General features: G+C 53.3%; 46 protein-coding genes and 1 rRNA gene (1 of these 47 cut by a window edge). 33 read left to right on the top strand and 14 right to left on the bottom strand.

Features of this window, described 5'->3' with window-relative positions:
• Positions 1-139: 139 nt before the first annotated feature.
• The 4 genes from rrf (at position 140) to G462_RS0103930 (ending at position 3637) form a co-directional block, all read left to right on the top strand.
• A 5S ribosomal RNA gene (gene rrf, locus G462_RS0103945) occupies positions 140-255 on the top strand.
• 768 nt (positions 256-1023) lie between these two features.
• Entirely contained in the window at positions 1024-1785 is a 762-nt protein-coding gene (locus G462_RS0103940) for a flagellar basal body L-ring protein FlgH (RefSeq protein WP_026957829.1), read from the top strand.
• Between the two features lie 20 nt (positions 1786-1805).
• The gene (locus G462_RS0103935) at positions 1806-3008 is read left to right on the top strand and encodes a flagellar assembly protein T N-terminal domain-containing protein (RefSeq protein ID WP_245579525.1); all 1203 of its coding nucleotides are present in this window, start codon (positions 1806-1808) and stop codon (positions 3006-3008) included.
• Positions 3009-3022: 14 nt separating this feature from the next.
• The gene (locus G462_RS0103930; protein WP_026957827.1) at positions 3023-3637 is read left to right on the top strand and encodes a hypothetical protein; all 615 of its coding nucleotides are present in this window, start codon (positions 3023-3025) and stop codon (positions 3635-3637) included.
• Positions 3638-3684: 47 nt separating this feature from the next.
• On the opposite strand, the gene uvrA is transcribed toward G462_RS0103930, so the two are convergent.
• On the bottom strand, positions 3685-6513 hold the full coding sequence (gene uvrA / locus G462_RS0103925) for an excinuclease ABC subunit UvrA (RefSeq protein WP_026957826.1): 2829 nt from the start codon (positions 6511-6513) through the stop codon (positions 3685-3687).
• A 160-nt stretch (positions 6514-6673) separates the two neighbouring features.
• Here uvrA and G462_RS0103920 point away from each other — a divergent pair, with 160 nt between their 5' ends.
• The 4 genes from G462_RS0103920 (at position 6674) to G462_RS0103905 (ending at position 11490) form a co-directional block, all read left to right on the top strand.
• Positions 6674-8029, top strand: a complete 1356-nt coding sequence (locus tag G462_RS0103920; protein WP_026957825.1) for an MFS transporter — start codon at positions 6674-6676, stop codon at positions 8027-8029.
• A 112-nt stretch (positions 8030-8141) separates the two neighbouring features.
• Positions 8142-8753 carry a single-stranded DNA-binding protein gene (gene ssb, locus G462_RS0103915; RefSeq protein ID WP_026957824.1) on the top strand — a complete coding sequence of 204 codons (612 nt, stop codon included), beginning with the start codon at positions 8142-8144 and terminating at the stop codon, positions 8751-8753.
• A 401-nt stretch (positions 8754-9154) separates the two neighbouring features.
• Complete coding sequence (locus tag G462_RS0103910; protein WP_211234180.1) at positions 9155-11074, top strand: acyltransferase family protein; 1920 nt, start codon at positions 9155-9157, stop codon at positions 11072-11074.
• Positions 11075-11178: 104 nt separating this feature from the next.
• Entirely contained in the window at positions 11179-11490 is a 312-nt protein-coding gene (locus G462_RS0103905; RefSeq protein WP_026957822.1) for a putative signal transducing protein, read from the top strand.
• A gap of 4 nt (positions 11491-11494) precedes the next feature.
• Here the strand turns inward: G462_RS0103905 and G462_RS23770 are convergent, their stop codons facing one another.
• Positions 11495-12187: an NAD(P)H-binding protein gene (locus tag G462_RS23770; RefSeq protein ID WP_051326509.1), complete on the bottom strand. Its 693-nt coding sequence runs from the start codon at positions 12185-12187 to the stop codon at positions 11495-11497.
• 3 nt (positions 12188-12190) lie between these two features.
• Positions 12191-12952, bottom strand: coding sequence for a S1 family peptidase (locus G462_RS0103895; protein ID WP_026957821.1), 762 nt, complete (start codon positions 12950-12952; stop codon positions 12191-12193).
• Between the two features lie 96 nt (positions 12953-13048).
• Between G462_RS0103895 and G462_RS0103890 the strand changes: the two genes are divergently transcribed.
• The 3 genes from G462_RS0103890 to G462_RS21675 all read left to right on the top strand — a co-directional run bounded on the left by G462_RS0103890 (position 13049) and on the right by G462_RS21675 (position 16099).
• Positions 13049-13903, top strand: coding sequence for a ThiF family adenylyltransferase (locus tag G462_RS0103890; RefSeq protein ID WP_026957820.1), 855 nt, complete (start codon positions 13049-13051; stop codon positions 13901-13903).
• Positions 13904-14064: 161 nt separating this feature from the next.
• A complete protein-coding gene (locus G462_RS0103885; protein WP_026957819.1) occupies positions 14065-14979 on the top strand; it encodes a THxN family PEP-CTERM protein in 915 nt (304 codons plus the stop codon).
• A gap of 145 nt (positions 14980-15124) precedes the next feature.
• On the top strand, positions 15125-16099 hold the full coding sequence (locus tag G462_RS21675) for a PEP-CTERM/exosortase system-associated acyltransferase (RefSeq protein ID WP_084404917.1): 975 nt from the start codon (positions 15125-15127) through the stop codon (positions 16097-16099).
• On the opposite strand, the gene prsT is transcribed toward G462_RS21675, so the two are convergent.
• From prsT to G462_RS0103865, 3 genes are all read right to left on the bottom strand, one after another.
• Positions 16076-18826 (bottom strand): XrtA/PEP-CTERM system TPR-repeat protein PrsT, encoded by a 2751-nt coding sequence (prsT, locus tag G462_RS0103875; RefSeq protein ID WP_026957818.1) that lies wholly within the window; start codon positions 18824-18826, stop codon positions 16076-16078. The two genes, G462_RS21675 and prsT, sit on opposite strands and share 24 nt — an antisense overlap.
• Before the next feature lie 138 nt (positions 18827-18964).
• Positions 18965-19963, bottom strand: coding sequence for a polysaccharide deacetylase family protein (locus tag G462_RS0103870; protein ID WP_051326508.1), 999 nt, complete (start codon positions 19961-19963; stop codon positions 18965-18967).
• 2 nt (positions 19964-19965) lie between these two features.
• The gene (locus G462_RS0103865; protein WP_026957816.1) at positions 19966-21138 is read right to left on the bottom strand and encodes a carboxylate--amine ligase; all 1173 of its coding nucleotides are present in this window, start codon (positions 21136-21138) and stop codon (positions 19966-19968) included.
• Positions 21139-21336: 198 nt separating this feature from the next.
• On the opposite strand from G462_RS0103865, the gene G462_RS21670 reads away from it, so the two are divergent.
• From G462_RS21670 to G462_RS0103835, 6 genes are all read left to right on the top strand, one after another.
• A complete protein-coding gene (locus G462_RS21670) occupies positions 21337-22479 on the top strand; it encodes a glycosyltransferase (protein WP_051326507.1) in 1143 nt (380 codons plus the stop codon).
• Positions 22479-23033 (top strand): arsenate-mycothiol transferase ArsC, encoded by a 555-nt coding sequence (locus G462_RS21665; RefSeq protein WP_035476650.1) that lies wholly within the window; start codon positions 22479-22481, stop codon positions 23031-23033. The genes G462_RS21670 and G462_RS21665 overlap by 1 nt, the downstream gene beginning before the upstream one ends.
• Positions 23014-24357, top strand: a complete 1344-nt coding sequence (locus tag G462_RS0103850; protein WP_026957814.1) for an O-antigen ligase family protein — start codon at positions 23014-23016, stop codon at positions 24355-24357. The genes G462_RS21665 and G462_RS0103850 overlap by 20 nt, the downstream gene beginning before the upstream one ends.
• A complete protein-coding gene (locus G462_RS0103845; RefSeq protein ID WP_026957813.1) occupies positions 24354-25616 on the top strand; it encodes a glycosyltransferase family 4 protein in 1263 nt (420 codons plus the stop codon). The genes G462_RS0103850 and G462_RS0103845 overlap by 4 nt, the downstream gene beginning before the upstream one ends.
• Positions 25617-26204: 588 nt before the next feature.
• On the top strand, positions 26205-27227 hold the full coding sequence (locus G462_RS0103840; RefSeq protein WP_026957812.1) for a hypothetical protein: 1023 nt from the start codon (positions 26205-26207) through the stop codon (positions 27225-27227).
• On the top strand, positions 27217-28824 hold the full coding sequence (locus G462_RS0103835) for a hypothetical protein (protein WP_026957811.1): 1608 nt from the start codon (positions 27217-27219) through the stop codon (positions 28822-28824). Before G462_RS0103840 ends, G462_RS0103835 begins: the two co-directional genes overlap by 11 nt.
• A gap of 419 nt (positions 28825-29243) precedes the next feature.
• Here G462_RS0103835 and G462_RS0103830 read toward each other — a convergent pair whose 3' ends face one another.
• The 3 genes from G462_RS0103830 to G462_RS0103820 are packed head-to-tail and all read right to left on the bottom strand — an operon-like array spanning position 29244 to position 32972.
• Complete coding sequence (locus tag G462_RS0103830) at positions 29244-30587, bottom strand: FemAB family XrtA/PEP-CTERM system-associated protein (protein ID WP_051326506.1); 1344 nt, start codon at positions 30585-30587, stop codon at positions 29244-29246.
• On the bottom strand, positions 30565-31854 hold the full coding sequence (locus G462_RS0103825; protein ID WP_157378548.1) for a DegT/DnrJ/EryC1/StrS family aminotransferase: 1290 nt from the start codon (positions 31852-31854) through the stop codon (positions 30565-30567). Before G462_RS0103825 ends, G462_RS0103830 begins: the two co-directional genes overlap by 23 nt.
• Positions 31833-32972 carry a glycosyltransferase family 2 protein gene (locus G462_RS0103820; protein ID WP_026957808.1) on the bottom strand — a complete coding sequence of 380 codons (1140 nt, stop codon included), beginning with the start codon at positions 32970-32972 and terminating at the stop codon, positions 31833-31835. Before G462_RS0103820 ends, G462_RS0103825 begins: the two co-directional genes overlap by 22 nt.
• A 267-nt stretch (positions 32973-33239) precedes the next feature.
• Between G462_RS0103820 and G462_RS0103815 the strand changes: the two genes are divergently transcribed.
• The 8 genes from G462_RS0103815 (at position 33240) to G462_RS24645 (ending at position 41433) form a co-directional block, all read left to right on the top strand.
• The gene (locus tag G462_RS0103815; RefSeq protein WP_026957807.1) at positions 33240-34787 is read left to right on the top strand and encodes an exosortase/archaeosortase family protein; all 1548 of its coding nucleotides are present in this window, start codon (positions 33240-33242) and stop codon (positions 34785-34787) included.
• On the top strand, positions 34784-35902 hold the full coding sequence (locus tag G462_RS0103810; RefSeq protein ID WP_026957806.1) for a glycosyltransferase: 1119 nt from the start codon (positions 34784-34786) through the stop codon (positions 35900-35902). Before G462_RS0103815 ends, G462_RS0103810 begins: the two co-directional genes overlap by 4 nt.
• Positions 35903-35908: 6 nt before the next feature.
• Entirely contained in the window at positions 35909-37180 is a 1272-nt protein-coding gene (locus tag G462_RS0103805; protein WP_026957805.1) for a glycosyltransferase family 4 protein, read from the top strand.
• A gap of 61 nt (positions 37181-37241) precedes the next feature.
• The gene (locus G462_RS21660; protein WP_157378546.1) at positions 37242-38075 is read left to right on the top strand and encodes a hypothetical protein; all 834 of its coding nucleotides are present in this window, start codon (positions 37242-37244) and stop codon (positions 38073-38075) included.
• Positions 38072-39538 carry a lipopolysaccharide biosynthesis protein gene (locus G462_RS0103795; RefSeq protein ID WP_026957804.1) on the top strand — a complete coding sequence of 489 codons (1467 nt, stop codon included), beginning with the start codon at positions 38072-38074 and terminating at the stop codon, positions 39536-39538. Before G462_RS21660 ends, G462_RS0103795 begins: the two co-directional genes overlap by 4 nt.
• 4 nt (positions 39539-39542) lie before the next feature.
• Positions 39543-40205 (top strand): sulfotransferase family 2 domain-containing protein, encoded by a 663-nt coding sequence (locus tag G462_RS0103790; protein WP_026957803.1) that lies wholly within the window; start codon positions 39543-39545, stop codon positions 40203-40205.
• Positions 40206-40287: 82 nt separating this feature from the next.
• Positions 40288-41076, top strand: a complete 789-nt coding sequence (locus tag G462_RS0103785) for a glycosyltransferase (RefSeq protein ID WP_026957802.1) — start codon at positions 40288-40290, stop codon at positions 41074-41076.
• 201 nt (positions 41077-41277) lie between these two features.
• On the top strand, positions 41278-41433 hold the full coding sequence (locus tag G462_RS24645) for a hypothetical protein (protein WP_169720136.1): 156 nt from the start codon (positions 41278-41280) through the stop codon (positions 41431-41433).
• 15 nt (positions 41434-41448) lie between these two features.
• Here G462_RS24645 and G462_RS0103775 read toward each other — a convergent pair whose 3' ends face one another.
• Positions 41449-42579, bottom strand: coding sequence for a glycosyltransferase family 4 protein (locus tag G462_RS0103775; RefSeq protein WP_026957801.1), 1131 nt, complete (start codon positions 42577-42579; stop codon positions 41449-41451).
• Positions 42579-43196 carry a sulfotransferase family 2 domain-containing protein gene (locus G462_RS21655; RefSeq protein ID WP_051326504.1) on the bottom strand — a complete coding sequence of 206 codons (618 nt, stop codon included), beginning with the start codon at positions 43194-43196 and terminating at the stop codon, positions 42579-42581. Before G462_RS21655 ends, G462_RS0103775 begins: the two co-directional genes overlap by 1 nt.
• A 316-nt stretch (positions 43197-43512) precedes the next feature.
• On the opposite strand from G462_RS21655, the gene G462_RS0103765 reads away from it, so the two are divergent.
• The 4 genes from G462_RS0103765 to G462_RS0103750 are packed head-to-tail and all read left to right on the top strand — an operon-like array spanning position 43513 to position 47936.
• A complete protein-coding gene (locus tag G462_RS0103765; protein WP_157378545.1) occupies positions 43513-44292 on the top strand; it encodes a hypothetical protein in 780 nt (259 codons plus the stop codon).
• Positions 44292-45128: a sulfotransferase family protein gene (locus tag G462_RS0103760; protein WP_026957799.1), complete on the top strand. Its 837-nt coding sequence runs from the start codon at positions 44292-44294 to the stop codon at positions 45126-45128. Before G462_RS0103765 ends, G462_RS0103760 begins: the two co-directional genes overlap by 1 nt.
• A gap of 35 nt (positions 45129-45163) precedes the next feature.
• Positions 45164-46927, top strand: coding sequence for an asparagine synthase-related protein (locus G462_RS0103755; RefSeq protein WP_026957798.1), 1764 nt, complete (start codon positions 45164-45166; stop codon positions 46925-46927).
• Positions 46911-47936 (top strand): polysaccharide deacetylase family protein, encoded by a 1026-nt coding sequence (locus tag G462_RS0103750; RefSeq protein WP_026957797.1) that lies wholly within the window; start codon positions 46911-46913, stop codon positions 47934-47936. The genes G462_RS0103755 and G462_RS0103750 overlap by 17 nt, the downstream gene beginning before the upstream one ends.
• On the opposite strand, the gene G462_RS0103745 is transcribed toward G462_RS0103750, so the two are convergent.
• Genes G462_RS0103745 through G462_RS0103735 form a run of 3 tightly spaced genes read right to left on the bottom strand, consistent with a single transcriptional unit; the run spans position 47916 to position 52496 of the window.
• The gene (locus G462_RS0103745; protein WP_026957796.1) at positions 47916-50180 is read right to left on the bottom strand and encodes a GNAT family N-acetyltransferase; all 2265 of its coding nucleotides are present in this window, start codon (positions 50178-50180) and stop codon (positions 47916-47918) included. The genes G462_RS0103750 and G462_RS0103745 overlap by 21 nt on opposite strands.
• Positions 50161-51051: an XrtA system polysaccharide deacetylase gene (locus tag G462_RS21650; protein WP_035476645.1), complete on the bottom strand. Its 891-nt coding sequence runs from the start codon at positions 51049-51051 to the stop codon at positions 50161-50163. The genes G462_RS0103745 and G462_RS21650 overlap by 20 nt, the downstream gene beginning before the upstream one ends.
• Before the next feature lie 44 nt (positions 51052-51095).
• Positions 51096-52496, bottom strand: coding sequence for a TIGR03013 family XrtA/PEP-CTERM system glycosyltransferase (locus G462_RS0103735; RefSeq protein ID WP_084404913.1), 1401 nt, complete (start codon positions 52494-52496; stop codon positions 51096-51098).
• A gap of 251 nt (positions 52497-52747) precedes the next feature.
• On the opposite strand from G462_RS0103735, the gene G462_RS0103730 reads away from it, so the two are divergent.
• The 4 genes in view from G462_RS0103730 to G462_RS0103715 are tightly spaced (at most 14 nt apart) and all read left to right on the top strand, a layout consistent with a single transcriptional unit that may run on beyond the window.
• The gene (locus G462_RS0103730) at positions 52748-53395 is read left to right on the top strand and encodes an XrtA/PEP-CTERM system exopolysaccharide export protein (RefSeq protein WP_425393722.1); all 648 of its coding nucleotides are present in this window, start codon (positions 52748-52750) and stop codon (positions 53393-53395) included.
• A 14-nt stretch (positions 53396-53409) separates the two neighbouring features.
• Positions 53410-54972, top strand: coding sequence for an XrtA system polysaccharide chain length determinant (locus tag G462_RS0103725; RefSeq protein WP_026957793.1), 1563 nt, complete (start codon positions 53410-53412; stop codon positions 54970-54972).
• Positions 54969-55877, top strand: coding sequence for an XrtA-associated tyrosine autokinase (locus tag G462_RS0103720; RefSeq protein WP_026957792.1), 909 nt, complete (start codon positions 54969-54971; stop codon positions 55875-55877). The genes G462_RS0103725 and G462_RS0103720 overlap by 4 nt, the downstream gene beginning before the upstream one ends.
• A protein-coding gene (locus G462_RS0103715; RefSeq protein WP_169720135.1) for an outer membrane beta-barrel protein crosses the window boundary here: on the top strand, positions 55837-56560 show its start. 758 nt of this gene lie beyond the right edge of the window; the window shows 724 of its 1482 coding nt (coding positions 1-724); it begins with the start codon at positions 55837-55839; its stop codon lies off the right edge, out of view. The genes G462_RS0103720 and G462_RS0103715 overlap by 41 nt, the downstream gene beginning before the upstream one ends.

Here is a 56560-nt window from a genome sequence, read left to right as displayed (position 1 = left end):
TAACCTGTACTAATTACCCGTGAGGCTTAACCATACAACACCTAAGGGGTGTTGTTGTTCACCTAAACAAGAAATGCTTGTTTGAACTCCAGATTTAAAATCTTATCCTTATCCGAATTGCTAAAGACACCGTTTTTTGCCTGGTGGCAATAGCGTTGTGGAACCACCTGACTCCATGCCGAACTCAGAAGTGAAACGCAACTGCGCCGATGATAGTGTGGGGCTTCCCCATGTGAAAGTAGGTCACTGCCAGGCTCTCAATAAGAAGGCCCTGCTCTAACGAGCGGGGCCTTTTTGCATTCCTCGCACACTAAACTGACCGGCTTTGGCATGGGGAAGCAGGTAGAAAGCGCGCCTGTGGCGCAACTAACCCCATGTGTAAGTAGCTTTGAAGCAGCGCTTCAAAGGCCAGGCGGAGACAATACCTCTGGTATTGGCTCCTACTCACCAAGTGCAGCAGACCTACTGCATACACAACACATCAGCCCACAGGGTGGGCCGTCCAGCGCGCAGGCTCGAAGCGCTGCTTCTCGAAACCCCTACTCCTCCCCCATGTGAAAGGCTTCGCGGTATCTCAATAGAATTAGGTCTCCAACCGATTCTCCTTACAGCGAGTAGCCACTAAATGAACAAGATCGTTAGGCTTTGACTACTTCGATTTTCATGCTGCTTCGTCAAAAACCATCAACTAAACACTTCAAAACAGTAGCTCTTTTTGAAGGGGCAAAAATTGCCGCTAGCGGCAGCTTATTTCCGCTTTTAAAGATTATTAATTCGATTGGTTAGTAAAACATCATATTTCTCCAGTCATGATCAACAGAAAGTCATTTCAACTGAAAAAAAGCTATTGAATAATATTTAATCATGCCAAAGCGGGGTTGTGGCATCTATATTGCTTTACGAATGGGCAAGTTATGCATCGAGCCAAAGTGACGGATATTTGTCCTTACCCCTCAACACTGGGGCATCGAATGCGAATAAAAAAGCTAGAAATATAACGTTCATTCTCAGAGGAAACGCGCAATGAAGCACATGTTGATGTTGGCACTTAGCAGCGTCTTGCTGATAAGTGGCTGTAGTACCATTGCCGATGGTGCCAGCCAAGTTAGTGAAGGGGCGCAAAAACGCGAAGATAACCGGGAACGGCAGGTGACCGTCTCTACCGATCAGCGCTCGCCGATCCCAGATGATCCGTTCTATGCACCGGTTGAGCCGCGTCCGACACCCGCCGATATTATTGTTACGGGATCGGTATTCAACACTGGTTCATCGCGCAGTTTATATAGCTACACACCGCCATTTTCTCTGGGCGATACCATCACGGTATTACTACAGGAAGAAGCCTCTGCAACCAAGTCCGCGACCACCCAGATGGGGCGAAACAGCTCTTATACCTTAGACCCGATCGGTGTGCCGGGCGGTAACCTGTCGATCAATGGCAAGGTTATTGAGCTGGATATGAATCAGGAGCAGGACTTCGATGGCAGCGCAGGTTCCGATCAAAGCCACCGCTTGAATGCGCGGGTGACCGTGTCGGTGGTGGATATTCTGAGTAACGGTAACTTGGTGGTGCGTGGCGAAAAATGGCTGGTTATTAACAACGGCAAAGAGTACCTGCGCTTTACCGGTATCGTTAGGCCGCGTGATGTGAGCGAACAGAACACGGTGAACTCCTATCAAGTTGCCGATGCACGCATCGAATTTAGTGGCACTGGAGACCAAGCGGATACCCAAACCCAAGGTTGGATGTCGTCATTCCTCAACGGAAGTATGTGGCCATTCTAAGGCCCAACTAGTAGTAGCTTATGTTCAAAAAAATCTTAGTTGCCTGCTGTCTGTTGTTATCTCTGCCACTCCACGCGGTTTGGTATGAAGGTGAGGGGCAGGCCATGATCATGAACGGCGAGGTTGAAGTGGCCCGCCGCAAGGCTATTCAGGAAGCCTTACTGAATGTGATGTACCGCGGTGGTGCCAGCGTGCGTTCGCTGCAAGAAGTGCGCTCAGGGATATTGGAAACCGATTCGTTAACGGTGCGGACCAATGGTGAGATCCATGACTTCCGCCTGCTGCACGAGAAGATCGAAGACAACATCATTACCGTGACCATTAGTGCTGACATTTTCCCGGTCAACATGTGTTCCATCGATGACTACAAGAAAACCTTGTTTGTTGGCCCCTTCGATATCAAGAAGCTGGAGCATGCCCAGTTAGGCGGTATTTACCGATTGGGTGAGGAGGTTGCACACCGACTGCACCGACAACTGTCCTCGCACAGTCAGCGTTTTGATACGCGCCATCTGATGACTCGCGCGATTGCGCTGGGTGGTCGCCATACACGAGATCTAGAGAGCCAGGTGCTGGACATCGCCCGCACCATCTCTCAGGACTACGATGTGCAGTTTGTTACCGTTGGTCGGATTTTGGACTTGTCTCACCACAACGAAGTAAGTACCAACTTTCTTGGGCTTTCTTCTAGCGAGAGGTTACGTAACTTTCATATTCGTCTAATGGTGGTAGATGGGATCCGCGGTGAGATTGTGCTGCGTCGCGACTATAGCTTCCAACAAGAGTGGCCTTACGACGTTACCCTCAAGCTGGATGTGAGCGGTGAAACCTTCTGGCGAACCCACTATGGTCAAGGCATCGAGATGGTCATTGGCAATATGGTGCGCGATCTGGAAAGCGAGCTGCACTGTAAACAGAGCCTGGCCACTGTGGTTAGCGTGTTTGATAACCAAGCGGTAATCAATCTGGGGTACTCCAACGGGGTGCGCAAGGGCGATAAGTTCCGCTTAGTGCGTCGGCAGCACCTGATGTATCAAACCGGCCAAGTGGGCGGTCCGGTGTTTAACGACGATGAGATAGTTCTCGAAGTAGTCGCCGTACAGGCAGATCGAGCGGTTCTAACCACCCATGATTTTGCCGATATGGCCAACCTGCAGATTCGAGATGTTTTGGTTGCTGTGAACGATATCTACCCCCACAGCGGCATGTATGTAGAGCAATAATCGAGGAGAAGACTGTGAGTGATACGACTTCAATCGGTGCAGCCCAGGGGACACAGAACCAGGCATATGCACCGGCTGCAAACTCCGCTAGCGAAGCTCAGAAGAGCGAAGATGGCAAGTTTGTTAGCATGGTAAAGGGGCTATTCAAAGGCAAGGAAGAAGCCGAGCCGACAGCTGAAGAGTTGCAAGCGACTCAGACTGTGGAGAGTAACAGCAGTAGCGATACCGATATCGACCCTGCCCTGTTGCAGGCGGCGATTGCCGGCGCCACTGGCGCCCAGGTGCTCAGTGAGAACGCACTGAAATCGCAGATGCAGGCGCAGTTTGAAGAGCTGGGTGAAGGCATTGGCCAAGCCATGATGGACGGTTTGGCGGGTAAAGACAGCGCCACTGCCACTGGAATTGGCGTCGTGCCTAAAGATGGTACCACTGAGGCCGCGACTGCTGCGGTAGTACAGCCTACGCAAAAGCAGGTGGAAGTGGCGAATGCGGTGACCGATAACGTGGCCACCGTGACAGAAGGTAAGGCGGAGCAGCCGAGCCAAGCCTCTGCACTGGCCGATGCGCCTAAGCTGGCGACCAATAGCGAGCTACAACTAGAAGACGAGCTGTTAGAAGAACTCTCCTAGTTGCAGCAGCCAAGTAAACCCTATGTATTAAGCCCTACTCGCTAATCCTAAGGCTTAATCATAGGGGCCAAGAAACGAGCCGTGTGAGAGCGCGGCTCGTTGACGATTTGCTCCGGCGTGCCGGTGACCAAGATTTCACCGCCTCCCTTACCACCTTCCGGCCCAAGGTCGACAATCCAGTCGGCGGTCTTAATCACATCCAAATTATGTTCGATAACCACAATGGTGTTGCCGTGATCGCGTAGGCGATGGATTACGTTGAGTAGCAGCTGAATATCATGGAAGTGCAAACCGGTGGTAGGCTCATCGAGAATATACAGAGTCTTACCGGTATCTCGTTTGCTTAGCTCACGGGCCAATTTTACCCGCTGGGCTTCACCGCCGGACAGGGTAGTGGCCGACTGCCCCAGCTTAATGTAGGTCAGGCCCACATCGATCAGGGTTTGCAGCTTGCGGGCGATAGCCGGCACCGCATCGAAGAACGGGCGAGCCTCTTCCACTGTCATCTCCAACACCTGATGAATGTTCTTGCCCTTGTACTTAATCTCCAAGGTTTCGCGGTTATAGCGTTTGCCCTTACAGGAATCACAGGGCACGTAGATGTCCGGCAGGAAGTGCATCTCCACCTTGATCACGCCATCGCCTTGGCAGGCCTCACAGCGACCACCTTTCACGTTGAAGCTAAAGCGTCCGGGTTTGTAACCACGCGCTCGGCTCTCTTGTGTGCCAGCAAACAGCTCGCGGATCGGGGTAAAGATGCCGGTATAGGTGGCTGGGTTAGAGCGCGGGGTTCGGCCAATCGGGCTTTGGTCAATATCGACCACCTTGTCCAGCTGATCGAGCCCTTCGATACTCTTGTAAGGCGCAATGTCTTCACCTGCCGCACCGTTGAGTTCCTTATGGGCGATGCGATAGAAGGTATCGTTGATCAGGGTCGATTTGCCGCTTCCTGATACGCCTGTTACGCAGGTGAGCAGGCCCATGGGCACCGCAAGGTCGACACCTTTGAGGTTGTTGCCAGTAGCCCCCTTGAGCTCAACCCAACCTTTGTCTGCTGGATTACGAACCTTAGGTACCTCGATAGCACGCTCGCCAGATAGGTATCTGGCAGTAAGTGAGTCTTTACTACTAATGATTTCAGGCAGGCTGCCTTGGGCGATCACCTGACCGCCATGCACTCCGGCACCCGGGCCGATGTCCACGATATAGTCGGCGGCGCGGATGGCGTCCTCGTCGTGTTCGACCACAATCACGGTATTACCCAAGTCGCGCAGGTGGTTAAGGGTGCCCAGTAAGCGCTCGTTGTCGCGCTGGTGCAAACCAATAGACGGCTCATCCAGTACATACATTACGCCCACCAGGCCGGCACCAATCTGACTGGCCAAGCGAATACGCTGCGCCTCACCGCCCGATAGAGTATCGGCGCTGCGCTCCAGCGAGAGGTAATCCAGGCCAACGTTGACCAGGAACATCAGTCGGTCGTTGATCTCTTTTAAGATCTTGTCGGCAATCTTGGCGCGCTGACCGGTCAAGGTCAGCTTCGCGAAGAATTCCAGCGCCTCACCAATCGACATATGGGTGACCGTCGGCAGGTTGGTCTTGCCGATAAACACATGGCGCGCCTCTTCGCGCAGGCGGCTACCGCCACAGCTAGGACATTCCTGATTACTGATGTACTTAGCCAGCTCTTCGCGTACCGCATTTGATTCGGTCTCTTTATAGCGGCGACGCATATTAGGAATCACGCCTTCGAAGGGATGCTTGCGCACGGTCACATCGCCGCGGTCGTTCATATAGGTGAATTCGATGTTAGTGCGGCCCGAGCCCTGCAGCACCACCTTGCGGTGTTTGTCGCTGAGTTCTTGGAAGGGCGTTTCAGGGGCAAAGCCATAATGGGCCCCCAGCGACTTGAGCATCTGGAAATAATAGAAGTTACGCTTATCCCAGCCGCGGATAGCGCCGCCCGCCAGGCTAAGTTCTGGGTTGAGGATCACCTTGGATTCATCAAAGAACTGGTCAACACCCAGACCATCACAAGCGCTACAAGCACCAGCGGGGTTATTGAAGGAGAAGATCCGCGGCTCCAGCTCGCTCATGCTGTAGCCACAAATCGGACAGGCGAAGTTGGCCGAGAACAGCTCGACGGTCTCGCCGCTGTCCATATCAGCAATCATGGCGATCCCTTCGGCCAGCTCCAGTGCCGTCTCGAACGATTCGGCTAAGCGTTGGCGCAGATCATCGCTGGGGCGAACCTTAAAGCGATCAACCACCACTTCGATATTGTGCTTTTTGTGCAGCTCCAAGGTTGGAGGATCGCTCAGGTCGCACACCTCGCCATCGATGCGGGCGCGAATAAAGCCTTGTGCCGATAAGGTCTCCAGAGTCTTAACATGCTCACCCTTACGATCGCGCACTACCGGCGCCAGCAGCATCAGCTTGCTGCCTTCTGGCTGCTCCAGCACCTTGTCGACCATCTGCGACACGGTTTGCGCAGCGAGCGGCTCATCATGGGTGGGACAGCGCGGTTCACCGACCCGGGCGAACAACAGTCGCAGGTAGTCGTAGATCTCGGTAATGGTGCCCACGGTTGAGCGTGGATTGTGTGAGGTCGATTTCTGCTCAATCGAGATCGCCGGTGACAAGCCTTCGATATGATCCACATCGGGCTTTTCCATCAGCGATAAGAACTGGCGGGCATAGGCTGAGAGCGACTCAACATAGCGGCGTTGACCTTCGGCATACAAGGTATCGAAGGCCAATGATGACTTTCCTGAACCAGACAAGCCGGTGATCACGATAAGCTTATCGCGCGGCAGTGAAAGCGAGATGTTTTTCAGGTTGTGGGTGCGGGCACCGCGAATATCAATGCTGTCCATGGGTTCCTGCGTGTGACTATTTGAGAGCGAAGCAAACCATCAGTATCGCATAACTTATCGGACAAAGGCTAAGTGTGAGTGTGATATAGCAGATGTGTTAAAAATGCTAACTAAAGTGTGCTAGCATCGTTGCCAGTTTACGGAAAGACAATCGCAGTTAATGACTTCCTCTTCTTCATTCAATGCTGCTGAGCGACGCGGCTCAGTATCTCTCGCCTTGCTGTTTGCCCTGCGCATGGCCGGTCTGTTTATGTTGATGCCGGTCTTGGCGACCTACGGCGATCATCTGGCGGGCTACTCACCCTTGTGGATCGGTATTGCCATCGGCTCTTACGGCTTTACCCAGGCGATGATGCAGGTGCCGATGGGCATGTTGTCTGACCGGATTGGGCGCAAGCCAGTCATCATTGCCGGCTTGGCCTTGTTTGCCTTGGGCTCGGTGATTGCCGCCATGTCTAACTCTTTGTACGGGGTTGCACTGGGCCGGGCACTGCAGGGGCTGGGTGCCATCGCCAGTGCGGTAATGGCCTTGGCAGCGGACCTCAGCCGTGAAGAACAGCGCGCCAAGGTGATGGCGGTGATTGGCGTCAGCATTGGCTTGTCGTTCGCGGTGTCCTTGGTGCTGGGGCCGGTGTTATCAGCCTATGTGGGGCTGTCTGGGATCTTCTGGCTAACTGCGCTGCTCGCTATTCTGGGGATGGGCGTGGTGAAATGGGGCGTGCCCGATGTCACCACCCATGCGCCGAAAAGCGAAGTTACCGCTTCGCGCGGCAAGATGCGTGAGCTACTCAAAGAGCCACAACTGTTACGCCTTGATTGGGGGGTATTCTGCCTCCACCTGGCGGTGTCGGCGCTGTTTATTAGCTTCCCGCTGCGCCTGTTAGAGGCCGATGTGGCTGCTGCCAGCCACTGGAAGGTCTACCTGCCCACGGTGCTTATCTCATTTGTATTGATGATCCCGCTGTTGATCATGGCGGCCAAGCGGCGCCAGCAGCGTGGCTTCTTTTTGTTCTCCATCGGCTTGATGCTGCTCTCACAGCTTGGCTTGTTATTCTCGCCATCGCTGTGGGGTCTGGCGGCGGTGTTGGTGCTGTTCTTTGTTGGCTTCAACTATATGGAAGCCAGTATGCCCGCCTTGCTATCGATGCTCTCTCCACCGGGCTATAAGGGCTCGGCCTTGGGGATCTATTCTACCACTCAGTTCGCCGGTGCCTTCGTCGGTGGCGGTTTGGGCGGTTGGGTAAGCCAATACTGGGGCGCTGACAGCGTGCCACTGCTGTGTATCGGCCTGTTTGTTATTTGGGTACTTGTGGCCTGGGGGATGAAGTCGCCATCAGGGGTGAAATCCTACACGCTCAGTCTCGACAATGCTCAGCCGGAAGAGGAAGTGTTGGCCAATCTACGTAAGCTGCCCGGCGTGTTAGAGGCGATTATTATCTCTCAAGAGCGCACCGCCTACCTAAAAGTAAATAGCCAAGTCTTTGATCTTCAGCAGGCTCAGGCACTTGTAAAATAAGCACGGTGAACGGACGCAATTTATTCAGTTTCAGACGTGGATCTGAGGGGTTCAGAGGCGTATGATAGCGGGTCAATTTGCACGAAATTAAGAATCGAGAGGAGTAGCCGAGATGGCCAGTCGTGGCATAAACAAGGTAATTTTGGTAGGCAATTTGGGGCAAGACCCCGAGGTGCGTTTTATGCCCAATGGTGGCGCTGTAGCCAACATCACGATTGCTACTTCAGAAAGCTGGCGTGACAAGCAAAGCGGCGAGCAGAAAGAGCGCACCGAGTGGCACCGTGTAGTGCTGTTCGGCAAGCTGGCCGAGGTCGCTGGCGAGTACCTGAAAAAGGGCTCACAGGTTTACATCGAAGGCCAACTGCAAACCCGTAAGTGGCAAGACCAAAGCGGTCAAGATCGCTACACCACCGAAGTTGTGGTTCAAGGCTACAATGGCACCATGCAGATGCTGGGCGGCCGTCAAGGCGGTGGTCAGTTCCAAAACCAGGGTGGCCAAGGCCAATACCAAGGCGGCAACCAAGGTCAGCAACAAGGTGGCTGGAATCAGCAAGCGGCTCCTGCAGCGGCTGCAGCAGCTCCGGCGGCTGGCGGTTTCAACCAACAGCCTCAGCAGCAAGGCGGCTTTAATCAACAGCAAGCGCCTGCGCAGCAACAGCCACAGTCAGCGCCTCAACAGTTTAATGAGCCGCCAATGGACTTTGACGACGATATTCCGTTCTAGGTTTAACAACACGGCTCCACGCCGTCATGTTGTAAAGGCGTAGTAGAAGCCCAGCATTTTGCTGGGTTTTTTGCATTTATGCTAACTATGTCGCAATCGCACAAAAAACCGCGAGCCATAAAACACGCAAACTCTACGAAAAAAAACGAGCGAGCTTGGTTGATTATTGAGGTTGAACTTATAAGCCCTAGCGGATGTGTCTGTGAAAATCAAAATTGCGAAGACTACACGGCAGGCGAAGGGTGTTCATTCATACCTTGCTTGAGTCATTAAGATTGTAGCAATGAGCTACCTTGTATGCTGTTGTGCTCAAAAGGCACCTATCGCAGTATGCAGGAGAGTTGATGCGGTCAACTAACTTTCGGCAGGACATAAACGGTCTTAGAGCGTGGGCAGTTGTCTTGGTTGTTTTGTTTCATTTCGGCATTCCCGGTTTTAGTGGGGGCTTTGCTGGGGTAGACGTATTTTTCGTTATCTCCGGTTATCTTATGACCGGGATCATTCTCTCTGGGCTGGACAAGGGGACCTTCTCTCTTTGGCGCTTCTATGAGGCCCGAGCACGTCGTATCCTGCCCGCCTTGTTGTGTATGTGCTTAGTGCTACTGGCTATCGGTTGGAAGTCATTGATCACCTCAGAGTATCAACAGCTGGCTACCCATGTGTTGTCGGCGGTGCTGTTTGTTTCAAATGCGAAGTTTTGGTTGGAGTCGGGCTACTTTGATGCGGCTTCGCACGAGAAATGGCTGCTACATACTTGGTCACTCTCGGTAGAGTGGCAGTTCTATCTGATTCTCCCCCTTGTCCTGATGATAGTCTGGCGTTTAGCCAGTCGCCGCGGGGCCATTTGGGCGATTATGTCGCTATTGGCGCTGAGCTTGATGTTGTCCATTTACTGCTCTGTTCGTTGGCCAAGCTCTGCCTACTTTATGCTGCACACCCGGGCTTGGGAAATGCTGGCCGGTGGCATTGTTTGGTGGTGCTGCGTATACCGTGGTTGGGCTCTGAGTCATAGCAAAGCCAAAGCTGCGGAAGTGAGCGGCTTTATCCTTATCATCTTCGGCGCAACCTTGCTGGATGCTAGACATGCTTGGCCGGGGTACTTGGCGGTTATTCCGGTCGTCGGCGCGATGCTCGTTTTGCTGGCAAACTGCCAACAATCGGCATTTACATCGACGCCGATTGCGCAGTGGTTGGGCTCGCGGTCGTACTCAATCTATTTGTGGCATTGGCCGGTTTGCGTGCTTTTGTATTACACCCATTGGTATTACCGCACTGAGTGGGTGCTTGTGGGGATCGCGCTGGCCTTAGTCTTAGGTGAACTATCGTTTCGCTTAGTGGAAGAGCCAAGCCGGAGGCTGTTGCAGGGGAAGGGGGGGTTAAACCCCATCTACAGCTACGCTACCGCGCTTGCGGTGATCGTGGTGTCGGTGCTAGGTATTCGCCTCTACCTGCCGGAGGGGCGGATCCCACAGCAAGTCGAGGCGATGGCCCGCGAGGCTGCAAATATCAATCCCTATCGGCGCGAGTGCGGTGGGTTTAAGGGTGATAGCGAGACTGAACTGTGCTCGCTCGGTGGCGATACCGCCAAGGTTATTTTGATTGGTGACAGTCATGCCGATGCCGTGATGACCGCCATGTTGGGCGCGCTACCCTCTGATGACGCTGCATTGCTAAGCCGAACCATGGGGGGATGCCCGACTATTCTCGGCGCAAGGCGGATAGGAGCCGCCGAGCAGAAATGCCAAAATTTCAACCGATGGCTTAAGCAGACTGGCGATAACATCGATGGCGACCTGCCAATGGTCATCGTGAATAGAACATCTATCTATGCGATGGGGCCTAACGAACTGCATCGATGGGAGGAGCACGGCAAACCACTGGTCTATTTTTCTGCGCGCTACGATGAGGTTGAGGCGGAATTTCTGCAAGAGTTTAGGGAAGGAGTGGTTTCTACCTTATGTGATTTCGCCCAAGAGCGACAAGTTTACGTGGTGCGGCCTATCCCCGAGATGAATGTTGATGTACCAAAGGCTATGACGCGCTCTGAGCTATTGTGGAACAAGCGACAAGATGTTGGGGTGGATGTAGAGGACTACCACGCGCGGCATGCTTTTACCTGGAGTGTTCAGGACGAGGCGGCCAAGCGCTGTGGTGTGAAAATCCTCGATCCACTGCCCTATCTTTGCCGCAATGGTTTTTGCGCTGCGAGCAAGCAGGGGCGGCCACTCTACTTCGACGCCAATCATTTGAGTGAGTTTGGCAACCAAGCCCTTATTCCGATGTTTAAGGAGATCTTTTCTCTTTCAACGCTAGTGAGATAGTTGCTATCCCCAAAGAATCAACTACTTGTAATCAAGTGATTGTTTGGGGATCGTTCTGAGTAGCGGCTATGCTGGTAAAACCCCATGCAAACAAATGCGCTTAAATGAATTACTGCTCGATTTACAACGCCGCCAATATGCTGGAAGCCAACCTGCTCAAAGGCCTTCTGGAAACCCATGGGATCGCGGTGCTGCTGAAAGGCGATGGGCTGGTGGCTGCGGTAGGGGAGCTGCCTACGTCGGCATTGGAGGTGTCGCTTTGGGTGAAGGCCTTCCAGCAGGATTATGCCAAGGAGCTATTGAACGACTACGAGCAGTCGAGCGAACGTGAGTGGCGCTGCCCTTCCTGCGATGAGATTAACACCGACGCCTTTGAACATTGCTGGCAGTGTCAGCATCCCCGCAGCTCTTCTTAATATGTCAAAACGCTAGTTGATTGATTTGATAGGGCGCGTAATGGCGAGTGCCTGGGCTGGAAGCCAGCGTCTCGTTAATCATCACTTTTGCAACCTGTCGCGCCGGGTTGGCCGCCAGTGGCGAGCGCTGCCTGCCGCTTAGCTTGGCCAGTAGCTGGGTGAATGGGCGGCTGAGCTGCTCATCCCAACGGCTTGCACAGTATTGCTCTCGCCCCAATAGCGGGCCGGGACGCATTATCACCAAGGACGGAAAATGCAGCTGTTGCAGCTCGCTCTCCATCTGCGCCTTAACCCTCAAGTAGCGGCTGGGAGATCGCAGGCTGGCCATGGTGGATGACACCACTATGCACTGCTTCACCCCAGCAGCGCGGGCATATTTAGCGATCTCGACGGTGAGCGCCAGGTCGACCTGCTGATAGCTGCCCTTTGCGTGTTTGGAGGTACCCAAACATAGCCACAGGCAGTCACCTTTGATCTGCGCTTGCCAGCTCTGCGGTGTTTGCCAGTCGACGACGCTAATTTGTAGGTTTGAGGTATGCAGGTCAGTGCTAAACGACTCCGGTGGGCGTCGGTACAGTGCGTTGACTGTGAGACTATCGGAGTACTGCGCTGCTAAGGCCAGCAGGTTCTGGCCGATCAGCCCCGAGGCTCCGGCTAGCACCACTTGTTTCGGCGCGACAGAGTTGGCTTCAAGCACTGTTTAGTTGGCCTGTTTCATCAGCTTGATTAGATGTTCCACCGGAATGGCGTAGGTGATCGCGCTGGGATCTTTTAGCACTGCTTCGCGGGTAGTTTTAACCAGCACCTTGTTGATCACCGCTACCACCTCACCGGTGTCCGGATGGTAGAGCGGACTGCCGCTGTTGCCCGGGTAGGCGGTCGCATCCAGTTGATAGATTTGGTAGGGGTTACGCATCTGTGCAAGTTGCGCAGCGTTGAGATCTTTGGCGGTTCTGGCGGGGATCACGATCGGCGAGATCGCAGAGATGATTCCGCGGTGAGTCACCGGGTGCAGGCCCAGCACAGCGCCAATCGGGAAGCCGGTAAAGGCATACAGCTCGCCTTCGCGCACTTTACGGGTAGAGAGCTGCATGATGTTATCGAAGCGGATGTCGTTGACCCGAAGGATCGCCAAGTCATGGCGCACATCGTTGGCCACCAATTCTGCGGGGATCGCCTTGGCTTGGCGGGCATGTCCCACCAACACCACCAATTGGTGTTCTTTTAAGGGATCGTTGAGCGGATCATCGCGATCAACCACGTGGGCGTTAGTGGCAACCAAGTTTGGCGCTATCACAAAACCGGTGCCGGCGATCTGAGCGCGGGGGGACGCGAGGCGATCGTAAGTGCCTATGCCAACTACCGCGTCTCTGATATTGTCAATGGTGTCAGGGAGTGACGCAAAGCCCGGATTCGGGAGCAACATCAATACTAATAATGGGCCAATAAACCATCTGCACATGGTGCCTTCCTGTTGGCAGTTTCATTAGTCTTGGTTTTTACTATACACGAAGTTAACCATTGGTCACGGTCAGCCGTGGATGAGAAGGGATGCTCTATGTTCAATTACGAAGATGCTTTTTCGCGCAATATCGGGTGGGTCACTGAGGCCGAACAGCAGGTACTGCGTGGCAAACGGGTGGCGATGGCGGGCGCCGGTGGCGTGGGGAGTGAACACATCGTTACGCTAGCTCGCTTGGGTGTGGGTGCATTCAATATCTCAGATTTTGACGAATACGAGGTGCACAACTTTAACCGCCAGGCCGGTGCGTTTATGTCGACGGTGAATCAGCCGAAGGTCGAGGTGATGGAGCGGGTATGCCGCGATATCAACCCCGAGGCGGATATCAAGGTATTCGGCGAAGGGATCTTCGAGCATAACGTCGATGCCTTTCTCGAAGGGGTTGATGTCTACGTCGACAGCCTCGATTTCTTCGCCCTCGACGCGCGCAAGCTGGTGTTCCGCAAATGCAAAGAGAAACGTATCCCAGTGGTAACGGCCGCCCCGCTCGGCATGGGCTGTGCGTTCCTGTGCTTTATGCCCGACGGCATGGACTACGAGGAGTACTTCTGCTTTGAAGGCTGCAAAGACGAGAACGAGCAGTACCTGAAGTTCCTGATCGGCCTCTCTCCTGCCATGCTGCAACGCCCGTACTTAGTCGACCCTAGCCGTGCCGACTTCCATGCCAAGAAAGGCCCTTCGACGCCGATGGCGGTGAAGATGTGTGCCGGGATCGCCGGTACCTACGTATTAAAGATCCTACTGGGTCGCGGCGACTTGGTATGTGCACCTTACGGCCTACACTTTGATGCCTACCGCAACCGCTTTAAGAAGACTTGGCGGCCAATGGGCAATCGCAATCCGCTGCAGAAGATCGTTTTTCAGATCGCCAAGAAAGTGGTGCTCAAGTAATCGCTCAAATCCGTGCTTCGAAGTTGTCAGTAAACTTTACATAGTGCCTAGATGTGAGAATCTAAAAATCTGTAACTCACTGATAAATAAAGTATAAAAAAATTGGCACTGCGCTTGCTTTGTATACAGAGCTTGGCTTTGACAACTCTTGGGATGGAACAATGAATAAATTAAAGTTGACTTGCGTTGCAGTTAGCTTGGGTCTTGCGGCCACTGCTGCTAATGCAGATATGATTAGTGAATTTAGCTACTTGAATGACGCTGGTTTTGCTGATTACGCGCCTTCTGCGACCGTAACCGGTACTGGTGATACCAACGATCTGTTCGACGATTCTTTCAACGGCGCAGCTGCTTTCTTCGGCGCCCCAGCTGACGGCGTTTTTGAGAAAAGTCTTGCTTGGGGCAACCCAAACAACGCTCAGAATGCTCAAAGCTCATTGGTAGTGGATGACGAGGCCACTGGCGTTATCACCACGTCTACCGATGAAGAAGCGCTGATCTGGGCTGATGGTGTTGGCCTTACCCACAACAACTTCACTGTAACCGGTGGCGGCTACTTGGATACTGCACTGTTGGTAGATGGTCTGTTCCTCGATACCAGCGTACCAGCAACCATGCCTTGGGATATCGCGGCACCGGTACTGCCATTCGCAGTCGTGTTCGACGAAACCCCTAACTCTGGTGGCGTGGGTGGCGTGTGTCCATACGGCGGTGTATCCGGTGATGCAGACAACGTTGGCGGCTGTCGTGATGGTTTCGCGGTAGTGATTCCTGATGATGCAGCGATTACCGAAGCCATCGATGGCGACTTGGTGTTCGCAACCTCGCTAGGCGTAATCGGCGGTGACTATGAGTACACCATCTTCACTCGCTTGAGCGGTATCGATATCGTTCCATTGGCAGGTGACTGTGACGGTCTAGCGGTTAGCTGTTACGGCTTCCTGACCGTAGAAGGCGCAATCAACTCTCTGGACGCTGAGTTCGCGATTCTGGCCCGTGCGCCAGAGCCAGGTACCCTAGCTGTACTAGGTCTGGGTCTGTTAGGTTTGGCGGGCGTTCGTCGCCGTCAAGCTTAATACGCTAACCGCCTGAAGTCGTAGTTGGTTGGACGTTGATTAAAGCGCAGCAAGTCTGCGCTTTTGTTTTTTCTACTAACTTTAAAACAAACCTGCAGTTTCAGGGAGTTGGAATAAACATTGATAAGGATACTGAGGGGCCTGCATGATCAAGAATAAAACTATTAAAACGTTGGCTGCCACCCCTGTGATTGGTGCGGCGGTTAGAGGCGGCATTTCGCTGATAGTTAAACGTGAAGCGAAGTTGATTGCCAAACACTTCTCCGAGTATCTACAACCGGTTGTTGCGTTTAAGCCTGAGATGCGCAGCGAGGCATTCCGGATCCGCCATGATGTCTATTGCGAGGAGCTCAAGTTTGAGCCTGAGCGCGAAGACAAAATGGAGCAGGATGAGTTTGATGAATACTCGCGTTTTTGCTTGATCCAGCACCTGCCATCTAACAACTACGCAGGTTGTGTGCGCATCGTTTCGCCACATGCCAGCGCTAATGAAGAACCACTACCGATTGAGAAGTTCTGCTCCAATGCCATCGAAGGTGCCCGTCACCATCCTTCTCAGTTTGAGCGCAGTGAGATTTGCGAGATTTCGCGGCTGGCAGTAAGACCACAGTTCCGCCGTCGTAAAGCGGATAAGTTTGATGGTGCTGCCCACGGTGCGATTAACGAGCAAACCTATTCTGAAGAAGAGCTGCGTTGTTTCCCGTTCTTAGCTATAGGTCTGTACCTGTCTTGTGCGGCCTTGGCCGTTAGAAATGGTATCCATCACGCCTTTGTGATGATGGAGCCCCGCTTAGCACGCAGCATGAGCTTTTTGGGTATCAAGTTTGAACAGCTTGGCCCTGCCATTGATTACCACGGACTACGTGCGCCTTACTACATTAGCGCGAAGATGCTAACTCGCAGCTTGCCGGTGGGTTTTCAGGCCTTGATGAAGAACATCGATGATGAAGTGGGTAAAGGCTGTATGGCTGCGCGTGAAAGCCTGCCACAAGATGATTACATCCGCCGTATGTACGTGCCTAAGCAGGAGAAGATCTGGCTTCCCCATGACCAGCGACTACAACTGCCGGAGCATGGCCATGGGAAATCACCGATTTTACTGACTGAGTCGTTCAAGTAGTTCTTGCTTGAGCTGTTTGAGAGCCTCTTGCTGAGGCTCTAACCCCCCCAAATGCTGCGAAGCCTGCTCGGTCTGCTCGGCAGCAATCAACGCTTCCGCCAGATGTAAATGAATTTCCACATCTTCTGACTGCGCAGCCGCTTGCGTCAGTAGCTCTACCGCGCGATTAGCATCACCGTTTTTAAGCAGCATGTAGCCGTAGGTGTCGATAATCGCAGGATGCTCACTCTGTTGCTGATAGGCGGTCTCGGCATAGCTGAGGGCTTGCGTTATATCACCAGCCTGCTCGTAAGCCCAGGCGAGGTTGTTGAGGGCCACTACATCATCTGGACGCTGCTCTAGCAGCTTCTTGTAGTTGGCAATGGCGCTGCCTGGGTTTTCTTTGATCTCCAGTTCGGCCAGTTGATAGCGCAGGGCAGCGGCTTCATCGCCAAACTGATTAAGGGAGTTTTGCAAGAAAGTGATAGCGTCTTGCCGGCGCTGCTGATTAAGCAAGGACGCCACGTAGTAGCGCGCCGATTGCAGGTTGGGACGCTGGTTAAAGGTATCGATAAAGGCCTGTTCTGCGTTCTCCCAATCTCGTTGCTCGAAGTAGATAAGTCCTTTGCGTTGCAGCACGGCGGGGTGAGCTTGCCGTTGCTCGCTGAGTGCACCCAGTGCCTTAATCGCGCCATCAAAATCGCCCTTACCTTGCAGCAATTGGGCCTTAATCAGCGGGATACGAGGGTTGTTGGTAAACTGGCGCTCGGTCTCGGCTATCAGACTTAGGCCTTCGTCGAAGCGCTGCTCCATATTCATTAGCAGCAGGTTGCGCAGGTGGGCTTGCAGCGACAGTGGCGTGGTATTCAGCCATTGCGCGTACACCTCGCGGGCCTGCTCTAGCTGTTGGTTACGCAGGTGCAAATCACCCAAGCGCAGCCAATGGTTGTTGGTACGCAGGTTGGCGGGGATCGACTCGAACAGGGCAATCGCTTTGTCGTCGTCGCGGTTTTGGATATAGCCCAGCGCCGCCTGCTCTTGCAGCGAAGCACTGTCGGGTTGCTCGGCCATTTGCTGTTCAACCAGAGCAATATAATCAGGCAGCTTTTCGGCTTTGACCGCAAGGCCCAGCAGGGTACGTGCCACCACTAAGTTATCCGGGTTTTGTTGCTTCAGTGCGTACACATCGGCAAAGGCCTGATCGCTGTCGCCTTGTTCCGACTGTAGGGCGTATAGTCCAAGCTTGGCCGCTAGGTCCTCGGGGTTGGCATCGAGCAGCTGTTGATAGCTCTGCTGCGCCTTATCCAACTGCCCGAGCTTTTGATAGGCGTTGGCTTGCAGCAACACCAAGGGCTGGTAGTTGGGGCTGGTCGTTAGGGTTTGCTCACTGACCTCGAGGGAGGTTTGGAAATCGCCGCGTTGGGTCAGTGCATAAGCATAGGCAAACTGCACCGCCAGCTCACTGGGCTGCTCTTGCGCTTGTTGTTGTAGCTTGGCGAAGGCATCGCTATCGCCGTTTTGGATTTTTAGCAGAGTCAGGCGCAGCTCAGAGCGTGCATCGCCCAGTTCGGTGCTGCGCTCAAGCAGCGCTTCACCGGCTTCGTTGTGGCCAAGTTTACTTAGCTCGGTGCCCATCAGGGCCATAAATTGGGAGTCTTGGCTGTCGGTGATATCGAAATCATCCAATGAGGCTACCGCTTGGTCTAATTGACCAAGCCGCAGTTGGGTGGCGACCAGTAAGCGTCGCGCCGACTGGCTGTCGGGCTGTACCGCCACCAGTTTTTGCAGCTCGGGTAGGGCGCGTTCGTACTGACCCATGCGGAAGGCTGAGGCGCCAGCTATCAGGCGGGTTGGCCAGTGAGTCAGCCCAGTATCGAGGGCGGTGCGCGCATGGTTATAGGCGCTTTGGTAATCCTCGCCTTGATAGCGGATCTGTGCTTTTAAGATATTGGTCATCGGGTGATTGGGCGCGACCCGCAGGATGCGATCAACGGTGGGTTCGGCCTCGGGGTATTTCTGTTCGCGTACCAAGGATTGCGCCAGATACAGGTGGCGCTGGATATCTAGCGGGCGCAGTCGTGACGCTTTTTGGTAGGCTTCTGAAGCCGCTTCAAGTTTGCCCTGTGCGCCTAAGTAGTGAGCGCGGATCAACCACAGCTCTGGGTCGTCGGCATCGCTGGCTAGCAAGCTTTGGAAGGTTTGCTCAGCCTGCTCATGGTTTTGATCGATGCCATCGATGCTGGCGCTGGCCAGACGCACATAACGGTCATCCGGGGCCAGTTGCTTGGCTTGCTGCAGGGTGAACTTGGCTTCATCTAGCTGGTTGTTCTGCAGGTAGGCAAGAGTTTGCAGGCCAAGCAGAGGGCCATCTTGGCCGCTGCCGGCAGCCGGGTATTGCTGCAACAGGATCTCAATTTCGCTGTATTGGCCGCTGGCCAGATAGTTAAGTGCCAAGCCCACGAGATAAAGGCCTTCTTCTGGGGCCAGACTCAGTGCGCGACCTAGCTCCTTTTCGGCATTGGCGTAGTCACCTTGGCCAAGGTAGACCTGTCCAAGCTGGTAGCGAACCGCGGGGTTTTCCGGCTCTTTTTTGGCGGCGTTTTTGAGTTCAATGATGGCGGCGGCTGGGTTGTTCTCTGCCAGGTAGCTGACCGCTTTTTGCTGGTGGCTTTCCACACTGTCACTGCAGCCGGTGATAAATGCGCCAACGATCAGGCCTAAAGCTAAGGTGCGCGTAATCCGTTTCATGCGTGCTCTTCCTAAGCGAATGTTATGAAAACATTAAAAATATAACCCCTTAGTCGGGGAAAGTCGCGTGCTGTCAGGTGCTAATTCGCCTTCAAGCGCGCAGCTTGTAAGGTTTTATCGATCTTCCTGTGCCTGCTGTTACAGCCGAGTACTGAGCTTGGCATGGAATAGGGCGGCACTTTTGCTCATATCATCGTGCAAGGCGATGCGCTTGAGTTGATGCAGCGGCAGCGGTTCGCTGCTGCAGTTGCTGCCATTCTCGGTGGATACCGCCGCCAGATAATGTTCCGAGGCCAGCGCTTTGGCTGCGGGTGTGATATCGCCATTGGGATAGCAGAACAGCTCAATGGGAATGGCGAATTGCTGCTCCAAACTGCGCTTACTCTCTATCAGCTCTTTTTGCAGTTGCTGTTCGCTGAGATCAGAGTGCATCCGACAGTGGCTGGCAGTATGGCAGCCCAGCTCCATTAAGCCGGAATCGAGCATTTCTTGCATCTGCTGCTGATTGATGATGTCGGGGTCGGCCGAATCGAGTTGCTCCTGAAAAGGCGCTAAGGTTTGATGGATATGCTCATCGGGAAACAGCTTGAGCTTGCTGATTAGCTCGGCCAGCAGCTCGTTATCGATGGGCGAGGCGTTGCCCTCGCTGAGATTGAGCTGGGTAAACAGCGGCTGAGAGAGCAGGGCTTGGGCATTGCTCGAGCGCAGCAGTTTAAGGATTTGATTGGGCCAGAACGGCGCGGCCTTGCCCAAGATATCGCTGACCGCAAACAGGGTGAATGGCGCCTGCTTGGAGCGCAGGATTGGGAAGGCGTATTGGTAGTTATCCAGCCAGCCGTCGTCAAAGGTGAGCGCCACACAGGTGCCCTTGGGCGGATTGCCGCTTTGGTAGGCCTTTAGCCAGTCGCCCAGTTTGACAATGGTATAGCCGGAGCGGCGCAGCTGATCGATATGCATCGCCAAGGTGCGTGGGGTGACCATCATGCCAGGCTCTTCGAGGCGGGCTCGCGGGTCATCTTTCGGCAGTACCCGGTGATACATCAAGATCAGCAGCTGGGATTCGGCGCGGGAGAGTTGCCAGCGAGAATACAGCGCCAGACCATGCACGTAGAAGTACTTCAATATCATCTTAATCATTATCAGTGCTTCCCAATCAGCTGGAGAAGATACTGCCGGAGCTCAAATTTGGCAGGACCGAGATCATCAAGGCGGTTCACCTCGTGTTTACGTTGCGAAAACTTGGGCAACAAGAATGCTGCGATACGGCGCAGCTTGGCTATCGCGCTGTAATTAGACGACTTTAAGCAGATGTATAAGCTGTCCAGATCGCCCAGCAGCCAGCGTAGCTGTTGGCCCTGGCGGTAGGCTGGCTGAGGCGGCAAGGCAGCGGCGCTCTCGCCTGCCAGCAACAACTTCGGAAAGTCCACCCCTGCATCGATGGCCAGCTGCAAGGAGCCCCAAAAGCGGGTATTCACTTCCATCAAATAGGCGGTGCCATCGTCGCCGATGCGAAACTCCACCATGGCCACGCCATGCCAGTTGGCATCATCCAATAGCTGTTGCGCCGCGGCCAATAGCTGCTGGTCGGCCGCGCGGCTTTCGCTAAGCACGCTCACCCCACCGCCGGGCGGTTTCTCACGCAGTCGACAATGGGCAAAGTGGGCCGCCATCTGCCCGCGTTGGTAGTAACAGAAGATTCCGCCGCCATGGCCGGGAACAAAGGCTTGCAGCATAAAAGGATGACCCTGAAAGTAGGGCAGTTGCAGGGCCTGCTCCAGCTGTTGTGGATTGTGAATGATATGTACCTCGGTGCTCAGCCAGTGATCGCCTTGGTAGATACGCGACAGGTAGGGCTTTAGCACACAAGGAAACGCGCAGCTGCTGCCATCGAGCTCGCTGGCATCGTTGAGGTAGCGGGTTTCGGGCACGGCCAGCCCAAGTTGCTGGGCGCGCAGGGTGAGCTGTACCTTATCGCTTAGCTGAGTAACCACCTCAAGCGGCGCGAAGGGCATGGCTAAGTCGGGGAGCTGGGGCTGATGGGCCAGCAATAGGCGGCTGCTAATCTCTGTCATCGGAAGCACCCAGCGGTATTGTCGCTGGGAGAGTTGCTGGGTCAGCCAGTCAATAAACGCCAAGGGCTGCTCGGCCGGTGAGGGCGATTGCAGATAGTCGCGACAGTGGCGCGAACACCCGGCGAGCGCTTGCGCGGTGTCGTCGGCGCAGTCGATCTGATAATCGCCTGTGGCGCCCAAGCTGCGGGTGACGGCCAACGCGCTGCGCTGGTTGGCGTCTAATACGAGGATTGCTTCCATGCTATCTCATTTCCATGATTCTAAACCTAGCTTAAATACCTTATTTATCAGGTACAAGCAGTATTCGCTGGGAGGCTAGCAGATCCTTGTGACAGCGAGAATAGCCAGCGTGGCGCGCCACAGTAGATGTGGTTTCTCAATTTGGCTTAGGCTAAGCTAGGGCTACTTAGCAAGTTAAGGATGACCGCTTAAGTAACCATGACCACCATCATGCACCTGATAGACACCACCGGACCGGGTGGTGCCGAAGATGTCTTTATTACACTGGCAGACCAGCTACGCCACCACCAACTCGACTCCTTGGTGGTGATCCGGGGTGAAGGCTACGTGGCCGATACCCTGCGCGCGCGCGGGCTGGAGCCGGTGATCATTCCCGCCAAGGGCAGCTTCAATGTGAAGCTGGTATGGCGGCTGGCACGGCTGGTGCTCAAGCATCGGGTCTCGCTGATCCAATCTCACCTACTCGGCTCCAACGTTTATGCGGCCATTACCGGCTTAGTCACCGGCACACCCGTGGTGGCCACCTACCATGGCATGGTCGACGTCGCGCCCGACGAGCGTTTCCGCCGGCTTAAGCGCACCATGATGAAGTGGGGCATCAAACGTTATGTGGCGGTCAGCGACAGCCTTAGCCAGCGCATCCAACAGCTTGGCTTGCTCGATGCCATACGCACTCGGGTGATCTACAACGGCATCGATGTGGCGGCCTATGCCATCGAGCCATCGAATGCCCTACGCGAACAACTACAGATCCCTGTCGATAGCCTGCTGATTGGCGCACTGGGCAATATTCGCCAGCCCAAGCGCTACGATGTGTTGCTCGACGCCCTTGCCAAATGCCACGGCGAGCGCCCGGTAGTGCTGGCAATTGCCGGCGACCCCAAGGCCAAGCTTATCGACGCGTTGAAACAGCAAGCCAAAGACTTGGGGCTTGAGCAGGTGCACTTTCTCGGCTTTGTTTCTGATACTCCAGCCTATCTGGCCGGGCTGGACCTGTTTGTGTTGTGCTCCGACTCCGAGGGCTTTTCCATCTCAACCATCGAAGCGCTGGCCTGTGGCTTGCCGATGGTACTGACCCGCTGCGGCGGCCCCGAAGAAATCATCGGCGACAGCCGCGAGCTGGCGCACTTTGCCAGTCCGGCGGACAGCGATGATTTGGCGGCCAAGCTGACACAGGCCATGCAAGCTATCGATAAGGGCGAAACGCGCAGCGCTGCGGCTCGGGCCTGGGTTACCCAGCGCTTTTCCATGGAGGCCATGCTGGCGGGGTATTTGTCGGTGTATCGTGAATTAGGTGTGGATTGTCAGGTACCACAGCTTACCGCCGAGGAGGGGCGTTAATGATTACAGCCCATATTCAGGACCATTACGGGTCTAAATCGGGACTACTCAACTTTAGTATTCACCAATTGAAGCTGTGGCTGGGGCGCTATCGCCCGGCTCAAGACCTTACCCAGATCAAGCGCTTGGTGTTTATCTGCAGTGGCAACATCTGTCGCAGCCCCTTTGCTGAGAAGGTGGCGCGGGCTAAAGGCTTCGATGCCATTTCGTTTGGTTTGGACTGTCGTGGCGGCGATGCTGCCAACGAGCGCGCTACTGCACTTGCCGGGGCACATCAGGGATTGATGGAGCAACACCGCTCGCAGAATCTACGTGACTATAGCGCCCACGCGGGCGATCTGCTGTTGGTGATGGAACCGGAACAGCTCACCCGCACCAAGGCGCAGTTACCCAACAGTGAAGTGGCGCTGTTAGGCTTGTGGTGCAAGCCCTCGGTGGCCTATCTGCACGACCCTTATGCGGCCTCAGAAGCCTTTTTCGAGCGTTGTCTTAGCGCCATCGAGGACGCCACCACCCACCTAGTCGAGAGCATTTATGCTGCCAACCAAAACTAGCGCTGAAGTCGGCGAGCTGTTTTTCTTCAAGCTGGGGCGCTTGTGGCAGCAGTTCAAGCAGGAATCTTTGGCCTTTAAGTTTATCTGTGGCTACTTGTTTGTGGAGTACTTCCGGCCGCAAACCATCTATCCGGCGCTGGACATCCTGCCTTGGGCGCAGTTTTTCTTAGGCGGCGCCTTAATGTTCACGGTGATGGACAAACAAGCCCGGCTCGCCTTCTCGGCGGTGCACTTTTGGATGCTGATGTGGGTGATTGTCATCTACAGCTCGTTTCTGGTGGCCTTTAACGTTAGCTGGTCGCTGGACAAGCAGATCTTCTTTATCCAGTGGGTCATCGTATTCTTCATCATCAGCATGTTGGTGACCACCCGTGCCCGCTTCTACCTGTTCTTTATGGTGTTTATGATCTGCGGCTTTAAGATTGCGCTGGGCACCACGCGGATCTGGGTGATGCGGGGCTTCTCTTTTACCACTTGGGGCTTGGCGGGGCCGTCGGGCTACTTCCAGAACTCCGGCGAGCTGGCAATTTTGATGCTCACCTTGCTGCCGATCTCCTACTACCTATGGGTTGCCCATCGTCATTCTCTGCCGCGCTTCGAGAAGCTGTTTTTAACCCTGTGTATGGTATGTCCATTTTTGACCATCATCGGCTCCAGTAGCCGGGGCGGGCAGTTGGCGATGCTGGTGCAGCTAGGGATCATGTTCCACCGACAGATCTTTAAGCCCAAGATCATGGTAAGTGTGGCGATTATTGGCGCGCTTGGCTTTGCGGTGCTGCCCGACGAGCAGAAAGAGCGTTTCTCCGGCATCGGCACCGACAAGACCTCCCAACAGCGAATACTCTACTGGGAAAATGGCTGGGAGATGATCAAAGACCATCCGGTGCTGGGGGTGGGCTATTACAACTTTATTCCTTACTACAACACCTACTACTCCGAAGATATCGTTGACCGGCGTAAGTCGGCCGAGCTGCCACACAACATCTTTATTCAGGTGGGCACCGACGCCGGCTTCTTAGGGTTGTTTGTGTTCGTTATTTTGATCTGCCTGTCGCTGTTTAAGCGCCTTCCCGACAAAGACCGCTATCCGATCGAATACAGCATTATGCGCGGGCTGAGGATGGGGACGCTCGGCTTTTTGATTGCCGGACAGTTTGTCACGGTGACCTACTACCCCTTCCTCTGGATGAACTTGGCCTTGCAGTGCGCCATCTCGGTGGCTTGCCAGTCCAAGCCGGCAGTGCCGAGGATGAACCAGCGACGCGCTGCTATCGAGGATAGCCCCGATGGTGAGCAGCAAGCAGAGGGGCGAACAACAAGGTGAGTGAAGCGTTGAGCAATAAGGCGAGTAAAAAACGGATCCTCTGGATTAACCACTTCGTGCCTTACCCACCCAAGGGCGGCCTGCTGGTGCGCACCAATGGCCTGCTGGAAGGGGTGGCCAAAGAGCACCATGTCAGCCTGCACTGTCTGGTGCAGCCGCGCATTCTGGCGCCGTATTTTGATGGCCTGGAGCAGGGGCTAAGCAAGGCGAAGGAGCACCTGAGCAGCTTGGTGGATGAGCTGCAGTGGTTCTCGCTGCCCTCAGAGTCGCATCGGCTCAACCGGGTCGCCTTGGCCTTTGCTTCGGTCTTTACCCGCGCCCCCTATTCGGTGAACTGGCTGTATAGCCGCCAGTTTAAGCAGCACATTCACAAGCTGCTGGCCGAGCAGCACTTCGATCTGATTCATATCGACACCATGGGCTTGGCCCAGTACCTGCCGGACAATCTGCCCTGTCCGGTTATCGTCAATCACCACAACGCCGAGCACGCCATGATGTGGCGTCGAGCCGACAAGCAGAGCAACCCGCTCAAGGCCTGGTACTTCAAAATGGAAGGCGACAAGATTGCCCGTTATGACGCCAAGCAGATGCAGCGCCTGCCCTTGCAGATCTGCTGCTCCGAGGGCGACGCCCAAGAGCTGCGCCAGCTCGGCGCCCAGCAGGTTGAGCTAGTGCCCAATGGGGTGAAATACCTGCAAGTGGCCGAGCGCAATATCGAGAGCGGGCACCTGGTGTTTGTCGGCGGCCTCGACTGGTACCCCAACCACGACGCGGTGGTTTATCTGCTAACGGAGCTATGGCCCGCGCTCAGCAAGGCCTTCCCCCAGCTGCACCTGGACATTATCGGCAAAGATCCCAGCGAGCAGATCCTCGCCCTTGCCGGGGGTTTTAGTAATGTCACCGTGCATGGCTTTGTCGACGACCTGAACTACTACTACCAGCGAGCGATGGCCTGCATCTGCCCCCTACGCGACGGCGGCGGCACCAAGTTAAAAGTGCTGGAGGCCATGAGCCATGGCTTGGTGGTTTTAGGCTCCGATATCGCCTTTGAAGGGATTGCCGTGGCAGACCGTCAAAACGGCATGGTAGCGAATAGCCTGGACGAGTATCGCTCTGCGATTGAGCAGCTGCTGGCGGAGCCGGGGACTGCCCAACAGATTGGTGGGGCGGCCAACCAGCTGGTGGCTGAGCGCTATGATGCTAAGCAGATTGCGCGGGATTATAGTCGGATGATTCGACAGGTTGTGGAGGCAGGGTAGTTTTTCCTGTTTTGGGGACTGCGTGCTCTGGTCTATCGGCGTTTAGGGTTTTGCTTGGTTTGTTGTTGATAGCCCGCGTTTCGCCCTGACGGCGACTTACTTTTCTCTGCTTGTCCAGAGAAAAGTAAGCAAAAGAGAAGACACCCTCGGGGGCTGCTTGCTTACTCCGTTGCTCGTTCCAGGTGGGGCCGAATTGAACTCGCTCCGCTCAAACAGCAATTCGTCCTGATCCACCTTCCACTTGCGCTACTCGTCGCAGCCCAGAGGGACCCGGAAGATCGTTGCTAGTTTCTAACTCAGTTTTGCCCCATTCCTTGTTAGGGAGCCAGAAAAACTACTAGCTATACACCCAGCCCTTACCGTTTCCATGTATCCGCATGAGTGTTCCATCTTTCGCGCAGTCTTGTGAGATGCTGGATTTGTTAACTGGCTGATTGTACGCCACTATTTAAGATGTTAACTTTAGAGTCATTAGGGGATATATGGAATTTTTCCATGTTTAAACATGGAAAAATTCCATTGGATAAGATGTTATAGCCAAATCCAGCCACAACTAGAGATTAAAGCTTAAGTATCGGGAAGAACCGTTTGTATACTTTCAAAAACACGGAAATCAACAACAAGAAAGCTTCAGACTTTGAGACTAAGTCTTTGCTGTATTTGTTGGGCATGAGAAGTGATAGCGGAGAAATTGAAATAATTACTGTGGATTGCTTCAATGACGTGACAGGCTCTAATACGGAATTCAGCAAGCTCTGGGATGTACAAAGTAAAAACCACAGCAGCCTTCCTCCTTCTAAAATTGGTGAGAGTCTATACACGCTGTACGACAATTACGTTTCTTCTATTAGTTTTTATGAATATATATTGTTTATTCCTAAGCTGAATAGAGACTATTTAGTAGACCCTTCTCTAAATGTTTACAGCTATGAAAATATCAATGAAAAACAAAAAAAGGGTATAGAGAAGAAGCTTAAAGAAAAAATAAATGGAGACAAATCTGGAAGGGTTCCGCCACTATTTTTAGATTTCATGTCGAAAGTATGCTTTGTTGAAGACAACAAGAGAGTAAGCACATATATAAAGATGATTTCTAGATTTAAAAATAAGAAATCTATCCCTGAAGAGATATATGAACGAATATTTGTAGAAATTAGAAATGCCCAAGCAGCCCTTAAGAACTCATACATAGAAAACGAAAAAATAAGCAATCCCTCTGAAGTTCTTAAATTTAATCGACATATTACAAAGACAGAAATAAACACTCTATTGATTAGTAGGCTGGTTGGTATTGATGTGTTTTCTTTTCCGGGAATACCCGTGAGCTTCTTTGACGTATTAATGGGCAAGGATGAAGAAGAAAGAAAGGATTTGCTTCAAGAATGTAATGAAAATCTAAGTCGCGCTTTTTTTGACAAAAACGGTTGCAGGGAGTTTTGGAAAGTAACAGAAATACTGATAAAGATACTTAAAGAAAAACCCGACAATAGTATTTTTGATGTTTATGCGAGTTTAACATCAGTAGTTAATGTGAAAACAGAGTATTTAACAAAGGAAACGTTACTTTATATGATTTCTCTAGTAAAGACGGGGTTGGTAAATGCTAATTAAGAAAATTGCATTTGGTGATTCAGAAGAAGCGTTTGTTGAGAGTAGATTGGCTGATGGCCTAAATGTTATTTTTAGTGATGATAATAACAGAGGTAAAACTCTGGTTATGCAAGGTCTAATGTTTTCATTGGGCTATGAGTCTATCTTCCCCAGTTCTTTCAACTATAAAGATAAATATTTCTATTCCAAGGTTGAAGTGGATAATGTTAACTATGAATTCCTAAGGAAAAGAAACTCTATCGCCATAAAGACTGAAGATTCGTTACAAATATTTAATTCAGTTGGTGAAGCAAGGTACTTCTTAGATGAATTTGTTTTCCCAGTACCCAAGATTCTAAAGGAAACTCGACTTGCACTCGTAGATTTGAGCTTACTATATGAGCTATTTTTTATTGGTCAGGATAACAGAAATCCATCTGGACTTATAAGTAAGGGGCAATTTAATAAGTCTGACTTTAAAGCTATGGTTTATGATTTGGCAGGCTTGTCTGATAATCAGGTTAATACTGATGATATAAAGAGCATAAAGGAAAATATCAAATCCTTTAAATATCAGCTCAAAGAGATTAGAAAGAAAATATCAATTATTAGACAAAACCCAAACATTGCTGAGATAGCTTCTAGAACGTATGACTCTGAAGTTGTTCAGAAAAAAATTAAAAGGATAACCGAAATAAATGAAAACATATCAAAGCTTAAACGATTTCGGCAAAGAGAGATTAATAGAAAGTCTAAACTAGAACAGCTTATTACAGAGCTTAATTCGCTGAACAGAGATCTTAGTGAGGGCAATGTTCAATGTGGGGACTGTGGCAGTGACAAGATAGTATATTCTAATAGCGATCTAACATTCGAAATAAGTAACATCGATGTGCGAAACGGAATAATGAAGTCCATTGGTCAAAACATTAGTCAAAAAGCCGATATAATCATGGATTTCTCTGGGGAGATTAATTCTTTACAGAGTGAGCTAAATGAGGAAATGAAAGATACGCCACCAAATTTCCAGCAAATTGTTCTATATCAAGAGCAGGCTATATCAGAGGTGGATTTTGATGACCAAGCATTTTCTCTTTCCAATCAAATAAAGACGTTAGAGGATCAACTTAAATCATATACAAATATCGATGAATCTCTGAAAGAAGAAAGAAAGAGTTTCGATGATAATCTACTGAAGGAAATGAACGATCTATACAAGGCGATAGATCCTAGCGGTAATTTGGTGTTCGAGGATATATTCACTAAAAAGGGCGCAACCTTTTCTGGTAGTGAGGGGCAGGAGTTCTATTTTTGTAAAGTTATTGCCCTTAGAAAGCTTCTTAAACATAACTTTCCGATAATGATTGACTCATTCCGTGATGGAGAGCTATCAACAGGAAAGGAAGCTAAGATGCTTAAAATATATAATAAGATAGATAGTAAGATCATATTAACCTCGACACTGAAAGATGAAGAATATAGCGACGATAAATACTCCAAATTAGATGGTGTAAATGCTGTGGATTACAGCAACCATCAGGATTGCAAAATATTAGGTAAGCAGCATGTAAGAGAGTTTTTGGCGCTAATGTTAGGATTTGAAGGTCTTGTTCTGTAAAAAGCTATAACAAGCGCATGTTGTCGGACTGGTTTTCCGCTGCGCTCCAAACCAGCCGCAAATGCGGGCGTTAATCACGAATCTCTAGCGCGTTTTTGTCCAACTCCAAGTTTCAAAGTAACTTGCAGCGATCTCCCGGGCCCCTCTGGGCTGCGACGAGTACCGCAAGCGGAAGGCGGATCAGGTCGAATTGCTGTCTGAGCGAAGCGAGTTCAATTCGAGCCCGCCTGGAGTGCGGAACGCAGTAAGCAAGCAGCCCCGAGGGTGTCTTCTCTTTTGCCTACGTTTCTCTGGACAAGCAGAGAAAAGTAGGTCGCCGTCAGGGCGAAACACGGACGAACAGCAACAAAGAACGCTAAGTTACACACCTTAAACTCAGCCCACTCACGCAAAAAGTCGGCGCAGCCAAACCCAATCCTTCATCCAATATGTCGAACAATATGCGGCCCCAAAAGCCGCGTTAACACCACCGGCATCCGCTGCCACACCTTAATCATCAAGGCATACTTCGGATTATCAGGGTTAAGCTCCGCAGCTTGCTGCTGTTCGCTTAGGGTATACCAGTAATGAGGGTAGGCCTTCGCCCCCCACTGCTTTTTAAAGCGATAAGTACCCGCATCGCGGGTGGAGCGGCCGAAGTCGAAGTAGTTGTAACCCTGCTCAATGGCGAAACCGAGCACTTGGCGGTACATCCACATATTGGCGTTTAGGTTGTTGGCGCTGCGCAGGGTGGAGGCCCAGGGGATCTCCAGCACCTCGTTAAAGCCAATCAAAAACGCGGTCGCGACCGGTTTGTTGTGGTGATACACGCACACTAGCGTGGCCTTGAGTGAGGCCTGTTCCAGCAAGGTGCGAAACCATGCCTTGCTGTACACTGGGGTGCCAAGATCGCGCATGTTTTCGCTAAACACTCGGTAGTAATCATCGAGTAGTTCCAGGCCACCGAAGGCCACTCGCAGCTTGTGCTCATCGGCTTTGTTGTATTGTGCCCGCACCTTAGCGCCTAGCTGCTGTTCAAGCTGTTGGATATCGCTTGGTAGCGCCAGCAGCATCGAGACTTTCTTATCGGAGGGCTGCTCGCCCAGTTCGGGCTGCACGCAGCGTACTTCTATTCGCTCCAGCTGTTCAGTGCTTAATAGCGCGCGAGCTTTCTCGATTAAGCGTGTTGCTACTTGGCTGCAATCACAGACTGGCCCACCGTAGTTAAAGTAGGGCACGGAGATGGCGAAGCGGCCGAATAGCTTGCTGGATAGTGTATACAGCGGCAGGCCTCCGATAATCTGGCCTTGTGGGTCGCGGGCTATCAGTAGGCTGCAATCTAAACCAAAGGCCTGCAGGATGCTGTTGTGGATGGCTTGCTGGTGGTAGACGCTGGCCTTGGGGTGGCTTTGGCAAAAGCGAAACCACTGCTGCCAAATCTCATCATGCTTTGGGTGCTTTTGATGAAGGTGCTCTTGATGAAGGTGGTGACTGTTGAACGTTAGCTGCTCTGGCTGATAACGCTGTGTGAGCGGCTGGAAGTAGGCCGGCATAGAAGGTGTTGCTGGCTGTTCATTGGCCGCTGTTTGCTGTTTCTGGGCAAGCTTGATCTCTGCCTGTAGCTGCTTAACCTGCGCCGAGATCGCCTGCATCTGCGGGCGCAGTGCCAGCTGCTCGGCAGAGCCTTTGGCAAAGCGCTTAAACTGCCCAGAAATCTCGCCCTGCTGCTGCTTAAGCAGTTTGAGCTGTTGCTTGGCTTGTTCAACCGACGCTGTGTGGGTCACTACTCTGTCCTTTGCTAGGCTGCTCTTGAGAAGCTTGCTCTTGTGAAAAATGTTCTTGTGAAAAATGCTCGTGTGAATAGCGCTCTTGAGAGGAACCTGTTTGTGAAACGGCCTTGTTGTCGTGGCCAGTCAACTGATTCACCGTATCAATCATCTGCTCGAGGTGTTTGGGTTTTATCCCGCTATGCAGCGGCAGTGTCACCAAGCGGGCGGCAAAATCTTCGGCGTGCTGTTGCGGGCCAGCGAGAAGTACATCCTCGGTGACACCTTTTATATGATGCAGGGCGCGCTGATACATGGCTGAGCCGCCCAAACCGCGACGGCGCAGCGCGTGTAACAGTTGCTGGCTTTGCTCGGCGCTGTCCAATAGCAGAGGGAAGCGCAGTAAGCGACGGCCATCGCTTTCAAGTTGAATATGGCTGGGCAGCTCGGCTTGTAGCTGCTGCTGAGCCTTGAGATCGCGTGCTAGGTAATGGGCGGCATTAAAGGCAAAGGCGCGATTACGCAGGCTATCAAGTCCACTGATTTGCTCCAGCGGATAGTAGTGGGTTTCCCCCAGCTTGAGCCCCGGGATCAGGCTTAACAGCCCGTAGGGCAGGGGCTGCAGCAGTAGGTTGAGCAGCTTGGCCTTGAGCCAATATTGCCAAGGTGAGGCACTCGGCGCAGCGCTTAGCTGGCTTTGCAGGTAGCGGCTTTCATCGGCGCTGAGCTGTTGGCTGAGCATGGCGCCGCCGCCCATCAGGTTAACTGGCTTACCGCGACTCATCGACAGAATACTCAGGTTGCTGTCACAAGCACTGGGGGAAAACTCGCCTTGCTGCTCAGGCAGCCATTGGGCGCAGTCGTGGATAACCTGCGGCTTTGCAGGCTGATCGGATTGCTGCTCGGACAAAGCTAGCGGAAAGGGTAGGCCCAGCAGCGAGGGGGTAATCACCGCCAGCACCTCGTTATCGATGGCCTGCTCGAGCTGATCTTGCTGGTAGCGATACTCGCCATGGGCGATGTCGACTAACACCGGACGAAATCCGGCGAACACTGCTGCCGAGACCATGTCTGGGCAGCCGTAGCCGGGGATGCATACCTTAGGCGCGCTTACCTCTGGGTGGCGATACTTCACCAGTAGCAGCGCCAGCGCCAAGGCGGCGGTGCCACTGTTTACCCAATAGATGGGGGTGGCCGAGCTAAGCACTTGCGCGCTGCGTGGCGGATAGCGCAGACGGGTACCGACCGGTGGCAGTTGGCGGATCATCGCGCCGAGGGCTCCCACACATGCACCCGCCGACCTGCCATAAACTGGCAGCTGGCATCGAAGATCGCCAGATTCACCTGCACAAAGTAGTAGGCGAGGCGGATAATCATCTGTTCCTTGAGCGAGGGCTTATAGTGGGCGGCAATCACCACGCCATAGAACAGCAGCTGGCCGATAAACAGCAGCGGATAGAGCCCGCCTTGCCCCCAACACAGCGCGTTGCTGATAAACACCAGCAATAGCAGCCACGGCACCGCCCAACGCATCAGCTTGTGGCTGACTACCTGAAAGGCGAACATTCCAAAGCTCAGTGGGTTGAGCACCTGCGGGTAGCGCACCAGTGCGCTGATGCCGTGGATAATGGTGCGGGTTTTGCGGGCGTACTCTTTCTGCGGGTCTTTGAGATCGGGGTAGTAGCCGAGTACATCTGGCGCAGTAATCGCACGCAGCCCCACCTTGCTGCACTGTAGGGCGATGTTGAAATCGCTGGTGGCATAGATGTCCCAGTGCTCGCATACCTCGCGCCGTGCGGCAAAGAATGAGCCGCTCAGGCCGACCAATCCGGCCAGTCCCGACTCCAGCTTGCGCAGCCACATCTCGTATTTCACGTAGGCCCCTTCGCCGGCAATCTCACCATCCTGGCTTAAGAAGCGGTCTTCGCTGGAGAGGGCGCCGATCTGCGGATCGGCAAAGTAGCTGGTGAGTTTGAGTAAGGCATCTTCGGGGATGGTGGTGGCCACATCGGAGAATACCAGCAGCTCGCCGCCGGCTTGTTGGATGGCGCTAAGCTGGGCGTTTTCCTTGCCAAGGCGCTCCTCGGCGCGCACCAGTTTGATGCCTTGCTCGGCATAGCCGTTAACGATGGCGTCGGTGTCATCGCTGGAGCAGTCTGAGGCGACGATGATCTCTAAGATTTCGCGCGGGTAGTCGATGGCCAGAGAGTTTTTGATCTTCTCGGCAATATTGGCCTGCTCGTTATAGGCGGCGATGATCAGCGACACCTTGGGGCGAAACTCCTCGTCCCGGGTCACTTTTTTAGGGGCTTGTAGCTTGCTCAGCGCCAACAGCACGAAGGGGTAGATAAAGTAGCTGTAAACGGCACCGATCAGGCTCAACCAAAATAACACTTCAAGCACTGACCTTCCTCCATGAAAACCTTGCTTGCTTTTTAGTAATCGCCTCTCAGCGTTCGGCCGCATTGACGCGCTGAACGTGGGTGGATGAGGGGCTTGGATATAACACTAAGTGGTTCATTTCTTTTGACCTGTTCTAACATAGGCAATTGTGTCCGGCGACTCAATAGGCTCTTTCAAATTTGCTGGCTACCTAGTAGGCTGTAGTGGCTGTTTAGCAACAATTTTCTACAAGCAATTAGAGCTAAGTTGTCACACTCAAGGATGAGCATGGACCAAACACGCGAGCGAATTTCCAGGCAGGATATCGCCCTGACACTAGCATGGCTGGTGCCGGGGTTATTAGTGTTTGTGTTTGCTTATCAAGATAGCCTCAGTTATCTGCATACCCTGTGGTCGGCGAACAATGAAAGCTACTCCCACGGCTACCTGTTACTGGGCTTTGTTGCCTATCTGCTGGTTCTTAGCTGGCCGCATTTTCAGTTCTCTCCTACCAAACTTTTCTGGCTGCCCGCGCTGGCGTGTAGCGCATTATGGCTGGTTGCCTACGCGACTCAGGTGATGGTGGTTCAGGTCGCGTTGTTGCCACTACTACTCTATTGCTTATTGGCCAGTGTGTTGGGCTGGCGCCAATCGATTCGCTTGTGGCTGCCGCTGGGCTCGCTGTATTTAGCGCTGCCATTGGCTGATGTGCTGGTACTGCCCCTGCAAACTCTGACCACTAAGGTGGCTGGGGTGATCCTCGGCCTGATGGGGGTGACGGCCTATGTGGACGGCTTCAATATCTACTTCCCGAGCGGCACCATGCGCATTATCGGCGGCTGCTCCGGGCTTAACTATCTGTTAGCTGCGCTTTGCTTGGGGCTGTTTTATGCCCATCTGAATCTCAGCCGTTTTAAGTACAAGTGCCTGGCGGTGGGGCTGGCGATTGTGGTGGCCTTGGTTGGTAACTGGACGCGGGTGACCAGCTTGGTGCTGATTGGCTATTACAGCGAGATGCAGAGCCCCTTGGTGCATGAACATGGCTTTTACGGCTGGGCAGTCTTCGCCTGTTATTTAGTGGCTTATTTCTTGCTGATGCGGCGGGTACCGGACCAGCCTGCGGAGCAGCCAGCGGTTTCCCAGCTGCCGCCTCTGCCGGTAAAACACTTTGCGATTAGCCTGTTGCTGGTGTGTGCGCTGCCGCTGCTGAAAGAGCTGCGCGAGCCGGGATTTGATGCCCTGGCGCTGGAGCAGGCCGAGCAGTCGCTACCGCAAGGGCTCTTTCAAGACGGCTCTCAAGGGGGCTCTGAAGGGCTCTCTCAAGGGGGCTCTCAAGGGGTAGGCCAGTGGCAAGCGACCAATGAGCCACAGTGGCAACCCAATTACCGCGGCTTTGATGTGGCTGGCCACTGGCAGACCCGCCTTGGCGACAAGCAACTGAATCTGTCGGTGCTGACTTATCTAGAGCAGCATCAGGGCAAAGAGCTGATCTACTACCGCAACCGCATGACCCGCAAAGACCAGCAGGAGAGCCTGCAGCTGCAACCGGTTAGCTCGGATTTAGAACTGAACTACAGCGCCGTAACGGGTACTGCCACCGAGCAGCATGTCTGGTGGTTCTATCAGGTCGGCAGCGAGGTGACGCTGAACGAGCTGTCCACCAAGCTCGCTCAAGCCAAGCAGCTGTTTAGTGCACCGCCGGTGCGTTTAGTTGCGCTCTCGCTGAGCTGCGCGCCACGGCTGTGTCAGCAGCAACTCGCGGAGCTGGATCAATCCGCAGAGTTTAATGGGTGGTTGGCACAACTACCGGCAACCCCTGCAGTGGCGCTGCCATGAGCGCAAGCCAGCAGATGCGGGTGATGCATGTTCTGTCCGGCGATCTGTGGGCGGGCGCGGAGGTGCAGGCCTACACCTTGCTCAAGCAGCTACAGCAAGTCTGTCAGTTGTGTGTGGTGCTACTTAACCCCGGGCGCTTGCAGCGTGAGTTGGAGGCGCTGGGCATTGAGGTGGTGCTGCTGAACGAGGCTGAGCTGCGTTTTTTCGGGCTGCTGTTTCGACTCAAGCGTGAGATGGTGCGCTTTCAGCCCGAGGTGGTCCACAGTCACCGGCAAAAAGAGAATGTGCTGGCCAGCTTGGCCAACCTTGCTAGCGTGCGCGCGGTATGTTTGCAAACAGTACACGGCAGCGCCGAGTTTAATCCGAGTGTGAAGCAGCGGATTCAAGGAGCGCTGGAGTGGTGTTGTTCGCGCTATCTGCAGCGAGCCTTGATTGCGGTATCTGCGCCCTTGAAGCTACAGCTCAGCCGTCACTATCCGGAGCGGCAACTGGCGCTGATCTTTAATGGCATCGATGTGGCGGAGATCCGAGAGCAGCTTGAGCCCAAGTCATTGCCGGGAGGCGAGCCGGCGCTGCATCTGGGCATTGTGGGTCGGCTACAGCCGGTGAAACGGGTCGACTTGTTTATTGAGTTGGCCGAGCGGCTTGTAGAAGAGTTTCCGACGCAGCCTTGGCAGTTTCATATCTTTGGCGATGGGCCGCTTAAAGAGTCGTTGCAGGCGCAGGCTGAGCGCAGCCAAGCTGCCAGCCGACTACATTTTCACGGTCATAGCGATCAGGTGCGGGATTACATGAGTCAGCTCGATCTGCTGGTAATGACCTCCGATCACGAAGGGCTGCCGATGGTGGCGCTGGAAGCCTTGGCGCTAGAGGTGCCGGTGCTGGCCCACGCGGTGGGGGCATTACCTGAGCTGATTGGCAACCCAAACCTGCTGGTGGAGCAGCACACTGTGGATGGCTACTACCAGAAGGTGGCGCAGCTACTGGAGAGTGGACTGCCTGCAGTAAAACTTGCTGAGGCCTACAGTGCGCGAAGTAATGCTGAGCAAACCTTTGAGCTCTACCAACGTTTATTCGCAGAACGTTTATTCGCAAAACAAAAAGGAAGTGGTTGATTGTCGATGAAGTGTGGACAGGGATTTTTCAAAGCGAAGCAGCAAGCCGGGATATCGGTGCTCTCTATTACCAACAGCTTTCCCAGCTTGATTCAGCCATGGTTCGTTAACCAACTGGTGGAGATCATCCACAACAGTGGTGAGAACCGCATCCTGTCTATCGAAAGCTCGGAGCAGGTCTATACCGACGATATCGATAAATTCCAGCTGCTGGAGCAAAGTGCCTCGATTCCCTGGATCAGCAAGCAGAGCTTGGCCAGCGTGCTGCAGTTTCTCGCCGCGCCGTCACGATGGCCAGCGCTATGGCGCGGGCTGGGCGCGCAGCGTGCGCTGGGTGCCGACTATCAGCCGCTATTGGGAAATCTGATTAACCGCTTGGCGCTGAGCCCGTTCTGCTCGCTGGATAACTTCGATGTCATTCACTCCCACAGTGAGCTGGCGGCCTGGCGCTTTTTGCCTATTATTGCGGCCAGCAACAAGCCTTGGGTGATCACCTTTCACGGCCTGCCTCCGAAAGGGGTTCAACCGCTGAGCAGTGAACAGCGGGCGGTGATGGCAAAACATGCCTCGGTGGTGCTGGTGAACACTGAGTTTGCCAAGCAGCACTACGCGGCCAAGGGCGGCGACCCAGCCAAGGTGAGGATCTTGCCCCAAGGCCTGCGTTTAGAGGACTTCCCCTTCGAGCCTCTGGCGGTGCCACAAGGGGATGAGGCGATCCAGCTACTCACCGTTGGGCGCTTTCACCCCGACAAAGGCCAAAGCTATGCCTTAGAGGCCATGCAGGCCTTGGTTGAGCAGGGCATTAATCTGCGCTATACCATGATTGGCAATGGCCCAGATCGACCGCGCTTGGAAGAGCTGGCTACCAGTTTGGGGCTGGCGGAACGAGTCAGCTTTAAAAGTGGGCTGAGCGATAGCGAGCTGCGCGCCGCCTATCGCCAAGCACATATCTTCATCTTGCCGAGCCTGCGCGACCGCGATGGCTTCCATGAAGAGACCCAGGGTGTGGTGATGCAAGAGGCTCAAGCCAGTGGCGCCTTGGTGATTGCCACCCGCACTGGCGGGATCCCCGAGTGTTTGGTGGATGGCGAGGCTGGCTTCTTGATTGAGGATCGTAGCAGCCAGTCCTTGGCAGACAAGATTCGCTACCTGATTGAAAACCGTCAGGATTGGCCGCATTGGCAGCAAGCTGGCCGCCAACATGTGGAAAGCCACTATGATATTAAGCAAATAGGTCTTGAGCTTCAGGCCATCTACAAGCAGGCTATGGGCGGCTAACTTACCGGATGTGAGTGCGGCCAAACCTGCGCAGTATGTATTAACAAGATTAAGGATGATTATGTTAGGCAAGATAAGGGTAATGGTGGAGCGTTATCTGCTCATGGGGCGTTTGGCGCTCTCGGGGTATCTGGCCCGCAATGGACTGCGCAAGCAAGCGCGTGGACAACACTTGGTGATTTCGATGACCTCGATCCCCAGCCGGGTCGGCTTGATGGGCCCCACCTTGGAGTGCCTGTTGAGCCAGAGCATGAAGCCCGACGCCATAGTGCTGTGGCTATCTGATGAGTTGGATAGCGTGCCTGAGGTGCTACAGCCTTATGTTGAGCGCGGCCTTGAGGTGCGCTTTGTACCCGATGTGGGCCCGCACACCAAGCTGGTGTATGCCCTGCAAGCCTTCCCAGACAGCGTGGTGGTTACCGCCGACGACGATAAGCTCTACCCTTGGCGCTGGCTGAGTAAGCTGTATAAATCCTACCAAGCTCGCCCCGATTGCATCCACTGCCACCGCGCCCACCTGATCACCAAAGATGAGAACGGCATTAAGCGCTATGTCGATTGGAAATGGCTGGCCCACGGCGTGCCCGGCCCAAGCTTTATGCTGTTCCCCACCGGTGTGGGTGGAGTGCTCTACCCGCCGAAGCTGCTACACAGTGATGCCACCAATATCCCCTTGTTTAGCGAGCTATGCCCTAAAGCCGACGATATCTGGTTTAAGGCCATGGCGCTGTTAAACAATGTGCAAAGCGTGCAGGTGGGCGATAAGTTCCGCGACTTTTTCTCGGTGGATGACATCAAGCACAACACCGTAAAGCTGGGCACCGAGAACGTGTTCGGCGGCGGTAACGACAAGCAGATCAAAGCTGTATTCGACCACTACGACCTTAAGCTATGAAACAGGCCAATGTAAAAAGCCTACCGGTTTACTTTATCGGGAGCGTGCTGCGCCAGCTGGTGGGCTTTATCATGCTGCCGATCTACACCTCGGTGCTCACCCCGGCCGATTATGGTGTGATTGGTCTGTTGGCGATCAGCCTGAGTATCTTCGAAACCGCGCTGGGCGGGCGTTTTGCCCAAGCCGTTCCTAAGTTTTATTTTGAACGGGATAATGACTCTAAAAGGCGGCTGGTTCTCTCGTCATCTTTTCTATTCACCCTCTTTATCAGTTCGCTATCGGCGATGTTGTTTTTTTCGCTCAGTGCGCAACTTTCCCAGGCGGTGCTTGGTGACTCTAGCTTTGAGCTGTATTTCAAGTGGTATAGCTTGCTACTGATAACCAGCGGTGTGGAAGCTTATGGGCTGACTTACTTACGATTGCTCGACCGGGCATGGAGCTTTATTACTGTCTCGCTGCTTAAGTTGGTGTTTCAGTTAGCCACAAATATCTACTTTGTCGTGTATTTGCGCATGGGAGTTGAAGGTGTCGTTTATGCCCAAGTGCTCGTTTCAGGCCTGTTTGCGCTAGTCTTTGCTGGCGTGATTCTTACTAAGGTGGGGTGGGGTATTGAGTCTCCCCTTATTGCTAGACTATTTGCGTTTTGTTGGCCGCTTTGGCTGACCGGTTTAGCTGGCTTGTACATAAGCAGCGCTAATCGTTACTTTGTGCGTTTGTATGCTGGGCTAGATGAGGTAGGCCTGTTTGCTATTGTGATTAAGTTTGCCAGCCTATTAACCCCATTTGTGTGGACGCCATTTTCACAGTGGTGGCAAACAGAACGTTTTAGAGTATACAAAACCAATCAGGGGCGGGATGTTTATCCTCATGTGTTCAATTTGATCTCGTTCACCTTGATTATGTTTGCTCTGGGAATCTGCTTGTTCTCCGATCCTGTTATTCAATTGATGTCGGCCCCTGCATTCCATGCTGCAGCTAGTGGTATTGCAATTATGACTGTTGGAAGGTTAGTGGGGCAGGTGAGCATGTTTTTCAACACGGCTTATCTAGTCAAAGAGAAGACGGCGGTTATCGCTAAGCTCCGATATGCCTTCGCCGCGATTGCAACCGTGGGATTTGTAGTCTTGATCCCACGCTACGGGTTTATCGGGGCTTGCATGGCAATGTGCTTGAGTCAAATAATTATGTTTATCATCAATTACCATCTTTCGCGGAAATATTCAGATATGGGGATATCGCTGAATATCGCTTTAGCGCTGTTAGCTGTTTTGATATTGGCAGTGTTGGTCGATTATGTCTTTATTCCTCAGGCATTAAGCTGGCAGAGTTTGCTTGCCAAAGCATTGCTATTTCTTTGCGGTCTGGTAGCTGGCGGTGCCATATTGTTCAGTAAATATGGAATAAGCGGAGTTAAAATGGTCGTTAGTCGTTTAAAAATGCGCGCGGCGGCAAAGCAGGGATAGGTTGATGATGAGAGTTGCTGTAAAGGGCAAGATAAAAGAATGGTTGGTGGACCGCTTTAGGCCTTATCCGTACAAGCATCATCAAGTTGAGAATCGTTATCTATTTATACACATCCCTAAGAATGCCGGTACGGCGGTGTTGCATGCACTGGGGGATCGTGAATCCCGGAGGATTCACTTGCCTTACTACGTCTATCGCAATGCCAACAAGGCCCATTTTCAGGACTTCTATAAATTCAGCATCGTTCGTAATCCTTGGGATCGGATGGTGTCGATCTACAGCTACTTGAAGCAAGGGGGCAATGGCCACGCTGATGCGCATTTCAGACAAACTCTCGAACAGATCGATTTCGAAGCCTTTGTTATGGATTACATGACGCCGGCTAGGATGCATTGTCACAGTATGTTTCGCCCTCAACATAGTTTCATATTTAACGAACAGGATCAGTTGATGGTGGATGATATCTACTATCAGGAGAGCCTAGCTGAGCAGTACCCTCAACTATGTAACAAGCTAGGTTTTGGAGGTGTGTTAACGGTTAGAAATCAGAGTGAGCGGGTCGCTGTTGAAGGATACTACCAAGATCCGGCTGTGCTGGAACGTGTGGCCGAGCTATACCAAAAAGATGTAGAGTTATTGGGGTATACGATGCCCACAATTAAGTGACACTGAGGGGTGAGCCGCTCATCAACAGAACGCAAGTTGGTGCGGCTTCAGAGTGTGCAGATAACATGCTAAGGATTGCATTATGGAAAAACGGGTAGTCGCAACAGTCGCAATTGGTGAAGCGGGTCAAGCTTGGGCTGATGTCTCGCATCCTTGGGCTCGTCGCTATGCGGAGGCTTGCGGTGCTGATTTCTTTGTACTTAGTCGAGCGGCATTAAAGGGACTTTGGCCGGGCTTTAGCAAGCTGCTTTTGGGTGAGTTGTTGAGCAACTATGATCGCATGTTGTATGTTGATACCGATATCCTGATCTCCCCCGATGCGCCTAACATCTTCGAGCTGGTGCCCGCCGATAAAGTCGGTGCTACTATGGTAGACACCCTCGAGCCGGAGTACGCACCGGCGGTGGCTAATGGCTGGTTCCAAAACGATATCCGCCTGACTCAGCAAATGTTTGGCGAAGCGCAGTGGCAAGAGGGCTATTTCAACAGCGGCAGCCTGCTGTTCTCCAAGCAACATAAATGCGTGTTTGACCAAGCGCTTGAGGTAGCTCAGCAGTGGTTCGATGTCACCACCGACCGCAATCAAGAACAGTTTCGGGTGTTCTCCGATCAGTCGCTGTTCAACTACTTTGTGCAGGCCAATGGCTTCGAGGTGTATGACTTTAAGAAAGACTTCAACCATACCCCGGCGTTTAACCATCAGTCACATCGCTACCAAAGCCATTTCTATCACTATGTGCGGCTGCGCCCGCATCGCCGTGGTAATCGTCTCCGCCAGATGCGTAACGAGGCCTGGATTTTGCGTCGGCCTTGGTTACACCGCCTGCTAAGAGATAACATCTGGATGGCAAATGTGGTCGACCGCTTCTAACCCTTCCCTCCCTCAGAACGGAGCCGATAGATAAGTCCATACTGAGTTTTACACTCAGTGACCACCAATATTGGCGATTTGATCTGCTGCTCCATCGATTACTTCGACTGCTTCTATCGTCGGGTCTGGGTTTGAGCACCCATGAGCTAACCGCATTTATTGTTAACTTGATTAAACTGGAACTGGCCCAGATCCTGCTAGGTGACTCTGTGCTATCCGGTGGGAATGATTGAAAACCCCAGCGATTTGCAGAGCATTCTGGAGGTTGAAACCCGCGCCTATCCGAATGCGCTGAGCGAATGTCGCAAGGCCAACAGCGATTTTTGTGAGACGGTCAAGGCCGAGCTCGCTCACTAGCGCGTCATACTCGCCCTAGACTGGCAGGGTGGTTTGCAGCGCGCTTAGCAGGCTCTGGTGGGTAAGCGTCAGGTCGAACTTGCTGGCCTGATTGTGCTTGGCGGCCATGCCATGCGCATGGCGCCGCTGCGGATCGTCCAGATAACTGGCCAAAGCCGCGGCCGCGTCGTCGACGCCTTCATAAACATGACCATCTTGTTGATGGCTGGTCGCGCCGCACACGCTGGGGTTATTCGGCACCAACACCGCTAAGCCGGCCTGCATGTACTCCAATATGGCCAGGCAGTATCCCACCTCGCCCTTGGAAGGGTGAATAGCAAAGCTACAATGCTGCAGGTAGTGCTCGACCCCGCTCACCCGGCCTTTAAAGATAACCCGATCGCCAATCCCCAGTGCTTCTGCTTGCTGGCGAAACTCCTCGAGATGTGGGCCATCGCCCAGTAGCAGGTAGTAGACGCTGTGCTTGGGGCGTAGCTGCTTGAGCTTGGCCAATACCTCTAGGGCCACATCTATGCCCTTGTAGTGGTTAGCGCGCGCGGCGGTCACCAAGATATCGCCCTGCTCGGGTAGCCCCAACTGCTGGCGGGTTTGGCTGGGATCTGGCGCATGCTGGGCGATACCATTGCTTGCCACAAAGCACTTCGCCGGTGGCATGCAGTCGGTGTTGATGGTGCGCTGGCGGATGTAGTCGGTGGTGGCGATGGCGATATCCACCGCCATCCCCGGTGTGGCGACGCGCAGTGACTTAATCACGCGCTTGAGCCCGCGTGCGCTGCAGCGCTCGCCCGGGGTGTGATCGTGGTTGATGATCCGGCACACCCCTGCTAGCCGGTAAAGCGGATAGCGCAGGCTGACAAAGGCCTGATCGGTGAAGTAGATGGCCTGGATGCGGTGCTGGCGGATAAAGCGCAATTGCTCCAACACGCTGCTATCGCCATCGCGATGAAAGTCCTGCTCGATGCAGGTAATCGGCGCCTCTGCGATCACCTTTGGCAACTTGCTGATGGAGGGGAAGGCTAAATACACCTGATAGCGCGTGGCATATTGCTTGGCGATGCTGGCCCAAAAGCCCTCGATCAGCCACCAAGCGTAGCCAACATCGGAGTCCCAGTTGGCCACCAGTAACAGCCCGGGCTTGTGGGCCACTATGGGTTCTCCGCCGCGGCAGGCGCAGGCTGCCACTGCCCGGCTTCCACCTGCATCCGCTGGTGGCCGTCGAAGCGATAACCAAAGTGGGTGATGTCTGCTTGGTAGAGCTGAGCCACCTTCTGCTTGGCGGCCTCGCTGTAGACCTGCTGATAACCGGCGCGCTTGGACTTGTTGGTATGGGCCAGGGTGGCATCGCTACCCAGCTTTTGCGCGATTACCTGAAAATCGTCCTGGATCTCTTCGAAGTAGCCGAGGTAGTCGATCAGCGGCTTGCCGTGCTTATCGCAGATAAAATCGCTTTGCGGCCAGAAATGGATATGGGCATAGAGCCGCTCTGGGGTGAGCCATTCCAGCACAAACTGCTCAAAATCGTCGATGTCGGCGAGATGTTGCTGCGACCAGGCGCGATCATCGTCATTCCAGCCGCCACCCTTGAGATAGCTATAGGCCGAGTAGAGGCGATCCCAAGGGTTGCGCACAAAGGCAAATTTGAAGTACTGATTAAAGCGCCGCCGACCAAAGATCACCCGGTATTCCCAGGCGCGATAGTGGTAGGGCAGTTTGCCAAACAGCGACAGCGCCACCGATGTGCCCGCCGATTTGGTGATATGCACGAAGATACTCTGCTTCTCACCGAACGGTGCCAGAGAAAAGTCCCCTTTATCAGAGGGGTAGACGACCTGTCTTAGTTTTTTGAAATGTTCCGGGTTGCGCAGTTTAAATAACCAAAAGCGCGTTTCCTTGGAACAGCAACGATGATATAAATCCCTTATCAACATCTGCATCAGCCTGAAGTCCCTTAGGGGCTAAGTTACACCATCAGCCGGATGCTATCTACTCTCATTGTGGGACTTAAAAGGAATGTTTGTCTCGGATGCTTTGGTTTATGCAGAGATGCATAAGACCGCGTGCAGTCATATAGGGAAGTTGTTGCGCCACTGTTTGCAGGGAGAGCAAATCGGTAAGCACAATCGTATTCCCGCTGATCTTCAAAGCCGCTTTGTGTTGGGCTCGATTCGTAACCCCTGGGACTGGTATGTCTCGTTGTGGGGCTATGGCTGCGATGCCAAGGGCAGCGTTTATGCCCAAACCGGCCGTAAGCTGCATTGGCCCTACTATCGCCATCAACTGCCCAACGAAATGGGCCTGCCAGCCTTTAGCTGGGGCTACACCGCGCGGCAGGCTTGGCACGATTTGTCGATCCCGGTGGAGCGCTGGCGCGAGGTCTATAGCGACTCGCGTGATGTGGAGGGTTTTCGCCGCTGGTTGAAGTTAGTGTTCGACCCAGAGCGGGCCTTGGATGTGGGCGAGGGCTACGGCTTTAGCGCTCTGTCATCTGAGGCGGGCTTGATGTCTTACCGCTTCTTCAAGCTCTTTAGCAGCATCGACCAGAAGATGTATCAGTCCGGCGTTGATGCCAGTTTGCCGGGGCTCCAACAGCTTTGGGAGCAGCATGGCTTTGTGGATTTCTTTATTCGCCAAGAGCAGCTTAGCGACGACTTCTACCAAGCCTTGGACAAGGCAGAGGTGGAGCTGGATCAGCAAAAGCAGCAACAGCTGGCTGAGATGGTCAACACCAAAACTAATATCTCTTCGCGCAGCTCCGCCAGCGATTACTACGACGATGAGTCGGTAGCGCTGGTGGCCAAACGCGAGGCCTTTATTATCGACAAGTTTAACTATCAACCACCGGAGGGTTGTGCGCTGTGATGAAGGGAACCCGCCTGCGCAAAGTCTCGCGAGAAGCGCTCGGCAATATTCTGCGAGAAGTGAAGATTGGCTTAAAGCCTACCCCCAAGCCGGATAAGTGGCTATTCCTGGTGGGCTGCTACAACTCGGGCACTACCTTGCTCTCGGATCTCATGGGGCGCCACCCGCAGATGTCGGCGCTGCCCACCGAAGGGCACTTTATCACCGACCAGTTTCCCAAAGATTATGAGATGGGTGTGCCCCGCATGTGGGTCGACCGGGAAGACGTGTTCTGTTTGGATGAAAACGACGAGGGCCCGGATGTACTGCGCATCAAGAAAGAGTGGGGCATGCGACTCGACCTCAGCAAGCCGGTGCTGGTAGAAAAATCGCCGCCGAACACCGCCCGTATGCTGTGGCTGGCCAAGCACTTTGAGAACCCGCACTTTGTGGGCATTGTGCGCGATGGCTACGCGGTGGCCGAAGGGATCTCACGCAAGGGCGACCCACAATCCATCGTCGAAGGCTGGCCCATCGAGAAGTCCGCCTGGCAGTGGGCGCGCAGTAATCAGCTGATGCTGGAGTACGCCGAGAAGCTGGATAAGTTCCTGCTGGTCAAATACGAAGATTTGATGGAGAACCCGCAATACCATCTCGATCAGATCGCTGCGTTTGTTGGTCTTGATCCCTTCCCCACCCTTAGCGAGGGAGCTGAGTTTGCCATCCACGAGCGCAAGGAAGGCCTGAAGAATATGAACCAGCAAAGCATCGATAAGCTCTCAGCAGAGCAGATCGCTACCATCAATGAGGTGGCGGGTGGCATGTTGGAGCGCTTGGGCTATCCGATACTGGGCTAGTTACAGCTTCTGAGTCGACGAACAAGGGGAAGGCTGTGGGGTTTCGTGTCGCACTGGTTAAGTCTGAACAAGGTTTCGCCCCGCAAGCGCTGATTAGCTCGCTGGGTGATGAGGCGGTCATTGTGGCTGCCGAGCATGTTCTGCACAGTGACCCAGTTAGTGAGAACGAGGGCGAAAGCGGCGAGTGGCTGGCCCTCAGCCAACTGCCGATTGCCCAAAGTTTGCCACAGGTGCTGGAGGGGCTGCGCCGCGAAGGCATAGACTATCTCAAGCACTGTTTGGGACACTTTTGCGGGGCTTACGCCGATGGCAAGGGTCAGCTGTGGGTGTTTCGCGACCAGTTCAACAGCACCAAGCTGTATTTTCAGCAGCGTAGCGACGGCTTGTTTATCAGCAGCGACTGGCAAGACCCATGGCTGGAGTATCTGGCCACCATCGATAGCCGGGGGCTCGATGAGTACCTGCGTTATCGCACCCACCCAGAATCCTTGAGTCTGTTTGAGCAGCTAAAAAGCCTGCCCGCTTATAGCTATTTTGCGATCCGTTCGGCCAGTCAGGTGAGCCTGCAGGCCACCGGCTTGCAGGCTTGTTTGGATGTTCCACGCAGTGCCCAGTTTAGCGACCTTCAACTCAAGCAGCAGATCCGCGACCAAGTGCTGGCCCAATACCAACAGGCGAAGCAGCAGTACGCGGAGGCGGCGGTGCTGCTCAGTGGCGGTGTTGACTCGTTCCTGCTGTGCGCCTTGGCAACCCAAGTGTTCGACAAGGTAGTGGCCTATACCCCCTATTGGCTGGAGGGGCAGAACCCAGAGCTGGAGAGGGCCAAGGCCTTTGCCAAGCATCTCGGTATGGAGCATGTGCTGGTGGAGTTTGATGCCAACGCCATTGATGCCACCATGCGGCGTATGGTGGGTCAGCTCGGCCTGCCGCTACGCAACTTCAGCTCGGTGGTGCTCGATCAACTGTTGGAAGAAGTGGGTAAACACCACCAGTTGGTGGTCTATGGCGAATATGCCGACAGCCTGTTTGGCAGCAATATCGCCCGGGAGCGGTTGTTAAGTTATGCCCAGCAGCAGTGGCTGCAAAAGCTACCGCAATGGAGCCTTAGCCCGCTCAAGGTATTGGCGCCCTCGCTGCATCAGCGGGTGATGCGCCAGCGCAATCGAGATTTGAGCGAGCTCTACCAAAGCATCTACTTCACCGTCGATATGCAGCGCTACACAACCCTCTGCGAGCACCTGGGGCTGCCCGCGCCGGGGCTGTGGAACAGTATCGATTTCGCGGCGCCTAGCTCCCATCAGGACTGCCTGTACCACTGCCAGTTGGTGTCGCTGTTTATCGGCATCTATCACCATATGGTGGAGATAGAGGCCTCTGCCCAGCATGCTGGAGTGGCGATCCTCAGCCCCTTTGGTAATCAGGCGATGTATGAGTTATCGACCCGGTTGAGTGCGCCGCAGCTATTTGGCCCGGCGGGTTACTCGGTGCTGAAAAACCTTAAGGGGCTCCATGCCACTGCGGTGAAGCCATTGCTGCGTGAGCTGGCCTGTGACTACGCGCCGCGCGAGCTGATCTATGCCAAGAAGTATGCCTTCGACGTACCGTTCGCCAAGTGGTTGGCCGGTCCGCTGGCTGGCCCGGTGGCGCAGCTTAGTAAGCTGGGATGGCTTAGCGATCCGCTCACTCCACCCTATTCTAAGCAGGACTGCGAGCTGTTGTGGACCTTGTTATGCTTAGATATACAACTACAAGCGAAAGGGTGGACTAACCTCAGGAGTGCTCGTGACGTTAAAGGGTAAAGCTCGTTGGCTACATTGGGCTCAAAAGCTGCCTCTCCATACTCTGCTTGGTGACTTTTGTCCTATATTTGTTCTGCACCGAGTTGCTGGAGAGAACGCTCCGGTTCAAGCACATATACATCAGCCTGAGTTCCTGGAGTGGTGCCTTTCTTACTTGAAGTCTGAGGGCTACCGAGCTATTTCCTTAGATGAACTAATCAGTTACCGGAGAAAGCGACGCAGGCTTCCGGCAAAGTCGGTGGTGTTTACCGTCGATGATGGCTTTCGTGACAATGTTGTAGATGCAGGGGCATTGTTTGCAAAGTTCCAGGTTCCGCTGACTTGTTTTGTAATCTCTGGGTTTACTGCTGAAGAGCTTTGGCCGTGGGATGACCAGTTGAAGCATTTGTTAGGTAAAGTTGAGCAATTGCCTTCAACTATTGAGCTTCCAGATGGATCAACATTCGTTATAAATCCAATCTTAACCCGATATGAGCAGGTGCGCACTTTACGTAATCGTTTGAAGCAGCTTAGCCAGGACGCTATCTACCCTTGGCTAAGGCGTCAATACAAGGATCTTCAGGTTAGATACCCGAGCAAACCGCCAGCAGGCTATCGCCCTGCAAAACTGAGCCAGCTTGAGCGATTTATCCGACAAGGTCATACGGTATGTGCTCACACGCATACACACCGGATCCTTAGTCAGTTAGACCTCAATACTGCCCGATGGGAGATTCGGCACTCATATACTTGGCTAACTGAGAACCTCTCTAAGACAGGGAGCAGTTTCGCATATCCAACCGGGCGCAGTGGAGACTTCAACTTTGAGCATCAAAGATTGGTTGAGTCGCTGGGTTTTAGTGGTGCAGTCACAACTGAGGCGAGAACTCACTGCTCGGGCGATCCTCTTTTTGCGCTTCCTCGTCTATCTCTTCCAGAAGAACCTTATCAATTTATCCAGTATTTAAGCTACATTGAGGTGCTGAAACAGCGTGTACGTGGTTGCCTTCTAGCTTCGCAAAAAAGGTGAATGTTGTTTGAGTTTGCGAACAATAGTCTTGAAGGTTCGTGGGATCAGCATGCTAAATGAGCGATATAACTCTCGCATAGCTGGCCAAGGATCTCTGGGAGAGTATACCGCCCAGACTACCGTACCAGACAAGATACGCTGATATATTCTTAACATACTTGTGACAGCCTGTCGGTCTTCTATTCGTGCGACCAAATCATTCATTGTGTGCAGGAAGTAGTACTCGGTTTTCTGTTTTGGTAATTTTGCATAACAGTGGCCTGTGAGTGTTTGATAACTACTCACTAAGTTATTGACTCCGCATGCTGAATCAAACCAGTTACACATACCTAAACGAGGGTTGGTTTCTAGGTAATAATAGCTGGATGTTGTTGCATCGTACTTAAACTCCCACATTCCTGGTCCAATATATTTTAACGTTCTTCCCAACGCCGCCACTTGCTTCTTTATCTCAGCATTGTCGGCGCTATAAGCTGAGGAGGTAACGCCGAAATGGGAGGGGGAGGTGCCAAGGCGCTGAAAGGTGAAGGCAGAGATCATCTCATGCTGCTCATCGAAGGTGGCGTTACATACCCACAGGGCATCATCACCACCGGGGATCACCTCTTGGGCGATAAAGTGATCGAACTGGCCGCTAAAGCGCTGATAAAACTGTTCCAACTCGGCCTGGTTGGTAGCGATATAGTTTTTGGCACCTAGCAAAGCGTAGTCGGGATAGTTGCGTGGCTTAATGATGATCGGCAGTGGCAGCGCATCAAACGGATGCTCGCCGAGCGGCTCTGCCACAGACTCGGGCAGGGTCACCGAGGTGGGGGCGAGTAGCTGAAGCTCCTGGCTTTTGTCGTTGAGCTGTTCGATAAGCTCGGAGCCGGGCACCAGGCACAGAACATTGCTGGGCAGTTGCTCGCGGTAATTCTGCAAGAAATTCGCGGCCCGATCGGAGCAGGCAAAGATCGGCAGCGGGGTGCGGTAGTCGGCGGCGAGCTTACGCAATAGCTCCAGTAGCTGAGTCTCCCACTCCGGGCTGAATGGCAGGTAGTGCTTCTCTGCTGGATGGCGGCTAGCGGCACCGGTGTCTTTGGGGGAGGGGAAGATGCACAGGCTGCCGATACGAGCCTGATGCAGCGATTTAATCGCGCCGAGACCATTCAGTCCATTGGCCAGTACGATGGCGTAACGTTGGTAGTGGCTGTGATCCTGAATATGTTGTTGATGCTGACGGCGCAGCCACAGCCGCAACAGGTACTCGCGCAGTAGCCCCTGCCCGTGCTGGCTACAGAGCCTGCCGCTCAAATAGCGTTGGTGGGTACTCACTCGCTGCTTGTACTCTTCCAGCCCTCGCAGGAAGTTTACCGAGCAAAGCCCCTGCTGCTGGTAGTGCTCCAGCATGGCCAGTAGCAACATGATGCCAATCCCAAAACGACTAAAGCGGTTATCAAAGCCGGTGAGATAGTGCAGCAGTTCCCCGTTGTGAAAGAAACCCACATGGATGGCAGCGATCTCGCCGTCGATGCACAGATAGGAGCACTCCAGTGATTCGTCTAGCTGTTGGAACAACGCGCGAACCTCTGTGCGGGAGCCCGCTTGGTTTAGTTTGTTCTCGCCATAGCGCTGCTGATTGAGTTGTAGGGCTCGCTCTAGTGCATCCTCAGTCAGCGGCTGTTGCAGCTTTATCTCTAACTGGTGGCTTTGCTCTAACTGCTTTCTACGGGTGCGGGCATTGCGTTTGAGCTTGGAGGAGAGCTTGAGCTTGTCGAAGGCGCAGTGCAGCGTGGGGTAGTCGGGCAGTGCGTAGCCGCGATAGTCCTCGGGTTGATGGTTGAGGATCTGCTCGAGTGCGGATCCGGGTAACAGCAAGTCGATGGCCAAGGTTTGTGGTAGTTTGCTGGCGCGAAAATAGTCCCAGAATCTTGCAGAAAACGCCGCGATATCGATAGAGGGATCCAGCAGACACTCGTGGTAATCGGAGAACAGCTGACACAGATGCTGCAAGCTGGGGAAGCGAAACTTCCTGCTTAATATCCGCTCTTGTAACGGCAAGGCAAATACCAAGTCTTGCCCGTGGTAGCCGCAAATAATCCGTGGAGCTGGGCTGCTATGGAACTGATGCCGGCACCAGGCATAGCTGATAAAGATGCTGCCACGGCTGCGCTGTTGCAACATCTCCCAATCTCCCTGCAAGGCCTCAAAGGCGGCAGCGTCGCTGATCAGCTTGAAGTGTAAACTAGGCGTGTGAAAGTCCATTTGCCACCTGCTGCCAACTACTGAGGGTGGGGTACTGCTGATTGAGGTAGATCTCACTCATGCTAAGCCATTGGCGACTGCCACAAAGCCGTTGTAGCTTGCTCAGGGCACTGCCTTGATTGACATGGTGACGGAACGAGGACTTGGCGTTGCTCTTAATCCGCGGCTGCTTGGGGTCAAACTCCCAAGGGTGGGTATAGAAGTTGATTGGGCCCAATTGGTTGTCTGCGCGGCGCTGCAGAGCCATAAACAGCCAGTATGGCAATAGGCGGAAGTAGCCGCCTCCGCCGATGGGAATGCTGCGGCTACCCAGTTGAGTGGTCGTCACTGGGATCTCCAGTAGGCCATTTTCTAGATAATACGGATGGCGGGGAGCCAGGGGCACGCCGTACAGGTCGTGGTTGATTGGGTAGCTGCTGGAGCTGTAACGGTATCCGGCCGCGAGGATCTCATCGTGCGCCCACTCGTTATCTGCCGATATGGAAAAGCAGGGGGCGCGAAAGCCGACTACGGGCTGGGCGGTCAGGTCTTCCAGGCGTGCCTTGGCATTGCGAATATCGTCGCTAAACTGTTGGCGGCTTTGCTTGGACAGGTGCTGGTGCATGTAACCATGGCTACCCAGTTCATGGCCTTGAGCCAAGATATCCTTGATGACTTGCGGGTGATGCTCGGCAATCCATCCCAAGGTGAAGAAGGTGGCTTTAGTGGCCGTGACGTCGAACACTTCCAACATTGAGTCAATCTGCCCGCGTAAGCGGCTTTCAAAAGATTGCCATTGAGAGGGGCGTACATCGTTGCTAAACGCTTCGACCTGAAAGTACTCTTCCACGTCTACAGTCATCGCTGCTTTATCGGAATGTTGGCCAGCCATTAGCGACCGCTCCCGTTGGTGACCGGTATCTGCATCTGAGTTACTTAGCGTCCTTTGCCGAAGAGTACGATCTCAGCGGTTCTTACCAGGATCAGTAGATCCAGCAAGAAGCTGCGGTGTTTGATGTAGTAAAGGTCGAACTTCAGCTTCTCCAGCGAGTCCGCTTCACTGCTGCCATAGGGGTATTTTAGCTGGGCCCAGCCGGTGAGTCCGGGCTTCACGTTATGGCGTTGGTTGTAGTAAGGAATATTCAGCACTAGCTCTTTTACAAAGGCAGGGCGCTCTGGGCGAGGGCCGACAAAGCCCATATCGCCGCGAAATACATTGTATAGCTGGGGCAGTTCGTCGATTCGATACTTACGAATGAAGTTACCCACCTTGGTTACCCGAGGGTCTTCTTTCTGCGCCCACTTGGCACCATCCCGTTCTGCGTCAGTACGCATGCTGCGGAATTTGTAGATGTTGAACGGGCGACCGTTTAGGCCGATCCGTTCCTGAGAGTAAAGCACCGGGGCTTTGAACCCCTCTTCCAGCTTGATGAAGATAATGGTGAGCAGCATCATCGGCCAGGTAAGCAGCGACACTACCATGGCGAGCACGGTGTTGAAGATCCAATCCAGCGAGCTGCGAAGGTAGTTGGTGGACTGGAAGCCGTTGCTGTAGATAACCCATGACGGGTAGATAAGGTTAACCGCAATCTGCCCAGATTCGCGCTCGATAAAATCGATGATATCGGTGATCTCAATGCCGCGCAGCTTACACAAGAACAAGCTATCGACCGGCAAGTTAGTGCGTCGCTCGTCGGCGGCGATCACGATCTCTTCAATCCCGTTGGTGAGCACGTAGGCCTCGATGGGTTGATCGAGCTCGATCAGAGTTTCGCTTTTGATGCCCTCTGCTGAGTCGCCAGGCATTTTAACAAAGCCAACCAGCTCGAAGCTGACTCGGTCTGCCTTACGCCGCATCCGCCTTTCAATAATGCTGGCGCGTTCACCAGCACCTAGCACTAACACCCGTTTACGGCCTAAATGCTCGTACTGCATTTTTAGGGCAAAGAAGCGAGTAAAGGTGAGGCCTATCATTGCGCCGGCGTACAAGAATTCGCGGAAGTTGCCATCTAATACAGTTAGCGGAGAAATGACGTAAATAACTGAAGAGACAAAATAACCCAGCGCCACACTGACCACTAATCGACGAATTACACCGCGGAAAGTTTCGCGAATTTTTTGGTTATATAACCCTACCGCTAATATGGATAATTGAATAGGGAGTACGAAACAAAACAGCTCAATAATAAAGTTGCTATTGAAATACTCAGGGGTGGCTGTACCGGAAAGCCGCAGCACTTCCACGGCAATCAACATGATGCCGGTAAGTACTAAAAACTCGGTAACGACGATAGCCCGGCTACCCGGATCCAGATTATGAAACTTTGTTCCTGCCACGCTTCTTCCTTGAAACCAACTGGAGTCTGTAATAAGTCTTTAATTAATAAAGATTAACTTGGCCGTATAAAGTTAGCCAATTGTGAAGGTTCATGCAATCTATAAACAGCATGTTGAACTAAGCACCCGAGAGTTTCAACAACACTTACTAAATTGTTTTACTTTTAAACGGATTGCACACTATCATGAACGTATAGAACTGTGTAACAACTAACTAAGTTCTTGAATCAGAAGCGTAATGGAATATGGCTATGACTGACATGAAAGGATTTGTGCGCCCGTTGCTGGTGCTGTTAATGAGCGCTATGGGCTTAGTGGCCTGCTCTAGCAGTAGTAATTTACCCCCACTACCCAGTGCAACTGTTGTTCCCTCTCTCACCTCTGATCCGGCCGAATATCAGTACCTGATTGGTCCGGGCGATGAGCTAAGCATCTTTGTTTGGCGTAACCCCGAGATCTCAGGCACCTTTATTGTTCGACCCGATGGTATGGTGTCCACCTCCTTGGTTGAAGACATTAAGGTCTCAGGTAAAACCCCCAGCCAGGTTGCCCGCGAGATTGAAGATGTGCTGTCTCAATTTATCCGCGACCCGATTGTGACCGTGAGCATGGAAGAGTTCTTTGGTCCATACAGCGAACAGGTGCGGGTGATTGGTGAAGCATCTCAACCTCAGGCTATTGCGTATCGCGAGAAGATGACCTTGCTGGATGTGATGGTTGCCGTAGGCGGCTTAACCGAGTTTGCCAATGGCGATTCAGCAACCTTGGTACGCGTGGTGAACGGCGAGCAGTTGTCTTACCGGGTTGAGATTGCCCGCTTGATTCAAGATGGCGACATCAACGCAAACGTCGACATCCTGCCAGGTGACATCATCATTATTCCTGAATCGTGGTTCTAGGGGTTTAGCTGTAGATGCAAGAACAATTGGATGATCTGCTCCACTACCTCAAAGGGGTGTGGCTTAAGCGTCGTTATATCCTAATCGCTACTTGGTTACTTTGCCCCATCGGATGGGTGATGGTGACCATGATGCCCAACCAATATACCTCAGAGGCCCGGGTTTACGCCGATACTCGCTCCATGCTCAAGCCCCTGCTAAGGGGCTTAGCCTTGGACACCGATCCGGGGCAAGAGTTGGCGCTGGAGGTGCGAACCCTGCTAAGCCGTAACAACCTGGAGAAGATTGCTCGAGCCAGCGATGCAGATATCTACGCTGGTACCAATCAAGAGCTATCTGAGCTTTATGCTAGCCTGAAAAATGATATTCGTATCAACCAAGCTGACCGTGAGCGCTTGTTTACTATCAAGTTTACCGGCTCATCGCCCACCCAAGTTCAAAGCGTGGTGCAGGCGGTGCTGGATGTGTTTGTTGAGAACACCTTGGGTGCGAAACGTTTGGACTCGGACCAAGCCACCGTGTTCATCAACCAGCAAATCGAAGAGTATGAAGCCCGCTTGAGTGAAGCAGAGCGGCGCTTAGCCGACTTCAAGCGAGAGTATGCTGGCTTGTTGCCTGGTAGTGAGCGCGGCTATTACTCGAACCTGGAAAGCGTGAAGAATCAGCTAGAAGAGACCCGCTTGCAGGTCAGCGAGGTGGAAACCCGTCTCGCCTCTGCCAGGGCTCAGCTATCGTCTGAAGAGGCTATCGTTGCTCAGGCACGAGAACGGATCAAAACCGAGTATGACGACCGTCTGCTATCGCTGCAATCTCGCCTCGATGACCTTAATCTGCGTTACACCGAGCGCCACCCCGATGTGATTGAGATGAGCCGTCAGATTGCCGCGCTTAGAGAGCAACAGCAGTTAGCCATGACCTCAACGACTGCCAGCGCGGCATTGCTGCAGGATTCGGTTATTTATCAAGGCTTGAAGATAAATGTTAGCCAGCTGGAGAACGAGCTCGCGTCGTTGCGGGTTCGTGAGAACCGCTTCCAATCACGGCTGAGCGAGTGGGAAGCCAAAGCCGCACAAGTACCGGATGTGGAGGCCAAGCTGACAGGTCTGAACCGTAACTATGAGATCACCAAGAACAAGTACGAAGAGCTGCTGGCTCGTCGTGAGCAAGCCTTAATCTCACAAAGCGTGGGTGAGACCACCGATGATATTAAGTTTCGGGTGATTGACCCGCCGCTGGTTCCGAATAAGCCCTCTGGTCCGCCTCGTCCGCTGTTAATTGTCGGCGTATTAGTTGCCAGCATTGGCGTTGGAGTTGGTGTGTCGTTCTTGGTCAGTCAAATCAACCCAGTGGTGACCAATGTTCGCCAGTTGTATCAGCAAACTGGCTTCCCCATTTTAGGGGTGGTAACGGCCACTGCAGCTTCAGGCATGGAGAAGATTGAGCGGCGTAAGACCAACTGGTTTCTCTTCGCTAACCTCGTATTGCTATGTTTGTTTGCGCTAGCGTTTGCCGTGAACATAGTGCCCAATCTCCATCAGATGGTGTTGCAAAGTGTAGAAGGGATAAGCTTGCTATGAGTACGATTGAAAAAGCGATGGACAAGCTTAAACAGGCGCAAGCTGGGGCAGCCCAGCAAGCGACGGTTCAGCAGTCTGCGCCTGAGCAAGCAGCTAGTGCTGCGTCTGCCGCTGATAGCGCTGCGGCATCAAGCAGCGATAAGCCTGTGCTGCACATCGACCCACAGCTGCTCGAGCAGAAGGGGCTGATCTCCGATCTTCGCGATCGGCAGACCCGCCTGACCAGTGATGAGTACCGCAGCGTCAAGCGCAAGCTGCTGAAGAACGCCTCAGACCGAGGACTGATCCCAGAGCATAAGCGCAACATGATTATGGTCACCAGCGCCAACCCGAAAGAGGGTAAGACCTTTACCTCGATCAACTTGGCGTTGAGTCTGGCACTGGAAAAAGACAAAACGGTGCTGTTGATCGATGCCGATGTTCTCAATCCCAGTATCAATCGGGTGTTAAAACTGGGTCAGCACACCGGGCTGATGGAGTACCTGCTGGGAGAGACCGATGATGTCGGCGACATCATCTACTCCACCAACATTCCAAACCTGCGGATTATGCCTGCAGGTCGCCCTCACCACTTGAGTAACGAGCTGTTATCCAGTGAGCGGATGATTGCGCTAACTCAAGAGTTGAGTAGCCGCTACAACGACCGGATCCTGCTGTTTGATAGCCCGCCGATTCTAGGGGTGAATGAGACGGTTGTGCTGTCGAACTTTATAGGACAAGCAGTGGTAGTGGTTGAACAAGACAAAGCAAAACTGGCTGCAGTGAATGCAGCGGTGGGTCAGCTTGGGGATGAAATTGCTATCGGCTTTGTGCTGAACAAAGCGGTGCGCGGCTCGGTAAGCTCTTATGGATACGGATATGGCTATGGATACGGCTACGGATATGAGGATAAAGATAGCGCTTAGTCGGGTTTGTTTAGCGTTATTAGCATGTGGTTACTCGGTAGCAGGTGTTGCTGCTGATGTGAAGGTAGGGGCCTTGGCCTCTGCTGAAGCGATCCATAGCGATAACGTTAATCGCAGTGCCGACAAAGAGTCAGGGCAGGTCTTCATCATTGGTGCAGGCCTCAACTCAACCATCACCGGAAACGACGGTGAGCTAGCGCTCGACTACCTCGCCCAGCAGGCGATTTACTCCTACGACTCGGACAAGAACCAGCTCTACCACGAACTCGACTTTAACTCGCGTAAAGGACTGGGAAACAGTGGCGTTTCCGCAGTCTTGGATGCGGGCATGACAACCCTTCCCAATAACTTCAACAGCAACCCGCTGAGTGATGTGGTCAGTGGCGATCTGGTCCAGCAAAGTAATGTCGATGCGGGATTGGAGTTTGAGTCTAATCCGCGCGGATGGCTGGATGTCAGAGCCAGCGCTCGAGCCGGCCTCAACTATTACGACGATGAACGCTCCGGTGATAGCCAGCGTTATTCCGGCAACCTGTCGGTCAATAATGGCAGCAAGGCCAAGACGTGGTTCTGGGATCTCTCCAGCAACTATGTCTACCGGGAAGCCCGCGATAGCGACCAAGCGACTGAAAGCGTGAAATACAAGGGCGAACTCGGCCTGCAGCAAATCAGGGGCTGGAGTC

The organism is Aliagarivorans taiwanensis DSM 22990, assembly GCF_000429505.1.
GTDB lineage: Bacteria > Pseudomonadota > Gammaproteobacteria > Enterobacterales > Celerinatantimonadaceae > Aliagarivorans > Aliagarivorans taiwanensis.
This window is presented reverse-complemented; position numbering and strand designations above follow the sequence as displayed.

Excerpts from the sequence above, each read along its gene's own strand:
- G462_RS0103940 (WP_026957829.1), top strand. The coding sequence starts at position 1,024 with ATGAAGCACATGTTGATGTTGGCACTTAGCAGCGTCTTGCTGATAAGT.
- G462_RS0103935 (WP_245579525.1), top strand. The coding sequence starts at position 1,806 with ATGTTCAAAAAAATCTTAGTTGCCTGCTGTCTGTTGTTATCTCTGCCA.
- uvrA (WP_026957826.1), bottom strand. The coding sequence starts at position 6,513 with ATGGACAGCATTGATATTCGCGGTGCCCGCACCCACAACCTGAAAAAC.
- G462_RS0103920 (WP_026957825.1), top strand. The coding sequence starts at position 6,674 with ATGACTTCCTCTTCTTCATTCAATGCTGCTGAGCGACGCGGCTCAGTA.
- ssb (WP_026957824.1), top strand. The coding sequence starts at position 8,142 with ATGGCCAGTCGTGGCATAAACAAGGTAATTTTGGTAGGCAATTTGGGG.
- G462_RS0103905 (WP_026957822.1), top strand. The coding sequence starts at position 11,179 with ATGAATTACTGCTCGATTTACAACGCCGCCAATATGCTGGAAGCCAAC.
- G462_RS0103895 (WP_026957821.1), bottom strand. The coding sequence starts at position 12,952 with ATGTGCAGATGGTTTATTGGCCCATTATTAGTATTGATGTTGCTCCCG.
- G462_RS0103890 (WP_026957820.1), top strand. The coding sequence starts at position 13,049 with ATGTTCAATTACGAAGATGCTTTTTCGCGCAATATCGGGTGGGTCACT.
- G462_RS0103885 (WP_026957819.1), top strand. The coding sequence starts at position 14,065 with ATGAATAAATTAAAGTTGACTTGCGTTGCAGTTAGCTTGGGTCTTGCG.
- G462_RS21675 (WP_084404917.1), top strand. The coding sequence starts at position 15,125 with ATGATCAAGAATAAAACTATTAAAACGTTGGCTGCCACCCCTGTGATT.
- prsT (WP_026957818.1), bottom strand. The coding sequence starts at position 18,826 with ATGAAACGGATTACGCGCACCTTAGCTTTAGGCCTGATCGTTGGCGCA.
- G462_RS0103870 (WP_051326508.1), bottom strand. The coding sequence starts at position 19,963 with ATGATTAAGATGATATTGAAGTACTTCTACGTGCATGGTCTGGCGCTG.
- G462_RS0103865 (WP_026957816.1), bottom strand. The coding sequence starts at position 21,138 with ATGGAAGCAATCCTCGTATTAGACGCCAACCAGCGCAGCGCGTTGGCC.
- G462_RS21670 (WP_051326507.1), top strand. The coding sequence starts at position 21,337 with ATGACCACCATCATGCACCTGATAGACACCACCGGACCGGGTGGTGCC.
- G462_RS21665 (WP_035476650.1), top strand. The coding sequence starts at position 22,479 with ATGATTACAGCCCATATTCAGGACCATTACGGGTCTAAATCGGGACTA.
- G462_RS0103850 (WP_026957814.1), top strand. The coding sequence starts at position 23,014 with ATGCTGCCAACCAAAACTAGCGCTGAAGTCGGCGAGCTGTTTTTCTTC.
- G462_RS0103835 (WP_026957811.1), top strand. The coding sequence starts at position 27,217 with ATGCTAATTAAGAAAATTGCATTTGGTGATTCAGAAGAAGCGTTTGTT.
- G462_RS0103815 (WP_026957807.1), top strand. The coding sequence starts at position 33,240 with ATGGACCAAACACGCGAGCGAATTTCCAGGCAGGATATCGCCCTGACA.
- G462_RS0103810 (WP_026957806.1), top strand. The coding sequence starts at position 34,784 with ATGAGCGCAAGCCAGCAGATGCGGGTGATGCATGTTCTGTCCGGCGAT.
- G462_RS0103805 (WP_026957805.1), top strand. The coding sequence starts at position 35,909 with ATGAAGTGTGGACAGGGATTTTTCAAAGCGAAGCAGCAAGCCGGGATA.
- G462_RS21660 (WP_157378546.1), top strand. The coding sequence starts at position 37,242 with ATGTTAGGCAAGATAAGGGTAATGGTGGAGCGTTATCTGCTCATGGGG.
- G462_RS0103795 (WP_026957804.1), top strand. The coding sequence starts at position 38,072 with ATGAAACAGGCCAATGTAAAAAGCCTACCGGTTTACTTTATCGGGAGC.
- G462_RS0103790 (WP_026957803.1), top strand. The coding sequence starts at position 39,543 with ATGATGAGAGTTGCTGTAAAGGGCAAGATAAAAGAATGGTTGGTGGAC.
- G462_RS0103785 (WP_026957802.1), top strand. The coding sequence starts at position 40,288 with ATGGAAAAACGGGTAGTCGCAACAGTCGCAATTGGTGAAGCGGGTCAA.
- G462_RS0103760 (WP_026957799.1), top strand. The coding sequence starts at position 44,292 with ATGAAGGGAACCCGCCTGCGCAAAGTCTCGCGAGAAGCGCTCGGCAAT.
- G462_RS0103745 (WP_026957796.1), bottom strand. The coding sequence starts at position 50,180 with ATGGACTTTCACACGCCTAGTTTACACTTCAAGCTGATCAGCGACGCT.
- G462_RS21650 (WP_035476645.1), bottom strand. The coding sequence starts at position 51,051 with ATGGCTGGCCAACATTCCGATAAAGCAGCGATGACTGTAGACGTGGAA.
- G462_RS0103730 (WP_425393722.1), top strand. The coding sequence starts at position 52,748 with ATGACTGACATGAAAGGATTTGTGCGCCCGTTGCTGGTGCTGTTAATG.
- G462_RS0103725 (WP_026957793.1), top strand. The coding sequence starts at position 53,410 with ATGCAAGAACAATTGGATGATCTGCTCCACTACCTCAAAGGGGTGTGG.
- G462_RS0103720 (WP_026957792.1), top strand. The coding sequence starts at position 54,969 with ATGAGTACGATTGAAAAAGCGATGGACAAGCTTAAACAGGCGCAAGCT.